47 protein-coding genes and 1 tRNA gene (2 of these 48 only partly in view) are annotated in these 57,671 nt (G+C 57.7%); 19 read left to right on the plus strand and 29 right to left on the minus strand.

From position 1 onward, the window contains the following. The 7 genes from AC2TDJ_RS09915 to AC2TDJ_RS09945 all read right to left on the minus strand — a co-directional run. Positions 1 to 624: the beginning of a SulP family inorganic anion transporter gene (locus AC2TDJ_RS09915; RefSeq protein WP_480841715.1), read on the minus strand. The gene continues 1,113 nt to the left of window position 1, outside the view; 624 of the gene's 1,737 nt are visible here — the first part of the coding sequence; its start codon is at positions 622 to 624; the stop codon falls past the left edge of the window. Positions 625 to 708: 84 nt separating this feature from the next. Beyond that, positions 709 to 2,388: a bifunctional protein tyrosine phosphatase family protein/NAD(P)/FAD-dependent oxidoreductase gene (locus AC2TDJ_RS09920; RefSeq protein ID WP_480841717.1), complete on the minus strand. Its 1,680-nt coding sequence runs from the start codon at positions 2,386 to 2,388 to the stop codon at positions 709 to 711. Between the two features lie 20 nt (positions 2,389 to 2,408). Then, a complete protein-coding gene (locus tag AC2TDJ_RS09925) occupies positions 2,409 to 3,293 on the minus strand; it encodes an MBL fold metallo-hydrolase (protein ID WP_480841719.1) in 885 nt (294 codons plus the stop codon). Between the two features lie 23 nt (positions 3,294 to 3,316). Further along, positions 3,317 to 3,754 (minus strand): DUF6691 family protein, encoded by a 438-nt coding sequence (locus AC2TDJ_RS09930; RefSeq protein ID WP_480841721.1) that lies wholly within the window; start codon positions 3,752 to 3,754, stop codon positions 3,317 to 3,319. A gap of 3 nt (positions 3,755 to 3,757) precedes the next feature. After that, positions 3,758 to 4,192, minus strand: coding sequence for a YeeE/YedE family protein (locus AC2TDJ_RS09935; RefSeq protein WP_480841723.1), 435 nt, complete (start codon positions 4,190 to 4,192; stop codon positions 3,758 to 3,760). Beyond that, positions 4,192 to 4,401, minus strand: a complete 210-nt coding sequence (locus AC2TDJ_RS09940; protein WP_480841725.1) for a YgaP family membrane protein — start codon at positions 4,399 to 4,401, stop codon at positions 4,192 to 4,194. Before AC2TDJ_RS09940 ends, AC2TDJ_RS09935 begins: the two co-directional genes overlap by 1 nt. Positions 4,402 to 4,503: 102 nt before the next feature. Then, positions 4,504 to 5,172 (minus strand): Crp/Fnr family transcriptional regulator, encoded by a 669-nt coding sequence (locus tag AC2TDJ_RS09945; RefSeq protein ID WP_480841727.1) that lies wholly within the window; start codon positions 5,170 to 5,172, stop codon positions 4,504 to 4,506. 356 nt (positions 5,173 to 5,528) lie between these two features. Between AC2TDJ_RS09945 and AC2TDJ_RS09950 the strand changes: the two genes are divergently transcribed. Genes AC2TDJ_RS09950 through AC2TDJ_RS09980 form a run of 7 tightly spaced genes read left to right on the plus strand, consistent with a single transcriptional unit; the run spans position 5,529 to position 13,707 of the window. Then, complete coding sequence (locus tag AC2TDJ_RS09950; protein WP_480841729.1) at positions 5,529 to 6,518, plus strand: AAA family ATPase; 990 nt, start codon at positions 5,529 to 5,531, stop codon at positions 6,516 to 6,518. Between the two features lie 7 nt (positions 6,519 to 6,525). Next, a complete protein-coding gene (locus tag AC2TDJ_RS09955) occupies positions 6,526 to 7,506 on the plus strand; it encodes a DUF58 domain-containing protein (RefSeq protein WP_480841731.1) in 981 nt (326 codons plus the stop codon). Continuing rightward, the gene (locus AC2TDJ_RS09960; protein WP_480841733.1) at positions 7,503 to 7,976 is read left to right on the plus strand and encodes a DUF4381 domain-containing protein; all 474 of its coding nucleotides are present in this window, start codon (positions 7,503 to 7,505) and stop codon (positions 7,974 to 7,976) included. The genes AC2TDJ_RS09955 and AC2TDJ_RS09960 overlap by 4 nt, the downstream gene beginning before the upstream one ends. A gap of 1 nt (position 7,977) precedes the next feature. After that, on the plus strand, positions 7,978 to 8,961 hold the full coding sequence (locus tag AC2TDJ_RS09965; RefSeq protein ID WP_480841735.1) for a VWA domain-containing protein: 984 nt from the start codon (positions 7,978 to 7,980) through the stop codon (positions 8,959 to 8,961). Next, on the plus strand, positions 8,961 to 10,496 hold the full coding sequence (locus tag AC2TDJ_RS09970) for a VWA domain-containing protein (RefSeq protein WP_480842248.1): 1,536 nt from the start codon (positions 8,961 to 8,963) through the stop codon (positions 10,494 to 10,496). The genes AC2TDJ_RS09965 and AC2TDJ_RS09970 overlap by 1 nt, the downstream gene beginning before the upstream one ends. Continuing rightward, the gene (locus tag AC2TDJ_RS09975; RefSeq protein ID WP_480841736.1) at positions 10,496 to 11,782 is read left to right on the plus strand and encodes a hypothetical protein; all 1,287 of its coding nucleotides are present in this window, start codon (positions 10,496 to 10,498) and stop codon (positions 11,780 to 11,782) included. Before AC2TDJ_RS09970 ends, AC2TDJ_RS09975 begins: the two co-directional genes overlap by 1 nt. Continuing rightward, entirely contained in the window at positions 11,779 to 13,707 is a 1,929-nt protein-coding gene (locus AC2TDJ_RS09980) for a multiheme c-type cytochrome (RefSeq protein ID WP_480841738.1), read from the plus strand. Before AC2TDJ_RS09975 ends, AC2TDJ_RS09980 begins: the two co-directional genes overlap by 4 nt. 45 nt (positions 13,708 to 13,752) lie before the next feature. On the opposite strand, the gene AC2TDJ_RS09985 is transcribed toward AC2TDJ_RS09980, so the two are convergent. The 5 genes from AC2TDJ_RS09985 to AC2TDJ_RS10005 all read right to left on the minus strand — a co-directional run bounded on the left by AC2TDJ_RS09985 (position 13,753) and on the right by AC2TDJ_RS10005 (position 21,763). After that, positions 13,753 to 14,493 carry a maleate cis-trans isomerase family protein gene (locus tag AC2TDJ_RS09985; protein ID WP_480841740.1) on the minus strand — a complete coding sequence of 247 codons (741 nt, stop codon included), beginning with the start codon at positions 14,491 to 14,493 and terminating at the stop codon, positions 13,753 to 13,755. Beyond that, on the minus strand, positions 14,490 to 15,569 hold the full coding sequence (locus AC2TDJ_RS09990) for a pyridoxal phosphate-dependent aminotransferase (protein WP_480841742.1): 1,080 nt from the start codon (positions 15,567 to 15,569) through the stop codon (positions 14,490 to 14,492). The genes AC2TDJ_RS09985 and AC2TDJ_RS09990 overlap by 4 nt, the downstream gene beginning before the upstream one ends. Beyond that, positions 15,566 to 17,215 (minus strand): hydantoinase B/oxoprolinase family protein, encoded by a 1,650-nt coding sequence (locus tag AC2TDJ_RS09995; protein ID WP_480841744.1) that lies wholly within the window; start codon positions 17,213 to 17,215, stop codon positions 15,566 to 15,568. Before AC2TDJ_RS09995 ends, AC2TDJ_RS09990 begins: the two co-directional genes overlap by 4 nt. Beyond that, positions 17,212 to 19,311, minus strand: a complete 2,100-nt coding sequence (locus AC2TDJ_RS10000; protein WP_480841746.1) for a hydantoinase/oxoprolinase family protein — start codon at positions 19,309 to 19,311, stop codon at positions 17,212 to 17,214. Before AC2TDJ_RS10000 ends, AC2TDJ_RS09995 begins: the two co-directional genes overlap by 4 nt. Before the next feature lie 253 nt (positions 19,312 to 19,564). After that, entirely contained in the window at positions 19,565 to 21,763 is a 2,199-nt protein-coding gene (locus tag AC2TDJ_RS10005) for a Tex family protein (RefSeq protein WP_480841748.1), read from the minus strand. A gap of 173 nt (positions 21,764 to 21,936) precedes the next feature. On the opposite strand from AC2TDJ_RS10005, the gene AC2TDJ_RS10010 reads away from it, so the two are divergent. The 4 genes from AC2TDJ_RS10010 (at position 21,937) to AC2TDJ_RS10025 (ending at position 27,677) form a co-directional block, all read left to right on the plus strand. Beyond that, the gene (locus AC2TDJ_RS10010) at positions 21,937 to 23,403 is read left to right on the plus strand and encodes a DUF4153 domain-containing protein (RefSeq protein ID WP_480841749.1); all 1,467 of its coding nucleotides are present in this window, start codon (positions 21,937 to 21,939) and stop codon (positions 23,401 to 23,403) included. After that, positions 23,384 to 24,061: a response regulator transcription factor gene (locus tag AC2TDJ_RS10015; protein ID WP_480841751.1), complete on the plus strand. Its 678-nt coding sequence runs from the start codon at positions 23,384 to 23,386 to the stop codon at positions 24,059 to 24,061. The genes AC2TDJ_RS10010 and AC2TDJ_RS10015 overlap by 20 nt, the downstream gene beginning before the upstream one ends. Continuing rightward, on the plus strand, positions 24,049 to 25,014 hold the full coding sequence (locus AC2TDJ_RS10020; RefSeq protein WP_480841753.1) for a sensor histidine kinase: 966 nt from the start codon (positions 24,049 to 24,051) through the stop codon (positions 25,012 to 25,014). Before AC2TDJ_RS10015 ends, AC2TDJ_RS10020 begins: the two co-directional genes overlap by 13 nt. Positions 25,015 to 25,463: 449 nt before the next feature. Beyond that, positions 25,464 to 27,677 (plus strand): NADP-dependent isocitrate dehydrogenase, encoded by a 2,214-nt coding sequence (locus AC2TDJ_RS10025; protein WP_480841755.1) that lies wholly within the window; start codon positions 25,464 to 25,466, stop codon positions 27,675 to 27,677. A gap of 404 nt (positions 27,678 to 28,081) precedes the next feature. Here the strand turns inward: AC2TDJ_RS10025 and AC2TDJ_RS10030 are convergent, their stop codons facing one another. The 12 genes from AC2TDJ_RS10030 to AC2TDJ_RS10085 all read right to left on the minus strand — a co-directional run bounded on the left by AC2TDJ_RS10030 (position 28,082) and on the right by AC2TDJ_RS10085 (position 43,963). Continuing rightward, entirely contained in the window at positions 28,082 to 29,182 is a 1,101-nt protein-coding gene (locus AC2TDJ_RS10030) for a peptidoglycan-binding protein LysM (RefSeq protein ID WP_480841757.1), read from the minus strand. 46 nt (positions 29,183 to 29,228) lie between these two features. Further along, positions 29,229 to 30,491, minus strand: a complete 1,263-nt coding sequence (locus tag AC2TDJ_RS10035; RefSeq protein WP_480841759.1) for a substrate-binding periplasmic protein — start codon at positions 30,489 to 30,491, stop codon at positions 29,229 to 29,231. A gap of 20 nt (positions 30,492 to 30,511) precedes the next feature. Then, entirely contained in the window at positions 30,512 to 31,291 is a 780-nt protein-coding gene (locus AC2TDJ_RS10040) for a PP2C family protein-serine/threonine phosphatase (RefSeq protein WP_480841761.1), read from the minus strand. Further along, a complete protein-coding gene (locus AC2TDJ_RS10045) occupies positions 31,291 to 32,313 on the minus strand; it encodes an FHA domain-containing protein (protein ID WP_480841764.1) in 1,023 nt (340 codons plus the stop codon). The genes AC2TDJ_RS10040 and AC2TDJ_RS10045 overlap by 1 nt, the downstream gene beginning before the upstream one ends. A 202-nt stretch (positions 32,314 to 32,515) precedes the next feature. Beyond that, positions 32,516 to 34,687, minus strand: coding sequence for a serine/threonine protein kinase (locus AC2TDJ_RS10050; RefSeq protein WP_480841765.1), 2,172 nt, complete (start codon positions 34,685 to 34,687; stop codon positions 32,516 to 32,518). A 337-nt stretch (positions 34,688 to 35,024) separates the two neighbouring features. Next, positions 35,025 to 36,320, minus strand: a complete 1,296-nt coding sequence (locus AC2TDJ_RS10055; protein WP_480841767.1) for a dynamin family protein — start codon at positions 36,318 to 36,320, stop codon at positions 35,025 to 35,027. Further along, on the minus strand, positions 36,317 to 38,356 hold the full coding sequence (locus AC2TDJ_RS10060) for a dynamin family protein (protein WP_480841769.1): 2,040 nt from the start codon (positions 38,354 to 38,356) through the stop codon (positions 36,317 to 36,319). The genes AC2TDJ_RS10055 and AC2TDJ_RS10060 overlap by 4 nt, the downstream gene beginning before the upstream one ends. A 70-nt stretch (positions 38,357 to 38,426) precedes the next feature. Beyond that, on the minus strand, positions 38,427 to 39,293 hold the full coding sequence (locus tag AC2TDJ_RS10065; protein ID WP_480841771.1) for a hypothetical protein: 867 nt from the start codon (positions 39,291 to 39,293) through the stop codon (positions 38,427 to 38,429). 24 nt (positions 39,294 to 39,317) lie between these two features. Further along, positions 39,318 to 39,719: a hypothetical protein gene (locus AC2TDJ_RS10070; RefSeq protein WP_480841773.1), complete on the minus strand. Its 402-nt coding sequence runs from the start codon at positions 39,717 to 39,719 to the stop codon at positions 39,318 to 39,320. Positions 39,720 to 39,771: 52 nt separating this feature from the next. Next, entirely contained in the window at positions 39,772 to 41,424 is a 1,653-nt protein-coding gene (locus AC2TDJ_RS10075; RefSeq protein ID WP_480841775.1) for a dynamin family protein, read from the minus strand. Between the two features lie 8 nt (positions 41,425 to 41,432). Continuing rightward, positions 41,433 to 43,445, minus strand: a complete 2,013-nt coding sequence (locus tag AC2TDJ_RS10080) for a dynamin family protein (RefSeq protein ID WP_480841777.1) — start codon at positions 43,443 to 43,445, stop codon at positions 41,433 to 41,435. Between the two features lie 2 nt (positions 43,446 to 43,447). Next, positions 43,448 to 43,963, minus strand: a complete 516-nt coding sequence (locus tag AC2TDJ_RS10085) for a hypothetical protein (protein ID WP_480841779.1) — start codon at positions 43,961 to 43,963, stop codon at positions 43,448 to 43,450. Between the two features lie 640 nt (positions 43,964 to 44,603). On the opposite strand from AC2TDJ_RS10085, the gene AC2TDJ_RS10090 reads away from it, so the two are divergent. Further along, positions 44,604 to 44,688, plus strand: a tRNA-Leu gene (locus AC2TDJ_RS10090). Between the two features lie 16 nt (positions 44,689 to 44,704). On the opposite strand, the gene AC2TDJ_RS10095 is transcribed toward AC2TDJ_RS10090, so the two are convergent. After that, complete coding sequence (locus tag AC2TDJ_RS10095; RefSeq protein ID WP_480841781.1) at positions 44,705 to 45,322, minus strand: TetR/AcrR family transcriptional regulator; 618 nt, start codon at positions 45,320 to 45,322, stop codon at positions 44,705 to 44,707. A 177-nt stretch (positions 45,323 to 45,499) separates the two neighbouring features. Here AC2TDJ_RS10095 and AC2TDJ_RS10100 point away from each other — a divergent pair, with 177 nt between their 5' ends. The 6 genes from AC2TDJ_RS10100 (at position 45,500) to AC2TDJ_RS10125 (ending at position 52,656) form a co-directional block, all read left to right on the plus strand. Next, complete coding sequence (locus tag AC2TDJ_RS10100) at positions 45,500 to 46,429, plus strand: AEC family transporter (RefSeq protein WP_480841782.1); 930 nt, start codon at positions 45,500 to 45,502, stop codon at positions 46,427 to 46,429. A gap of 105 nt (positions 46,430 to 46,534) precedes the next feature. Further along, entirely contained in the window at positions 46,535 to 47,368 is an 834-nt protein-coding gene (fghA, locus tag AC2TDJ_RS10105) for an S-formylglutathione hydrolase (RefSeq protein ID WP_480841784.1), read from the plus strand. A 3-nt stretch (positions 47,369 to 47,371) separates the two neighbouring features. Further along, positions 47,372 to 48,829 carry a Si-specific NAD(P)(+) transhydrogenase gene (gene sthA / locus AC2TDJ_RS10110; protein WP_480841786.1) on the plus strand — a complete coding sequence of 486 codons (1,458 nt, stop codon included), beginning with the start codon at positions 47,372 to 47,374 and terminating at the stop codon, positions 48,827 to 48,829. Next, positions 48,826 to 49,281 (plus strand): YaiI/YqxD family protein, encoded by a 456-nt coding sequence (locus tag AC2TDJ_RS10115; RefSeq protein WP_480841788.1) that lies wholly within the window; start codon positions 48,826 to 48,828, stop codon positions 49,279 to 49,281. Before sthA ends, AC2TDJ_RS10115 begins: the two co-directional genes overlap by 4 nt. A 189-nt stretch (positions 49,282 to 49,470) precedes the next feature. Continuing rightward, a complete protein-coding gene (gene mtnA, locus AC2TDJ_RS10120) occupies positions 49,471 to 50,565 on the plus strand; it encodes an S-methyl-5-thioribose-1-phosphate isomerase (RefSeq protein WP_480841790.1) in 1,095 nt (364 codons plus the stop codon). Positions 50,566 to 50,619: 54 nt separating this feature from the next. Further along, complete coding sequence (locus AC2TDJ_RS10125) at positions 50,620 to 52,656, plus strand: bifunctional aldolase/short-chain dehydrogenase (RefSeq protein WP_480841792.1); 2,037 nt, start codon at positions 50,620 to 50,622, stop codon at positions 52,654 to 52,656. Between the two features lie 50 nt (positions 52,657 to 52,706). Here AC2TDJ_RS10125 and AC2TDJ_RS10130 read toward each other — a convergent pair whose 3' ends face one another. Then, positions 52,707 to 53,945 (minus strand): MFS transporter, encoded by a 1,239-nt coding sequence (locus AC2TDJ_RS10130; protein ID WP_480841793.1) that lies wholly within the window; start codon positions 53,943 to 53,945, stop codon positions 52,707 to 52,709. 145 nt (positions 53,946 to 54,090) lie between these two features. On the opposite strand from AC2TDJ_RS10130, the gene zapE reads away from it, so the two are divergent. Continuing rightward, positions 54,091 to 55,149: a cell division protein ZapE gene (gene zapE / locus AC2TDJ_RS10135; RefSeq protein ID WP_480841795.1), complete on the plus strand. Its 1,059-nt coding sequence runs from the start codon at positions 54,091 to 54,093 to the stop codon at positions 55,147 to 55,149. Between the two features lie 60 nt (positions 55,150 to 55,209). On the opposite strand, the gene AC2TDJ_RS10140 is transcribed toward zapE, so the two are convergent. The 3 genes in view from AC2TDJ_RS10140 to AC2TDJ_RS10150 are tightly spaced (at most 59 nt apart) and all read right to left on the minus strand, a layout consistent with a single transcriptional unit that may run on beyond the window. Next, positions 55,210 to 56,484 (minus strand): bifunctional folylpolyglutamate synthase/dihydrofolate synthase, encoded by a 1,275-nt coding sequence (locus tag AC2TDJ_RS10140; protein ID WP_480841797.1) that lies wholly within the window; start codon positions 56,482 to 56,484, stop codon positions 55,210 to 55,212. Further along, positions 56,481 to 57,413 (minus strand): acetyl-CoA carboxylase, carboxyltransferase subunit beta, encoded by a 933-nt coding sequence (gene accD, locus AC2TDJ_RS10145; RefSeq protein WP_480841799.1) that lies wholly within the window; start codon positions 57,411 to 57,413, stop codon positions 56,481 to 56,483. The genes AC2TDJ_RS10140 and accD overlap by 4 nt, the downstream gene beginning before the upstream one ends. A 59-nt stretch (positions 57,414 to 57,472) precedes the next feature. Beyond that, positions 57,473 to 57,671 carry the 3' end of a CPBP family intramembrane glutamic endopeptidase gene (locus AC2TDJ_RS10150; RefSeq protein ID WP_480841801.1) on the minus strand. It continues 701 nt past the right edge of the window, so only the last 199 of its 900 coding nucleotides appear in the window; its start codon lies beyond the right edge, outside the window; it ends in the stop codon at positions 57,473 to 57,475.

Below are 57,671 nucleotides of genomic sequence, written 5' to 3' on the forward strand. Positions count from 1 at the left end.
CCGGTTGAGAGACGGTTTAAGGTACTTTCGCGTCCAGAACAAAAATCCTGTGGCAGTGATTCCGATGAGTACGGTGGTCCAATTGACCTCTGGCAGATGCGCAACGATTGAGCCCAATATCTCCGGCAGCGTGTGCCCATGCGCATCGACGCCCAGAATGTGTTTGAGCTGGCTGGTCGCGATCAGGATACCCGAGGCCGTGATGAAACCGGCAATGACCGGATGGCTGAGAAAGTTCGCCAAAAAGCCCAGGCGCAAAACGCCCATCAGCACCAGAAACCCGCCGGACAAAAACGCAAGGGTCAGGGCGGCAATTGCATAACCCGCTGTCCCTTGTTGGGCGACTTGTCCGATTGCGGATGCGGTCAGTAGCGAGACAACCGCAACCGGACCAACCGCCAAAGATCTGCTTGTCCCGAAAATGGCATATAAGACGATCGGCACGATGGAGGCATAAATACCTGCCTCGGGTGGCAGTCCTGCCAGCAACGCATAAGCCAGAGATTGCGGTATCAGCATGATCGTCACGACCACTGCCGCGATCAGATCATTCGAAAACGCGGCGCGAGAATAGGTCCGGCCCCAATCAAGAATGGGAAAAAACTGGCGGAGCTTGTCGATCATTCTGTTGTCCGGAGGCGAGGCGCGCCCGACTTAGTCGGCGCCACCAATAAATTTTTGTGACTGGAACCTGTTGCGGCCAATTGCCTATTTTGCTGCAACCTTCAGCTTTTCTGGCCTGGCCATCCATTCTTTTCCGCGCAGCATCGCTTTCCAGTAGATCGGCGGAAGCAAAACTTCCTTCAAAAACCATGCCGCCCGGCTGGGTCTTGTGCCATCGATCAGGAACCTTGGGAAACTTGGCTTAAGGGCGCCGCCGTAGCCGAACTCGGCCAGGACGATCTTGCCACGTTCAACGGTCAGGGGGCAGGATCCGTACCCATCATACTGTGCGACCGCTGATCGTCCGGCGATGTCGGCCACGATGTTATCCGCAACTGTCGGGGCTTGTTTGCGGGCTGCGGCAGCGGTTTTGGCGTTGGGCGCGTTCATCACGTCACCCAGCGACCATATGTTGTCATAGTTTTTGTGGCGCAATGTGGCCTGGTCCACATCGACCCAACCCGTGGCGTCGGCCAATGGGGAAACGCGAATGAAGTCCGGCGCAGTCTGAGGCGGGCAGACATGCATCATGTCAAACTCGATCTCGACCGTGTTGGGGTCGGTATCTGGTTTCCTGACCTCAAATACCGCCTTCTTTGCTGGCCCGTCGACCGAAACCAGGTTGTGAAAATAGTTGAGTGTCGTGCCATATTTCTCAACGTATTTTTCCAGCACAGGCACGTAGTCCTTGACGCCAAACAGCACGCCGCCCGCGTTCATGAATTGAATGTCGATGTCTTTCAACACACCGCGCCGGAACCATGCATCGCCTGACAGGTACATCGCCTTTTGGGGCGCGCCCGCGCATTTGATCGGCATGGGTGGTTGAGTGAAAAGGGCCCGCCCTTCCTTCATCTCCTGAACAAGCTTCCAGGTATACGGGGCAAGGTCGTAGCGATAATTCGACGTCACTCCATTTCGGCCCAAAGTCTCTACCAGGCCCTCGACCTTGCCCCAATCAAGCTTCAAACCGGGACATACAACCAGACGGTCGTACTTTACCACCCGGCATCCATCGAGGATGACCGCGTTGTTTTCAGGCTCAAAGGCTGCGACGGCGGATTTGAGCCAATGCACCCCTTTTGGAATCAGGCTGCCCATCGTCTTGGCCGTTGTCTGGACGTCAAAAATACCACCGCCAACCATGGTCCAGCCGGGTTGATAGTAGTGAATGTCAGCCGGGTCGATGATAGCAACGTTCAGGTCCGGCTTTCGTGCCTTCAAACTTGCGGCGACAGAAATTCCGCCCGCACCGGCGCCGATGATCACGACTTCGAAATGGGCATCTCCGTCATCGGTCGGGGTTTTTCCTCCATTGGCAATGCGCCGCGCGACCCCGTTCATGTCATAGCCAACTGCCTTGGTCGCCATCAGGATTTCGGCCATCGGGCGCTTCTTTGCCTCGTGAAAGGACCACAGCGTGGCCGACCGCGTTCCGGTTCGGCAATAAGCCAGAACCGGGCGTTGCAGATCTTCAAGAACATCGCCGAATGCGATGACGTCTTCGTCTTTCACCATTCCGGATTGTATCGGGATATAACGGGCTTCGATCCCTGCTGAGCGGGCTGCGGCTTCGATTTCCTTGAACGAAGGCTGGTCTGCGCCTTCACCATCGGGGCGGTTGCAGATAATCGCGCGAAAGCCCTGCGCGGCGAGGGGTTCGACATCCTCAACCGCAATTTGTGGACTGACGGCGAACTTCGACGATATTTTCCGGATCTCCATTTCTACCTCCTATGCTTGGATCAAAGCCCGTTGACCGGCACTTTGAGCATCGGATTCCCATCCGGGTCGGTCGGAATTTCGCCTGCTCGCATGTTCACCTGCAGGGATGGGATGATGAGGTTGGGCATAGACAGCGTGGCATCTCGTTCGGTGCGGTATTTTACGAATTCCTCTTTCGTCTTGCCGCCGCCGACATGAATGTTGTGCGCCTTCTCCTCGGCCACTGTGGTTTCCCAGGCGATATCGCGCCCGTTTGGCCCATAGTCATGGCACATGAACAGGCGGGTTTCGTCAGGCAGTGCCAAAACCTTCTGGATCGAGTCATAAAGAACACCCGCGTCGCCGCCGGGAAAATCGGCCCGCGCCGAACCGCCATCAGGCATGAAGAGCGTATCACCGACAAATGCAGCGTCGCCCATGACATGAACCATGCACGCAGGCGTATGACCTGGCGTGTACATGGCGAAGGCATGCATTGAGCCTATCTTGTAGGTGTCGCCGTCTTCGAACAATGCGTCGAATTGCGAGCCGTCCCTCTGAAACTCGGTTCCTTCGTTGAAGACCTTGCCGAACGTGTCCTGCACCACGGTGATCTGCGACCCGACACCAATCCTGCCGCCCAGTTTTTCCTGAATGTAAGGCGCAGCCGACAGGTGGTCGGCATGAACGTGGGTCTCGATGATCCACTCGAGCTTCAATCCCTGTTCGGTGATGGTGCGGATCAGTTCATCGGCATGATCAAATGTGATGCGTCCAGCCGCATAGTCGATGTCCATGACACTGTCGACGATGGCACAGGCGTTCGAGTTTGGGTCCTTCACGATATAGCTGATCGTGTTCGTGGCCTCATCAAAGAAGGCCTGCACTTCGGGTTTGATCGTCATATTCACGGGATAAGTCGTCATATCAGGTCTCCTCCGGATAGTGTTCAGGCCTTGGCCTGTCGTGATGGGGTGGCTGTAGGTTGCAAAAGCTTGGCAAGGACGATCCCGACCAGAAGCGCGCCAACGAAAGCGAAGACTTCCCACCGGCCGGTGCCGAGCGCAGGCAGCGCGCCGCCGGGGCAAAAGCCGGATACGCCCCAGCCGATCCCAAACACGGCCGATCCGCCGATGAGCCTTGCATCGATCGATCGCGAGGTCGGCAGGCTGAACCCGTCTTCGAAGACAGGCACAGATCGTCCGAAAACCAGCTTGTAGCCGACGAAAGTCGTCACCAGAGCACCACCCATGACAAAGATCAGGGAGGGGTCCCAATGTCCGAATATGTCGAAGAAATTTAAAACCTTGGCGGGGTTTGCCATGCCCGAAATCGAAATTCCCACACCAAAGACAAGGCCGATCACGTAAGTTGCGATCAGTTTCATGACCTAGCCTCCGATTACGTGCCGAATGATGAATACGGTCGCGAACGTACACGCCATGAATGTCACGGTCGCCACAATGGATCGAGGGCTGAGTCTGGCCATACCGCAGACCCCATGCCCCGATGTGCATCCCGCGCCAAAAGTTACGCCCAAGCCGACAATGAAACCGCCCAGTACAAGCGCGGTGGTTGAATTCGGAACCTGGACAGCGGGCAAGTGCCCCGTCGTCAGCGCAATGACAAGAGGACCGGATACCATTCCGGCCACCAATGACGCGCGCCAGGCAAAGTCGTTTCCGGATCGAGGTTGCAGCAGGCCCGCAAGAATGCCCGTGGCGCCCATCACACGGCCCTGAAAAAACATCAGAAACGTCGCGGAGAGTCCGATCAGAACGCCACCCGCCAGCGACATCCACGGCGTAAACGAGGTTTCGATCATCAGCGGCCCCGACAGGTTTTCAGGCCAAAAATGGTATAAAGCGGGCAGTTGCCCACGAACGCCGTCAGCGCGAAGACACCTGCAACTGCCAAAGCCAGCCAGAACAAGAGGCCAGACCCGATCGCGGGTGTGCCGAAAGCTGCAAACAGAAGAACGGCTGCCAGCACCAGGCGCAGGCCCCGGTCAATTTTGCCCATATTGATCGTCATATCTCACTCCATCGAGAATCGATGGATGCAGATTTGCACGGGTCAGAAGGGATCTTTGGTGACTTGATCACCAAACATACCCGTTTCGGTGTCGGTTATGCGCTAGCCGTCTACGCCCGCCGATCTGGCGAGCCGTTCAAGGCCTGCACGGCCCGTCAATCGCACCTCTCCACGAGATTGTTCAACCCAGCCTCGCCGCTGAAACTCTGACAGAGTACGCGAGATCACTTCTCGGGCCGTACCAAGCTCGGTTCCAAGAAATGCGTGCGTTGCGTGAACAATTCCATCCTTGTCGGCGAGCGACAGTAGACGCGCGGCAAGGCGAACATCCATGCGCTGGAACACGATATCGTCGATCAGCGTGAACAGATCGGTGATCCGCCGCGAATATGCAGTCAGAACGAATTCCCTGAACACAGGCGAACGTGCCAACAGATCGTCAAAGGCCTCTCTGGGAATGGCAGCGGCGGAAACATCCGTTTCGGCAATTCCATCGGCAGAATAATCCTCGAAGGCTAGCATGCAGGCCGTGGTCAGGACGCAACTTTCGCCGGCGTGAACACGGTAGAGAAAGACCTCTCGTCCGGTGTCAGATCTCTGCTGGACCCGGACAGTGCCTTCAAGCAGAAGCAGCAGGTTGTCTGCAGATTGACCCGGTGCGAAAACCTGAGTACCCGCGGGAACCGAAACAATCTGGCTTCGGCTTTCGAGCTCGGTACGGATATCCTCCGGCAGACGGCTCAACCCTTTGAACGTCTCGATCCACGACACTGTTTTGCTTCCTCTTTGCCAAAGCAGGTGCTTGCTCGCTCCTAGATGACACGGCTGTTTCGTGGGCGAAAGGTATTCCTGTCGCAATCCGAACCATTCAAAAGAAAAAACACTATCGGTTGAACGTTGCGAGATCTTCAAGGCAAATCGAAACGATCCCTGGTGGCCCGAATTCTGTCGCTTGGCTGGCACGGTCACATTCCGGCATTGCAATTCAATGGGGCACCGGGTTCAATGTCGATGAAGTAATCGTCGTCGCCTCAACTCCTCCGGAAACCGATCTCGACGACTTGATATTGTCACGACAGGCCTGTGCCCGTGGGCGTGGGACTTTTTTAGTATGTTTTGGAATTCCCATGGCAACAGATGCACAACAGGCGGTCGACACTCTGATTTCCCGCATGGGCAAGTCCATAATTGGACAACGAGACGTGATCGAGAAACTGGTGATCGGTTTGTTGGCAAACGGCAATCTGCTGGTTGAAGGCCTGCCGGGATTGGCCAAGACGCGCGCGGTCAAGGCGTTGGCGAAGAACTTGGAAAGCCAGTTCAGCCGAATTCAGTTCACACCCGATCTCCTGCCCTCCGATGTGACGGGGACAGAGGTTTACTATCAGACGGACAAGGGGTCCGAATTCCGGTTTGAACCCGGCCCGATCTTCGCCAATCTGGTTCTGGCGGACGAGATCAACCGGGCCCCGGCGAAAGTACAGGCGGCATTGCTGGAAGCCATGGAAGAGCGGCAAGTCACGGTTGCCGGTACAACTCATAAAATGCCGCCGCTTTTCATGGTGATGGCAACCCAGAACCCGATCGAACAAGAGGGCACTTACCCGTTGCCCGAAGCGCAGATGGATCGATTCCTGATGCATGTGTTGGTCGACTACCCACCCGCCGACGATGAAGTGCAAGTGATCCGGCTGGTGCGCGGCGAAGAAGCTGCGGCCAACAAACCAAAATCGCCCAAAGCCGAACCGGCAGAAACGATGTCGCAAGACACAGTATTTCAGGCCCGCAGCGAAATTGTGGAAATCCACGTCTCGGAAGCGATGGAACGTTACATGGTGGATCTTGTGTATGCGACCCGCAACCCTGCTGACTATGGCGAGGATCTTGGACGTTGGATCGAAGTGGGCGCAAGTCCTCGCGCGTCGTTGGCACTGGACAAATGCGGTCGCACGCATGCCTGGTTGAAGGGCCGCGACTATGTCGACCCACAAGACGTCCGTGCCATAGCGGCCAACGTGTTCCGTCATCGTCTGGGGCTGAGCTACGAGGCTCTGGGCGAAGGCGTCACTCCAGATCATGTCGTGGAAGAAATGATCGCCCAGGTCGCATTGACATGAGGCCGTTATGATCGACCGAGCTGCCCGCATACGAACCGGGATGACACCCATCCCATCCGCAGAAACCGAATTGGACACTCGGGTTTCTGTGGACTTGGCCCATCTGCGGCGATTGCAGGGACAGGCCCGATCCCTAAGTTTTCTGCCACGTCAGCCATCCGGCAGTGCGCTGAACGGCCGTCATTCCTCGCGGATGCGGGGGCGAGGGCTGGCATTCGAGGAGTTGCGTAGCTACCTGCCCTCCGACGACGTCCGGTCTATCGACTGGAAAGTGACGGCCCGCACCGGCAAACCCTATGTCCGGGTTTTTACCGAGGAACGGGACCGGCCTGCGCTGATTGTCGTTGATCAGCGGATGTCGATGTTCTTTGGCTCTTGTTTGAACATGAAATCGGTGACAGCGGCCGAATGCGCGGCGCTTGCGGCATTTCGAATTCTGGATCAGGGCGACAGGGTCGGGGGGATCGTCTTCGGCGATGAGGCGATTGCCGAAATCAAGCCACAGCGCAGTACTTCGGCGCTGACCCGATTTCTGACCGCAATCTCCGCCGCAAACGCATTGCTTCGTGCCGATGCGCCAAATGTCGCGCCGGTCAGCCTCAATCAGGTTCTGGCTTCGGTCAGTCGGATTGCTTCGCGGGACCATTTGATACTGGTCTTTTCCGATTTCGACGTCATTGACGATCAAACGCACAAGCTGATCCGGGGGCTGTCGCGTCACAACGATCTGATCCTTGGCTTTGTGACGGACCCGATTGCTGATGACTTGCCTGAAAACCTCCGTCTGGTCATTTCCGACGGGGAAATGCAGGCCGAGATCGATACCGGGCAAATAACCGTGCACCGGCGGCTGATGGAGATGTCACGTGGCCGTTTGGCCGAGGTCCTGGACTGGACCCGAACTCTGGGTGTGCCCGTTCTGCCCCTGTCCTCTGCGCAGGACACTCTTGCGCAGATGCGAAGACTGATGGGGTTGGTACGGCGATGAACGAGCCTGATGAAACCGCCATCACTCTGGTCGATCTGATCAACCAGCTTGTTCCGCCGCCGGAGCCGCCAGCGGTTTCCATGGCTCCGCAGACCTGGGGTTGGGTTGCGTTGGCGCTTCTTCTTCTCGGCGTGATCGCATACGCAGTGTGGCGTTGGCACCGGAACTATGTAGCGAACGCGTATCGGCGAGATGCGCTGGCGGCCTTGAAAGCGGCGGGAGAAGATCCGGCGCTTGTTGCAGAAATCCTGCGGCGGTGCGCGCTGGCGGCATTTCCTCGCACGGATGTCGCAAATCTCTGCGGTTCGGATTGGCTGGCCTTTCTGGATCGTACCGGTGCGGGCAGCGCGTTTTGCAAGGGCGACGGTCAGGTCGTTTCAATAGCCCCTTACGCCAAGCAATCAGCAACGACACCCGAACTTAAGCGCATTGCGGAACGCTGGGTTCGCACGCACAGGGCGGAGGGATGACGTGCTTGCGCTCGGCTTTCCATACGCTTTGTTGCTCTTGCCGTTGCCCGTGATTGTCTGGCGTTACTTGCCTGCGCGGAAGGAAAAAGTTTCTGCGCTCAGATTCCCATTCTTCCGAAAAATCGTTGTAGCGGCCGAGGTTAAGCCCTCACCGGGGGCGGTGATCCTGCACCGGACACGTTTGCAGATGGTGACAGCGATGGCAATCTGGGTGCTTTTGGTCCTGGCCCTTGCGCGTCCGGAAAGATTGGGCGAGCCAATTGAAATAACACGATCCGCCCGCGACGTGGTATTGGCCCTCGATATTTCCGGATCGATGGACACCGTCGATTTCGAAACCCCGAACGGGGACCGGGTACAACGGCTGGCTGCGGTAAAGGATGTCGTTCAGGACTTCGTTGCCGAGCGCGACGGCGACCGCATCGCATTGATCGTCTTTGGCACCCGAGCCTTCCTTCAGGCGCCGCTGACCGAGGATCTGGCAACGATCAGCGACCTTGTGGAACTCACCGAGGTTGGCATGGCTGGTCCAAACACCGTCATTGGAGACGCCATTGGGTTGGGAATTCGGACATTCGAAACCAGTGATGTCGACCAGCGACTGATGATCTTGTTGTCCGACGGAAGTGACACCGGCAGCCGCATGAGTCCGTTGAATGCTGCAGAGATCGCGCGCAGCAAAGGCGTCGAAATCCACACGATTGCGGTCGGTGACCCCAACGCAACGGGCGAGAATCGTGTCGATACGCAAGCCTTGACGGACATAGCCGAACGGACGGGTGGCAGTTCCTTTTTTGCGTCCGATGCAGAGGCGCTGGCGGCTGTCTACGCACGGATCGACGAATTGTCGCCACGGCTGGTCGAGCAGGTTTCGTATCGTCCGCGCACCCAGCTGGCCCCGATTGCCTTGGCGTTGGCCGCGATTCTGGGCCTGTTCACTCTGGCCGTGCTGACAATTCGCCGCGTTGGGTGGAGGGCTGCGTGATGGATCTGCTCTTGTCAGATCTCGCACTGTTTCTGGAAGCCTTTCACTTCCTGCGACCGCTCTGGTTGCTTCTGTTGATCCCTCTGCTGGGCCTTTGGTGGATCAACCGACGTGCTGCCACCCGCACAGAGCCGATGTCGGACCGGATCGCGCCGCATCTGCGAAAGGCCCTGACTGTCGGTAATTCAGGGCGGGGGTGGTATCTGCCGATCGACCACGCCGCGCTGATACTGACCCTTGCCTTACTCGGTGCGTCCGGCCCAACCTGGACACGGCAGGTCGATCCATTCCTGGCCAAGACCGGCCCGCTGGTCATCGCACTGGAAGTGACCCCGTCGATGATATCGCCGGATCTGCCGCCAGACCGGCTGGAGCGGGCGAAATTCAAAATTCGCGACCTGCTGGATTTACGCGCTGGCGGACGTACCGCGTTGGTGGCTTACGCCGGAACCGCGCATCGTGTTCTTCCGTTCACCGAAGACCCTCAGGTCATGTTGCCCTATCTCGAGGGTCTGCTGCCCGAAGTCATGCCCGAGGACGGATCGAATGCTCTGACGGCTCTCGATCTTGCCAAGACGCTCCTGGAGGCCGAACAGGCGGGTGGTATCCTGTTCGTTCTCGACGGGCTGAGTACAACCGATGCAAATCAGATCGAAGCTGAAGGGGATGCTATGATCGCCGCCTTGGCAATGCTGCCGGATGGCGTTGGCGACCAGGGCCTCGACCTGCTGAGTTCTGTGCCCGTGATCCGCGCGACCGCTGACGGCTCGGATGTGGCGAGACTGGACCGATTGCTCAATACGGACTATCGCCGCGCCATCTTGCAGAATGGGGACCAACCCTGGGAGGATCGCGGTTGGTGGCTGGCGGTTCCGGCGGTTCTGCTGACCCTAATCTGGTTTCGGCAGGGTTGGACAATGCGATGGGCCGCCGCTCTTGTCGCGCTTGTGGCATCGACCATCGCTCCGTCTTCCGTGCGGGCCGATGGTATCACCGATTGGTTCTGGACGCCCGATCAGCAGGGTTATCGGGCCTTCCACCAAAACGATTTTTCAAACGCAGCCGACGCATTTGTGGACCCGCAATGGAAAGGCTACGCGCTCTATCGAGCGGGCCGTTACGACGAAGCGATTGAAGTTCTTGAGCGCCTTGATACAGCTGAAGCAGCCTTCACGCAGGGTCTGGCACATATCAAGAACCGGCAATATCGCGACGGTGTACGCGCCTTCGAAACCACGTTGGAACGCGACCCAAATTTCCCGGGCGCCGAGGAAAACCTGCAAACCGCTCAGGAAATCGTCGAATACGTGGAAGCCACGCGCGAAGCCTCGGATACAGGAGAAGAAGCCGGGATTGGCGCAGATGATGTGGTCTTTGACAATGAGGCCGCGCGGGGGGCGGAAACTCAACTAGAAAACCAGCCTCAGGGGGAGGATACAGTCCTTAGCACCGAGCAGTGGATGAACACCGTCGACACAAGCACCGGAGATTTTCTGCGGATGCGGTTCCAGTTCGAAGCGAGTGCGGGGCAATGATGCAACTGATCAAGCCCTGCACTGCCTTTCTTCTTTTCGCAAGCTCGGTCATGGCGCAAGGTGACCTCGCACCGCGCGTGTCCGTTGAACTGTCGGCGGAAGAAGCGGTACCCGGGCAGTCGATTGATCTTCGCATCAAGGTGTTGGTGCCGACATGGATGCCGAAACCGGTTGTCTTTCCCAGCTTCGAGGCTGCAAACCTGAATGTTCGGCTGCCGGAACGATCTACAAACCCAGTCAGCGAAAGTGTCGGTGGCGACACATGGTCGGGTGTCACTCGCCGCTATCGCATCATGCCAATGGCCCCGGGCCGTTTCGAAATTCCGCCGCAGGACCTGATCGTGACCTGGGCAGACCCCGACACCAATGCCCCACGCGAAGATCGCGCGGGTATCGATGCCATCATCATCACCGGAACTCTGCCGGAAGGTGCTGAGGGCATGGACCCGTTCATTGGCGCCACAAAGCTGGAATTGACACAGGAGATGTCCGGCGAGCAATCGCCGCTTTCACCCGGCGACAGCATCACACGAACAGTTACCGCCGAGATCGAGGGCACCTCTCCCATGTTCATCCCAGCGCTTGTTCCAGCCCCACCGATTGAAGGGATTGCAACCTATCCATCTGAACCGGTTTTGACCGAAACCAATCAGCGCGGCGTGATCGGAGGAACCCGGGTGGAACAAGTAACGTATCTTGCGCAAAGCGGTGGCAACGGAATGGCTGACGCTGTCGTCGTGGACTGGTTCAATCTGGACACGGGTCAGATCGAAACGGCAACCATCGAAGGGATTCCGTTGACTGTGGATGCCCCAGTTGCGCGGCCTGTGTCAGAGCTGCCCCTGCGCACATTGCTCTGGATCGGCGGCGGGTTTGTTGCGGTACTGGGACTTCTTTGGATTGTGTGGAAGCCGGTTTGGTCATTGTGGACGCGCCATTATGCAGCGCGAAAGTCACGCTATCTTGCTTCTGTTGAATACGCGCGTGACACCTTGCTTGCCGCTATCAAGCGGCAGGAACTTGCCGCCAGCCTGGACGCGTTGAACCTATGGGGCGAAAGGGATCGCGACTACGATCCCAGACGGGATCCGTCAATCAAGGCTGCATTGGCGCAGATCGGAGCGGCGCGTTATGGCCCAGCCAACGAAGATACGGATGAGGCTGAGGCATGGACTCTTTTGCAGGCTGCAGTACGAGGGTTTCGTACCGGCCACACGAAGCCGGGCGTCAACCGGTCGCTTCCACCTTTAAACCCCGGTCATGCAACAGGCAGGAGCATCCCATGATCCGTTCAATGATCCTGACTGTTGTTGCCGGGTTTTGGTCGATTGCGACGGCTACCGCACAAACCACTGACGAAACGGTTGACTATGTCGGGTCCCAGCAATGCAAGACCTGTCATTCAGACGCCACTGAAGCTTGGGCCGGGTCTCACCACGCGCTGGCGTGGACCATGCCGTCGCCCGAAACAGTTCTGGCCGATTTTGATGGAACAAGCTTCGAATATGACGGTGTTCGATATGAATTCTCCATTGAAGATGAAACCTTTCGCGTTCGCCTGTTCGAAGCTGACGGGACGACAAGCGATTATACCGTGCATTCGGTCGCGGGGGTCGCGCCGCTACAGCAATACCTGATCGAGACAGAACCGGGACGAGTTCAGAGCTTTGACGTTGTGTGGGATGTTGAAAAAGAGCGATGGTATCACCTCTATCCTGAACAGAAGTTGCCAGCAGATGATGGATTGCATTGGACTGGTCCTTACAAAAACTGGAATGCCCGGTGTGCAGAATGCCACGCGACCGGGTTCGAAAAACGATTTGATGAACACCGTCAGTCTTATTCATCGACCCAAGCCGAGATCGGTGTAGGTTGCGAGGCCTGCCATGGCCCCGGTTCGCGGCACGTTGAATGGGCTGAAACACCGGGTGCGACAGCGCCCGCCGGCTTTGGTTTTTCGATGGATTTTCGGGCGGCGGAACCCGAGGCAACGATACAGCAATGCGCCACCTGCCATTCCCGGCGTGAGCCGTTTGGGGACGGCAACCCGTTGCCCGGCACCCCATTTCATGACGCGTACAACCTGTCTTTGCTGCGCCCGGGACTGTATCACGCTGACGGACAGATTCTGGATGAGGTCTACGTGTACGGCTCTTTCCTGCAATCGAAGATGTATGACAAGGGTGTAAGCTGCCAGAATTGTCACGACGCACACACTGCGACCCTGAAAGCCGAAGGCAACACGGTTTGCACACAGTGCCACTCTCCGGCGGGAAACCCAGATTTCCCGTCGCTGCCATTGAAAACCTATGATGACTCTTCACATCACTTCCATGCCGAAGGATCCGATGGGGCGCTATGCAAAAACTGCCACATGATCGAGCGCGACTATATGGGTATCGATGGCCGGCGGGATCACAGCTTTCGTATTCCCCGGCCCGATCTGGCGGCAACAACCGGAGCGCCCGATGCATGTACGGATTGCCACTCGGACCAGACCGCAGAGTGGGCGGCCAAGGAGATTGCAAAGCGCTACACGGATTCCGCCTCGCGCCCGCATTATGCAGTCGCATTGGCGGCCGGACGGGCCAACCCCACCGCTGCACTGCCGGATTTGAGCGAACTGGCGCTGGACAAAAGCCAACCCGGACTTATCCGCGCAACGGCCCTGTGGTTGCTGTCTCAAGGAGCCGATGCAAACACGGCTGATGACATGGCGCCTTTGCTTGCCGACGATGACCCTCTGGTCCGGGCAGCGGCGATATCGGTCCAGCAGGCTGCACCGCCACAGCTATTCGCGCAGCGTGTGAGTGGCTTGTTGAGTGATCCAAAGCGCATGGTGCGGATCGAGGCGGCAAAGGCGATGCTGACAGCCCCGAATACCGATCTTTCAAAACGGGCTGGCGCGGATATGCGGTTGGCGATGTCAGAATGGCAGCAAACATTGCAAGCGCGGATTGATTTTCCGGAAACGCATTTGGTTCTGGGCGGCATGGCGCTGACGTTGAGAAACTTCCCTGCCGCCCAGGGTGCCTTCCGAGAAGTCGTGCGCATGGACCCGCAGCGCGAAGAAGCGTGGGTCATGCTGGCCCGGATCACCGCTGCGGTTGACGGGCGCGAGGCCACTCTGGGCGTTCTGGATGAAGCGCTGAGCCAGTTGCCGGGCAGTCAGGCGCTGAATGACTTGAAGGTTTCGATCGAGTCCCCTTAGGTATTTTTGCCGAAGGAACGGTGCAGGACTTCACGTCACCCGCACTCAGTCCCGGTTTGACAAAAGTTGCCCAAATCCCTTGATAGGGTCACGGAGCTCCAAGGCTTCAAGGGCCGCAAAAAGCATCGCCTGATTTGAACTGATTACCGGTTTGCCGAGAGTTTCTTCGAGCCTCTCCAGTGCCTCGACGCTGCGCATGTCGGTGCAGGACAAGACAATAACGTCGGCGTCGGGGTGATCCGCCTTGCGCCCAAGGTCGAACACCGCATCAGGATCAAGCGCGCCTTGTCCGGTATTGTCGAGCGTCTCGGTCACCTCGGAGCGCTGAACGGTTTCAAACCCCAACATCGCCAGAAAGTGCACTGCCATATCGTTGATCGCAGAGACATAGGGAGAGGCAAATCCGATGCGCTTTGCATCCAGTTTGGTGAGCGCGTTTGCAAGAGCCCCCGCGGCCGTAACGGTATGGGCACCGCAACTGGCAGTGATTTTCGCCGCAAGCGCGCGGTCGAATTCCGGGCCGTGCGTCAACGTTGCCGAGGTGCAGCCGTACAGTATCACATCCGGTCTTGCGCCCAGCAAAAGATGCAATGGCTCATCCAGATCGGCGGCTCCAAGTCCGTGCATCTGGTCTGCATCCGGGATTTCATCCCCGTCGTACCCACCCATTCGCCCAAAATGCAGTGACACACCATCGGGTCGCATCAGCACCATGTCGGGTTCGAGGTTGGTGTTTGTAAACGGCACCAGTATGCCCAACCGGGCCCGGCCTCTTGACGCTGTCATTGGGCAGTCTCCTTCCAGTGCTTCAGACCGTTGAGTGCGGCCTCCATCGCGGGCTTCGGGCCGATTGTCATGCGCAGGGTGTTCGGCAGGCCTGCGCCGGATTGGGCACGCAGGAAAATACCCTCTTGCCGAAGCGCCATGTCTGCCGCGGCCGCAGCGTCAGCGCTGCCCATGTCGATCAGAAGAAAATTCGTGAAACTTTGGTAAGTGCGCAAACCTGCATGCCTTAGCTCAGCTTCGGCCCACTCTCGCAGGTCGGCGGTCATGGCGCAGGTCTCACGCATGTACGTATCATCTTGGACGGCCGCCTTGGCCGCAGCCTGCGTCGGAGCCGTGATTGCGTTGGGGTTCAGGACTTTACGCAATTCGGCGGCAATAGCAGGTGGAAAGTACCCCCACCCAACGCGGTAACCCGCCATTCCGTAGGCTTTGGAAAACGTCCGCAGAACCAAAGTGTTTCCGCCCTGAACCATATCAAAGCAGCGCTCTTTCAGATCGTCGGCAAACTCGCCATAAGCTTCGTCGATCACCAACAGGATGTCAGGGCGCAAAGAGTTTCGCAGCCGGATCAGTTCTGTCTTGGATATCCGCGTGCCCGTCGGGTTTCCGGGATTGGCCACAAAGACGATCCCGGTATCCGGGCGAATGCCCTCCAGCAATGCATCAACACTGACGACCGCTTTATCCTCGGGGGCGGTGTCAAATCGGGCGTTCGCCATTTGTGCTGCCGTCCGGAAGAATGGGTAAGCGTGTGCCGGGGCCAAGACCGCACGGTCTTCGCCCGAATAGACCCGGGCAATACACCCGATCAGGTCCAGCGAGCCGTTGCCGCACAGGATCTGCTCAGCCTCGAGCCTGTGCAGTTCCGCCAGTGCATGGCGGAGGTCTGTCCAGTCTGGATCCGGATAGAGGTTTCCTCGACCCAACGTCTCGGTTGCCGCAGCGATGGCCAGTGGGCTGGGCGGGCGCAGGCTTTCATTCTGGGACAGTGAGATCAGCGGTTTTCCAACCGGCGCGGTCAAATCGGCCAGCGCATAGGGCGCCATGTGCGCGATATGGAGGCGGGGCGTCGTCATGAGCATCCTCCGTACACTTGGCGGGAAGCTTTTTCACTGACCAACCCGGCGTCAACATCGTTTTGCAACGCCTCCTGCGCTCGCTCTGATGGGGCGCCGAAACCACCGCCTCCGGGTGTTTCGAAAACGAGGGTTTCGCCTGCACGAATGCGAAACTCCCCTTTACCCGGCAGAGTTTTTCCTTCCGGATCAACCCTGATACAGCCGGGTGCACCGTTCTGGCCGCCATCGCGCCCTTTGGCCGGATTAAGCACCCGCTCAACCGACAGAAACAGCATCAGGTCCTGATCCTTGGACGCGCTGATTTCGATTTGTTGCCCAAGCCCGCCGCGAAACCTACCCGCGCCACCGGAGTCAACGCGCAGTTCCCGTCGGTGAAACAGGACTGGTGAGACTGCCTCGGTCGTTTCGACCTGACTGCCCCAGACGCCACTGGGGAAGGCCGTGGCCGACAGACCATCCAGCGAAGGGCGCGCTCCGGTCCCGCCATTAAAAACCAGCTCGAGCGCGAATAGGTCATCCCCCCGATCCGTGGCCTTGGCGGCATGGCGCAGGGGCAGGTCATACATGCAAGAGGCGCCTTCGGCCGGGACCACCTCGGGCAGGACCTGAGACAGGCACCCATAGACCAGATCAGGCGTCATCTGACCCAGCGTATGCCGCATCGCAACCGGGGCAGGGGGCTGAGCATTGAGGATACAGCCCTTGGGACCCGTAACGCGAAACGGCTCAAGCGAGCCTGCATTGTTTGGTATGTCCGCCCCAATTATGCAGCGCAGTGCAAAGACGGAATAAGCCGTGGCATAGTTCAACGGCACGTTGATCCCCTTGCCAACACAACCGTCTGTTCCGGAGAAATCCAACAGCAGGTGATCGTCGGCAATTGTCAGGGTAGCGTGCAACTCGATTTCGCTCTCATAGCCGTCGACCTTCAACACGTGATGCCACGTGCCGTTTGGCAAAGCTGCGATGGCGTCGAGCGTTCCGCGTCGCGACGTTTCGATGATGTATTCCGACAGGACGCAAAGGTCGCTGATGCCGAATTCGTCCATCATTTGCACAAGCCGATCCGATCCAGCCTCGCAACAGGCGATCAACGCATAGATGTCGCCCTCGTTGGCAATCGGTTCTCGTGAATTGGCCTTTACGATGTCGAGCAGCAAAGCGTTGACCTGGCCCTGACTGACTAGTTTGCAGGGCGGAATCAGCAACCCTTCGTCATAGATATCGCTACCTTCCGGCCCCATACCAAGCCCGCCCAAATCGACCAGATGCGAGGTGCAGGCCGTAAATCCGATCACCCGGTCGCCGTAGAAAACCGGCATCATCAGCAGGAAGTCATTCAGATGCCCTGACGCGATCCATGGATCGTTGGTCATGTAAATATCGCCGGGTTGCATGTCGGGGACCGGAAAGCGATCACGCAGGGTTTTGACCGCTTCGGCCATCGTGTTGATATGGCCGGGGGTGCCGGTGACAGCCTGCGCCAGCATCCGGCCACGCTCGTCGAATATTCCTGCCGAGATGTCACCGCATTCGCGGACGATGGGGCTGAAAGCCGCGCGGATCAGGGCCTGACCCTGTTCCTCGACCACGGCAAGCAACCGGTTCCACATCACCTGAAGACGTGTATCGGACGGTGTCATGTTGCGGCCTCCTTGTCTCGTGTCAGCCAGATATTGCCTTGCCCGTCGATCGTGGCACTGAAATCTGCGCTGATGCAGGTCGTAGTTTGTGCTTCGACGATCAGGGCAGGGCCATTGACTTTGTCCCCGGGCTTTAGATCGTCGCGGTTGAACAATCCGGCCGCGCGCCATGTTCTGGTAACGTCGCACAGAATTTCGCGCGTTTCGCTCGCGTTCCGCAATTTGGTGGCGGGTGTTTCCGCGCGCGGTCGAAGGGCAGGTGCAGCGGATGATACCGACAGTCCCCAGTTCAGGATTTCAATTGTCATGCCGGGAACCGTCCGGCTGAATTGGCGGCTGTATTCGGCTTCGAATGCGGCTTTCAGGTTTGGCAGATCTGCAAGGCTCATTGCGCGATCAGGTAGTCGAATTTCGATCTCATGCCCTTGCCCATGATACCGCATGAACGCGACCCGCCTTTGCGACAGATCTCCGGTTGGCGCCCCGGCGCGAACGACCGCCAAAGCCTCGTTGTACATTGTGTCGAAGAAACTGTTCAGCCCTTTTACATCCAGCGTCTCAAGCCGGGCATATCGAGACCTGATGATCTCATACGAGACCGGCGCGAAAAGAAAGCCGACCGCCGACCCAACGCCAGGATCGCGTGGAATAAGGATCCGGTTCATCCGCGACCGTCGCGCCACCCGGGTGGCGTGCAGAGGACCATTGCCACCGAACGCGATCATGACGCGCTGCTCAAGATCCTTGCCGGATTCGACCGCGTGCATTCGCCCCGCGCTGGCCATGCTTTCGTCTACAATCTCGCTGACCGCAAAGGCGGCTTTGTCAGGCTGCAGGCTTAGGTGGCGCCCGACATCTTCGTTCAAAGCAGATTTAGCAGCGTCACGATCGATCGCCAGCCGCCCCTCGGCAAAGCGCGTTGGTTCTATCAGGCCCTGTGCGATATCGGCGTCGGTAACTGTCGGATGTGTCCCACCTTTGCCAAAGGCAGCAGGGCCCGGATCAGACCCCGCGCTGTGCGGCCCGACCTGAACACGTCCCAGCCGGTCAACGCGGGCAATAGACCCACCGCCTGCGCCGATCTCGATCATCTCGATAACGGGAATTCTGACCGGCATACCCGACCCTTTGATGAAACGTTCGGCACGCGAGATTTCAAATTTTCGGGCGGTCTGCGGGCGAAACTCGTCAATCAGGCACAGCTTGGCCGTCGTGCCGCCCATGTCGAAGGACAGCACTTGGGTCTCGTCGGTTTCCTGCGCGATGCGTGCCGCAAGAATGGCACCGCCCGCAGGTCCGGATTCGACCAGACGAATTGGCAATCGCGCAGCCGTTTCGACCGTCGTCATCCCGCCACCGGCCGTCATCATCAGGATCGGGCAAGCCAGACCTATGTCCCTGAAGCGGTTTTCGAAATCCGCCAGATAGCCCGCCATAAGAGGCTGAATGTAGGCGTTTGCGATTGTGGTGCAAAGGCGATCGAATTCCCGTGCTTCCGGGCTGATTTCGTGACTGAGTGAGATGATCAGTTCTGGCCACTGTTGAGACAAAAGTTCCTTCAGGCGCAGTTCATGCGCAGGGTTTGCATAGGAATGAAGCAGACAGATCGCGACTGCCTCGACCCCCAGTTCACTGAGTTCCTGCGCTAGTGATGAAACCTGCGCTTCGTCCAGCGGCGCCAGTTCGCACCCCTGGGCATCCATACGCCCCCCAATTGTCAGGGCGTGGGTGCGCGGCACAATCAGGTCGGGCTTGACCAGATTGATCGCATACTGGCTGTACCGACGTTCATAAGCGATTTCCAGAATGTCCCGAAAGCCCTGCGTCGTGATTGTTGCGGTTATCGCTCCTCGACGCTCGATCAGCGCGTTGGTGGCAAGGGTGGTTCCGTGGATCAGGCCGGTGACCTGATCCCAATGTGCGCCTGCGCTGGCAAGCACCCGGCTTGCGCCCTCCAATGCGCCTACGGCGGGCTGATGCGGGGTTGTCGGCGTTTTTGTCGTTGCCACAATTTCCGAGGCGTTGTTCATCAGCACGGTGTCGGTGAACGTGCCGCCAATATCGATTGCCATGCGCAATCCATGTGTCTGTGTCATGTGGTATCTGGTGCTGGAAGAAGAATTCAGGCCCGAAGGCGGCTCTGGCGCAAGCGCGCTAGGACCCTCGGGTCAGGCGACGAGATCGCACCCGGTCTGACGACGCATCATGGGCTGAACGGAACTGACGTGCACAACCACTGGCCTTCCTGCTGTGATCCCGGCGATACTGGGATAGCGGATGGCCTTGCGTCAATACTTGTTTTCGAGAAACAGATAGCCCCGCAAATGTTGAGGCCTGCGTTAGGTCGGCTCAGGAGAACTTGCCCCGTTTTCCGGTATGGCCCCCTGTAGCACCGCCATCTTTTCGCATCGTCAACCCAATGCGCTTGCGTTGGACGTCAACTTCAACCACTCGTACTTTGACGACCTGGCCCGCTTTGACCACGTCATGCGGATCTTTCACGAACCTGTCGGCGAGCTGACTGATGTGGACAAGACCGTCCTGATGCACACCAATATCCACGAACGCACCAAACGCGGCGACGTTTGTAACTGTACCTTCCAGTGACATCCCCGGCTTCAGATCGGTAATCTCTTCCACCCCGTCCGCAAATGACGCGGTTACGAAACTCGGGCGAGGGTCACGGCCCGGTTTTTCAAGTTCGGTAAAGATATCACGGATGGTTGGAAGGCCGAACCTGTCATCCACGAACTGCTCGGCACGCAACCGTTTCAGGACGCCTTCCTGGCCCATGATCTGTCGGATGTCGCGTCCGCAGGCCGCGACCACGCGGCGGGCCACGTCATACGCCTCGGGGTGAACAGAGGATGCGTCCAGTGGTTCAGAACCGTCCCGAATGCGCAAGAACCCAGCGCATTGCTCAAAGGCGCGGGGACCAAGGCGCGCAACTTTCATCAGATCTTTTCGAGATTCAAAAGCGCCATTCACATCGCGATGCATCACGATTGCCTCGGCCAGCCCTGGCCCTAGCCCGGAAACATGGGACAGCAGTGGCGCTGACGCAGTGTTGAGGTCGACGCCCACGGCGTTGACCACATCTTCGATGACCGCCTCCAGCGATTGCGACAAACGGTGCTGGTCCACGTCGTGCTGGTACTGGCCGACGCCAATGCTTTTGGGCTCGATCTTCACCAGTTCCGCGAGGGGGTCCTGCAGGCGCCGCGCAATGGAAACCGCCCCGCGCAGGGAAACGTCAAGATCGGGAAACTCGCGCGCCGCCAGTTCCGAGGCTGAATAGACCGAAGCTCCGGCCTCGGACACGACTACCTTTGTCGGGGTCTTTACTGTTTTGGGCAACAGCTTGAGCGTATCGGCGACAAAGCGCTCTGTCTCACGGCTGGCGGTTCCGTTTCCGATGGCGACCAGCTCGATGTTATGGGTTGTGATCAGCCGGTAAATCGTGTCCTGAGCGCCGCGCAGGTCGTTCTTGGGTTGAAAGGGGTAGAGTGTATCGGTCGCAAGCACCTTGCCCGTCGCGTCAACGACCGCTGCTTTCACACCAGTACGAATGCCGGGATCAAGGCCCAGCGTTGCCCGGGCCCCGGCAGGTGCCGACAACAGCAAATCCTTGAGGTTACGCGAAAATACCTGAATGGCTTCCTCCTGAGCGCGGGCGCGCAGATCGGCCATCAACTCGACCATCATCGACAAGGAAAGCTTCACCCGCCACGTCCAGCCCGCGACTTTGCGCAACCAGGCATCACCTGGCCCATCACCGCGCGTATCCAAATGCGCGGCAACAATCGTCTCGGCCCGGGCCGCCCCGGATTCGGGATTGGGGGCAATATCCAGCGTCACGATCCCCTCTTTCGAGGCGCGCAGCATAGCCAGTGCCCGGTGCGACGGGACCGAGGACCACAGTTCGGAGTGATCAAAATAGTCGCTGAACTTGGCACCTTCCTGCTGTTTCCCGTCGATCACCTTGGCGCTCAGCAGGGCTTCGCTTTGCATGAACTCGCGCAATTCGCCAAGCAAGGTCGCATCCTCTGTCAGACGTTCGGTGATAATGTCCCGTGCGCCGTTCAGGGCGTCTTTTATAGTCGGAACCGCTTCGGTTACATAGCCCTCGGCCAGCGTTTCGGGCTTTGCCGTTCGGTCGGCCAGAACGGATTCCGCCAAAGGTTCGAGACCATTTTCGCGCGCGATCATCGCCTTGGTGCGGCGCTTTGGCTTGAACGGCAGGTAGATGTCTTCCAACTGCGCCTTGGTATCCGCCTGCGCGATGGACTTCGCCAAATCATCAGTCAGCTTTCCCTGATCTTTGATTGACCCAAGGATGGACTCGCGCCGGGCCTCAAGCTCACGCAGATAAGTCAATCGATCCGCCAGAATCCTTAGCTGGGAATCATCCAGCCCGCCGGTCACCTCTTTGCGGTATCGGGCAACAAAGGGAACTGTTGCCCCGTTATCCAACAGTTTGACCGCTGCACCCACCTGCTCGGGGCGGGCTTTGATTTCCGTGGCGATGGTGCTGGCGATGCGATCCAAAGGGGGCCTCCGTGCATTCGGTTGGAGGGCTGTTCTAGCCAGAGGCGCTGCCAAGGGAAAGAGCCCTCAGTCACCAAAACGGCGGTCTGCACAGATTCTGCACGTTCTCTGCGCAAGCATCTGCACCCGTTCAGGGCACACGGAACTTGCACAAAAAACTCGGAGCAAAACTAATGGGACAGTTTGTCGTACGGGGAATTCCCGGCTCTATTCTGCAGGACAGCTGGTGGCTGGACACGCCTGACGCGGCGCCGGACAGGACGTCGCGTGTGAAAGGGCGCCGTTGGCGACAGGCACTGGGGGCTTTGGTGGTACTTGTGGCCTTGGCCGACGTCCTTTTTCTGGATCACCCTCCCGGCGTGTCACTGGCCGTATTCGCTGTGGCCGTCGCGGCGGCGGTTTGCATGCAGTTGGGGTGGCACAAAAATCTGGCAGGCCCGGCGCTGTTGCTGATTTTCAGCCTTTTGCCTGTGATCGAGTATGTACAGGCGTTGTCTGTCACGTTCCTTATCGCGGGATCATCGGTCGCCTTGTGTTGGGCAGTGCTGGGGAATTGGGATGGAGCTTCGTTGCGTCGGTTTTTAGGGTTGTACCCGGTACTGTCCGTCTTTCAGGTGGTCGAACTCGCGCGGCATGGCAAGACCGCCACGATGACAAATGGCTTCGGGCTAAGGCTCTTGCGCAGTTGGGGGTTTCCAGTTGGTGGGTCGCTGGTTCTCGCCGCGTTGATGATCTCGGCCAATCCGGTATTGTCCGATTGGGCAGATCGGTTCTGGCGGTTTGATATCCGCCTTGATCGCCTGTTGTTTTGGTTGGGCACGGCGTTTCTGATTTGGCCGGTATTGGCCGTCGCGACACAGCCCGCTTTGCTGCGCGCCAAACAAGGGCCACGGCGAAAACGGTCCCTGCCTTCTTTTGGACTGAATGCGCAATCCGTAGCGAACGCCCTGATCCTGTTCAACCTGTTGCTGTCTGTACAGACGCTGATGGATGCCGTGTACCTCTGGGGCGACGCCGACTTACCGACAGGCATGAGTTACGCGGAATATGCCCATCGCGGCGCCTACCCTTTGTTGGTGACCGCGCTTCTGGCCGGTGCCTTTGCCCTGGCCGCGCGCCCTTTTCTGGAAGAAGGCAAAGGTCTGCGCGGCTGGATGATGATGTGGCTCGGGCAAAACGTATTATTGGTGCTGTCCTCGCTGCTTCGGTTGTCGCTTTATGTCGACGCATACGGTCTGACGTATCTGCGTGTCCACGCGGCCATCTGGATGGCCCTTGTTGCGGCCGGGCTCTGCCTGACCGGCTGGCAAATTCTACGCGGTCGCTCGAACAAGTGGTTGCTCTTACGGACGACGGGACTGGGGCTGGCGGTGCTCTATGCATGCAGTTTTGTCAATTTTGCCGCCCTGATTGCGCGGGAAAACCTGCGCCATTCAGAACTCTATGATGAATACTATGTCTGTCAGCTTGGCCCGATGGCCGCCACCGAGATCGAGGCCTCTCCACGCCCGACGGGATGCCCGGCAATCGCGCCACATATCGGCGATTGGCGGGAATGGGGGTTTCGCGCGCATCGGGTGAATCGTAGTCTGGACATCGAAACCAGGCAGGAGGCAGGTCATGAAAGTTCTCGTCGTTGATGACGACCCGCGCCTGCGCGAGCTTGTGTCGATTACACTGGAGCGAGCAGGTTATCAGGTATTTACAGCACGCGACGGTCAAAAGGCCCTGACCCATGCACTCCGCGAAGCACCTGCTTTGGTGGTTCTGGACGTCGGACTACCCGAGCTCGATGGGCTGGAGGTCTGCCGTCGTCTGCGTGCGCGATCCGATGTGCCGATCCTGTTTCTGACGGCCCGCGATGATGAGATTGACCGGATACTCGGCCTGGAGCTGGGTGCTGACGATTACGTCACCAAGCCCTTCAGCCCAAGGGAACTGGTCGCGCGGATCAAGGCGATTTTGAAACGCAGTTCTGCGCAGGGTTTAGAACCGGTTCTGCGGCATGGCCCCTTGGAACTGGACGTGGCAGGTCACTCCGCACGTGTGGAAGGCGCACCGCTCGCTCTGACTGCGACCGAATTGTCCATTCTGCACCGTCTGATGCAAACACCACAGGCCATCGTTTCACGCCCGCAGCTAATCGACGCGATCTATGGCGCCGGCAGTTCGGTTGCAGATCGAACTCTCGACAGCCACTTGCGCAATTTGCGACGCAAGCTGGGCGAACAAGGTTGGGTCGGTGCGATTGACACCGTACACGGGATCGGTCTGCGGATGGGGCAATGGCAAGGGTGAAACGCAAATGGCGGCCCTCTCTGGGGTTTGTACTGGGCGGTGGTTTGGCGGGTACCCTGATCCTGTCGCTGATGGGGCTAGTCGCGCTGCGTTATCTGGGACCCGAGATCGGATATCGCAACGCAGCAACTTTGCTGGCGGTTCTGATCGGTCTGGCAACCGCTGCACTGGGTTTTCTTCTGGTGCGGCTGTTGCTGCGCCCCATTACGGCATTGGCTCTGTATTCAGCTGCAGTTCAAAGAGGAGAACACGCCGCCCCACCCGATCACTATGGCACACAGGAATTGACCCGGCTGGCGGGATCAGTCCTCGACATGGCTGAAACGTTGCAACGACGCGAAGCTTCTATCCGAAGTTTCGCCGACCATGTCACGCATGAGCTGAAAACCCCCGTCACAGCCATTCGCGCGGCAGGTGAGTTGTTGCAGGACTCCGATACGCTAAGCAATGAGGATCGCGCGCTGCTGGATCAGCTTCTAGGTGCCGGCGATCAGATGCAGAACCAGTTGAGCGCGCTGAACCGGGTCGCGGCAGCACGCTCTCCGGATCATCACGGAACATGCCGGCTTTTCGATCTGGCCCCGGATCTGCGCGCAAGTTACCCCGAGCTGGATTTGGTGATCGAAGGCGGCGAACAAGACTTGCCGTTGGCGGTCTCAGGACTTCGAGTTGTTTTGCAGCAACTGTTGGACAACGCCCGCCGGCACGGAGCCAAAAGTGTGATCCTGACATCAACTCCAAAAAACCTGACGGTCATGGACGACGGTCCCGGCGTGTCCGAGGGCAACCGCAATCGCATTTTCTCACCCTTCTTCACAACGGCCCGCGAGGAAGGCGGCACAGGCATGGGCCTGACTATCGCCGCAAACCTTTTGGGCGCGCACGGAGGCCGGATTGCTCTGGTCCCGTCCGAAACGGGAGCGCGGTTTGAGATCGTGTTTCCGATGGGGTGAGCGGACATTCTTGAACGGCCCAGGGGTGGATAGTAAGCGTTGGATCAATCTTGATTTGCTGTGCCTAAACAGGCCCATGCGGCATCAAGCACTGATATCGACAAGGCTATTGCGGCCTTCGCTGAATGCATCCGAACCAGGATGGGTACGAATACTTAGTGACATACGGTGTTGAAATCCAAGACTTATGCCCCTGTGCCGTCAGTACCCTGCAAGATACTATTTTAGGAAAAAACGGCTTTCAAAATGCCTGGGCTGCGCACAACCCGTGTCAATATGCGCGCCTATATACGATTGATCCCGGGCCAATCCTGATTTATGGGAGGCCCTGTCAAATCAGAGTCACCCGTGGGGCTTCATCGTCCCGTTACGGCTCGGTGCCAGTTTTGGACTGTGGCACACACTCTTGGATCGCACGCCCCTGAAAGGCTTCAAAAAGGTAAGGGAATATGGCAGAAAAATCGAACTTCGATATATTGTATACCATTGTAGACGAAGCGCCGGAGCTGGCGAGCGCCTCGTTCCTGCCCATCATCCGCAAGTTTGCCTCGGCGGCGGGTGTCAGCGTTGGCACCAAGGATATTTCGCTGGCAGGCCGCATTCTGGCGACATTCCCTGAAAACCTGACCGACGACCAGCGCATCACCGATGATCTGGCCGCCTTGGGTGAGTTGGTTAAGACACCGGATGCCAATGTGATCAAGCTGCCGAACATCTCGGCCTCGGTCCCGCAACTGGTCGCTGCCATCGAAGAACTGCAGTCGCAGGGATATGACATTCCGAACTATCCTGAAGAGCCCTCGACCGATGAAGAGGAAGCGATCCGCGCACGGTATGATGCCATCAAAGGGTCGGCCGTGAACCCGGTTCTTCGCGAGGGTAACAGCGACCGCCGCGCGGCGCGAGCTGTAAAAAACTATGCCCAGAAGAACCCGCATTCGATGGGGGAATGGTCCGCGACGAGCCGGACCAAAGTGTCATCCATGCCCGGCAGCGATTTCTACGCGAATGAAAAATCAGCCACTATTACTGCTGCTCAGGCCGGTGACGCAAAGATCGAGTTCGTCGGCAAGGACGGCAATGTGACCCTTCTGAAGGACGGTTGGTCGCTGGACGAAGGCACCGTGGCGGACGCGACCTTCATGTCGGTCAAGGCTCTGTCTTCCTTCCTGGCAGACGCCATCGAGGACACAAAGAAAGACGGCACCATGTTTTCGTTGCACATGAAAGCAACCATGATGAAGGTATCGGACCCGATCATCTTCGGCTATGCCGTCAAGGCGTGGTTGGCTCCTGTCTTTGAGAAATTCGGCGCTGAACTGGATGCTTTGGGCGTAAACCCGAACTCAGGCATGGGTGACCTGCTTGAACGTGTCAAAGACAATGCTGACATCATGGCGGCCATAAATGCGATCAAGGCAGATCGTCCATCCATGTACATGGTTGACAGCGACAAGGGTATCACCAACCTACACGTGCCGTCGGACGTCATCATCGACGCCTCGATGCCCGCCGTGATCCGCGCGGGCGGCAAGGGCTGGGATGAAGCCGGCGCCAAGGGCGACACCAACTGTGTGATCCCCGACCGCTGCTATGCGCCGGTTTATGACGAGACCATCAAGTTCTTCAAAGCCAATGGCGCTCTGAACCCGGCCACCGTGGGGGCCGTCGCCAATGTCGGCCTGATGGCGCAAAAGGCCGAGGAGTATGGTTCACATCCCACCACATTCCAGGCACCGGCTGATGGCACTATCCGCATCGTTCTGGCAAACGGCGACGTGTTGCATTCCCATGACGTCGAAAAGGGCGATATCTGGCGTTCCTGCACAGTGAAGAAAGCACCGATCGAGAATTGGATCCAACTGGCGATGGACCGTCAGCGCCTGACCGGTTCCGAAGCGATCTTCTGGCTGGACGCAAACCGCGCGCACGACGCGGAACTGATCAAATACGTCAAACCAGTGCTCGAAGCGGCAGGAGTTGCGGACAAGTTCCTGATCATGGCGCCACGCGAAGCGACCCGTCAGACGCTGGAGACTATCACTGCCGGCAAGGACAGCATCGCCATCACCGGCAACGTGCTGCGGGACTACCTGACCGATCTGTTCCCGATCCTTGAACTGGGCACTTCGGCAAAAATGCTGTCCATCGTCAAGCTGATGAATGGCGGCGGCCTGTTCGAAACCGGCGCCGGCGGTTCAGCCCCGAAACACGTTCAGCAGCTGGTTGAAGAAAACCACCTGCGTTGGGATTCGATGGGCGAGTTCTGCGCGCTTGGTGAATCGCTGAATTTCCTGGCCGACAGCAAAGGCAATCCCAAGGCTGGTGTTCTGGGTGCGGCAGCCGAGGCCGCAACACAAGGCATACTGGACAACAACAAGTCGCCCAGCCGGAAAGTCGGTCAGCCAGATAACCGCGATAGCCACTACTGGTTTGCGCGCTATTGGGCCGAAGCTCTGGCGACACAAACAGACGACGCAGAGCTCGCTGCGGAGTTTGCACCGGTTGCCAAGGAACTGGCCGACAAGGAAGGTCAGATCCTGTCCGAACTGGCGGCGGCGCAGGGCGCGCCTGCCGATCTGGGCGGGTATTATCACACCGATCCGGTCAAGGCCGCAGCCGTCATGCGCCCGAGTGCGACGCTGAACGCAATTATCGACTGATGGTGTTGGGGTCGGGCCCTGCGGGCCTGACCCATTGTCCAGCGGTGTCAGAAACAAGCGGACCGGTCGCCAGGCCGGTTTTTTTGTCCCAGAAACTAAGAAAGGGGCCGGCCCCCATGCCCGCCCCTTTCTGAGTGAGTGGTGTGGCTTGCGCCTCACCGGTGTAGTTGAGTTTATCCTACCTTGAATACTCGCCCTGAATATTGGGGGATTCCCGTAGTAAGTCCGTTTTTTTGCTCACATACCGCGCATTTTAGATGATTTGTACATACAAACGTTGAATTAGCTGCACTTGACCAGAGAGGTGGTCCACGAGGCAATGCCGACGGTGTGAGAAACTGCTCGCAATTGTAGAAAAAAGGGCTGGTCGGATGACCAGCCCAGTGCCCAGGTGAACCGAGGGATCAGTTCGACGCTGCGTTCAGTTTTTCATTTTGTTCGCGAAGAGTGTCCGAGATAATCGCGTACCATTCGCCGGACTCGCGCATCTCATTCAAACCTTTGTTCATCATCGCGATGTACTCACGTGCAAAGGGGTTGGTGCGGTGCGCGAGGAAGCTCATGGACGACAAAGTGGATACGTACGGGTTTTCGACAATGTCCGACGAAGTCAAACCCATGTCCTTCATTGTGGATGCGAAAAGCTCAACTTCAAACGCCGCAACATCCGCTGTGCCGGTCAATACGGCGTCGAGGCACTCACGAGCCGAATTGGGTTGAACAACCGTTGTGTTTGTGCGGTTCAGCCCGACTTCTTCAAGCACAACCATGCTCCATCCGGTCATACGGCAAATGGTTGCGCCTTCGAAGTCAGCGAATTCTGTCGCCGTGGCGAATTCGTTCTCCGGCAAGGTAAAGAAGCCACCGACGACGTCATAAACCGGAACCGAAGCAACAAACTGAGTGCATCGGGCTTCAGTTTCTGCAGACCACTCATAGGAGCGGTTGGTACAATCCGGTACAGTCCATGCGATAGAAATATCGAAGGCACCAAGTGGCAGCAGAGTGTCTAGGTGCGAACTCCAGTCGTCGACAAAACTGACCGAGTAATCGCGGCTATTGCCGGCACGCTGAAGACTGGTCGTAGCCAAACGGGTCATGATGCCGCCACCACTCAGCGCTTCAGTTGTAAACGGCTCCCAACCATTACCAGCTACCATCTTGATCGGCGGCGCGTATACATTTGAGCGCTTGATGCTGGCTGCGCGCTTTTCTTCCGCTGCAATTAATTCCTGCGCGCTCTGGCCGTTGGGCAGGCTACCATCCTCACAGGGCAGGGCCAGAACCAGACCGGGTTCCAACACGCCCGGGTTCGAAATAATGTTCCGGTTTGCGTTAAAGATCGGCTGATAGTTTGACGTTCCATAAGCCGCGATCGCGATAGTTGCCAATGTGTCACCGTCTGTCACGGTGTAATTCGTACAGGCCTCTTGCGCGGCGGCGGCCCCAGCGCTCACGGCGGTGAAGGCAACGACCGACATCGCGATTTTCTTCAGATCAAACATTTTCCACTTCCTCCAGTGATTTGTGTTGTCAGGCTTCTTCGGAGCCTTATCCATTTTCCATTTGATGACGCAGGGCTGTGGACACGATGTCCCGCCATTCGCCAGATTGCTGCATGATCGCCAGACCCTGATTCAGCGTCTCGAGGATCGCTTCCCCATCAGGATTATCTTTGTGGGTCATGACGTTAAGCGACTTGATCGCCGCCAGGTTGGGGTTTTCGATGATTTGGTGCTCGTATCCGAGGCGGTTGATGGCTTCGACGGCCAGATGCGCTTCGATCGCGACGATATCGGCCTTTCCTTCCATGACCGCGTGAAAACAGTCGTCCGGGGACACCGGTCGCATCAGGGTTACGACGGGTTCATAGAGGCTAACCGCGTTCATATGAGACAGAGACCAGCCTTCTGGACGGCAGATCGTTGCACCGGCAAAATCTGCATAGGTCAGCGTATCAACATAGCCTGAGCCGTCGCGCGCAAAGAACGTGTCCACAACTTCGTAGAACGGGTTCGAAAAGTTGTAGGTCTCGCACCGGCTGCGATCGGAATCGGACAGGGCTTCGGCCGCCTCGCATTCTGGGCGAGACCAAGGGAAAGTCGCATCAAAGGCCAGCGTCGGCATCAACAGGTCCAGATGGGAAGACCAATCGTTGACGAACTGGATTTTGTAACCTTGTTCCGGAGCTGCCCGCAGGAAGGCTGTTTCCACCAACTCGGTGTAAAGGCCGCGCTGAGGCAAGTTCTCATCGGTAAACGGGGCATAGTTGCCACCGGTAATCAAAAGCAGCTGGCGGTCGCGAATTTCCGGGCGTTCACCGTCATCTGCATTGCGGATCAGCGCTGCGCCTTCTGCCCGGGCGGCTTCGATCTCCTGCTTGGCCGCGGCCCTGGCGGCAAGCACAGCCTCTTCGCTTGCCTTCTTGGCTTCCGCTTCGGCCTCGGCTACCCGGGCTTCCGCCTCGGCGATGGCTCTTTCTGCCCGTTCCTCAGCGGCCTTGACCAGTTCGGCGGCCATTTCCGCAGCCATGCGGCCGGCTTCGGTGTCCGGCAGCTCGGGTGCGCGCCCAATCTCATCGAGGCAAGGGAAGGTCAGAACATCGCCAACACGAATGATGTTCGGGTTCGAGCCGATTATGTCGCGGTTCGCGTCGAAGATAATCCGGTAATCTTCGGTTGCGTAGACGGCAATCGCCAGTTCTCTCAGGCTGTCGCCGCGCTGAATCTCATAGGTCGAGCACGCTTCCTGCGCCGAGGCTGTACCCGTCGCGGCCGCAAGGGCCAGGCTGGATATGATCAGATGTTTTCTCATGGGTCCTGTTGCTTTGCCTTTTATGGTTTCGCCGGTTTGACCACGGCGATTGAGATGTTGTCCTGATCCGGATCGCCCTTCGCCTGCAACGCTTGCAGCAGGGCATCAGCGATATCGCGAGCCGGGGATTGAACGTGGATGCGCATAACGGTCTCGATCTCGGCGTTGCTGAGATATTGAAGACCGTCACTGCCCAGGATCAGTATGTCAGCCGGTCGCAGAGCAAGGGGCTGTTCGGGGCAATCTACTTTGGGAATTGACGCGCCCATGATGACTGAAGTCAGCTGATTGCGGTCCGGGTGTTCCATGGCTTCGTTCTTGGACAAGATGCCGTCGGCAACTTTCGCGTCGATCACCGGCGCCATCGAGTGGTCTTCATTGATCTGCGTCAGTCTGCTGTCGCGGAACAAATACAACGGGCTATCGCCGATCGATATCCAGAATACCCGGCGACCCAGCATCAGCATGCCCAGCAAGGTGGACCCCAGATTGATCCCGTGTTCTTCGCCATGGGTCGCCACGGCAGCGTTGGCCTGCATTGCCGCCAACGGAAGGGCGTCGAGCAGATCACCCTCTACAAGGTCCGGCCCATTGATCTGAACGTCCATCGCGTCTCGCCATGCAGAAATGACCAGGTCTGACGCGATATCTCCTGCATCATGACCGCCCATGCCATCGGCGACTACGACATATCCCGCGCTGGCCGAGTCCGAAACCCGGGCTGCAATCGCGTCTTCCTGCGCATCGCGCTGACCCTGATTCAGAATCAGGGCGATGTCATATGCAGGGGTCGCCAGCATTAGTCGGCATCCCGCCAGTCAAAGCCGTCGTCACAGAAGGCGGTGAACCGGATCGAGGTTTCGCTGATGCGGATCACATCGCCATTGGACAGGGCTACGGTGCTGAGGACAGGTTTGCCGTTCAGGCGCACGAGATTGGCCTTGCCGCCGTGACCGAGGTAGCATTTGCGATCCTCAGGGTCATAGGCGATCACGGCATGGTTGCTGCGCGAAATTCCGGTGTCGCCAAAATCCAGTTGAATGGCCTGATCGTCATTGCGACCGATCTGCATCAGGCCTTCGGTCAGCGTGACGCATGAACCACGGCCCGGCCCGGCAGTCACTACCAGCCATCCCACGGGGTAGGTTTGCTGAGTGGTTTCGGTTTTGGCAACAGGCTCCGATGTTTCCATCATCTCCTGAACATGCGTGTCAGCACGCTCAAAACCCAGGAAGGTCGTCTTCACGCGGGAACGGCGATCCGTAGCAGGCGCCGGTGCCGGTTGCTCGGAAGCAACCGAGACTGGTTCCGGGGTCACTTCAGCGACGGGTTCAGGCGCCGGTTCCGGAGCGGGTTCAGGGGTGATCTCATCGGCCACGACTGTTTCGGCAGGTGCTTCAGACTCCTCCTCCTCAGGCTCGGTGGCGGCGCCCGCGACCGCGGACAGCATGTCTTCCTCTGTGTCCGACGAGGCAGTTGAACTCAAATGCAAAGTGACGATCTGATCCTCGTCCTTTTCCGCCTCTTCCGCCGGGGCTTCGGCTTCGACCTCTTCAATATCGGTCTCTGCCTCTGCCTCAACCTCATCGCCTTCGGCAAATTCGGGCATCTTTTCTTCGGGGATCAGTTCATCTGCTTCTTCATAAGTCTCTGCAGCCGTATCACCGCCACCCAATGCCTGACGTAACGCCGCGAAATCCGCAATCGGAGCAGGCTTTTCAGCCTCTTCGGTTTCGACGGCACTGGTTTCCGCGTTGTCTTCGTCTTTGTGTTTACCGGCACCTTCGAGAAGCCGGCTGAGAGGGCTTTTGTATTTGAACATGGTGTCGACACCTTTTCGAATTCTGGCACGGGGTTCATTCCGCGGGGCTGCTACACACCTCTGCACTGAGCGCAGGGGCACTGATGAAGGGGAAACAATGACACTGTTTTACTTCGCGACGGGCCGGCCCCCGACTGGGTGGCGGTATGGACGCCACTCACAGCAAACACACACTGGCGAATTTCACTCACACCGGTCAGATCTACTCCTGGGTTAGCTGCATAGTTGCAGCCGTTTCGGTGCCGTTGCGCAGAACAGTCAGTTCCGCTTGAGGCGATTTTTCGGAAACAAGGGTCGCCAACACTTCATCCAGGCTTTCAGGAGCATCAATCGCCGCTCCTGACTTGGCTTCCCGCAACAGAACGTCGCCTTGCTGGAGGTCACCTGCATTCTGCTGCGGCGCAGTTGTAACAACCGTCTGCCAGCCGGCATCGCCTGTGTGGCGTGCTTCGAACGTATAGCCATTCTGCAACCCAAATGCGCGGATAGCTGGCAGGGCCAACAATCCATTCTGCGCACGTGTTTGTCCCAATTTGCGGTAACGTGCAGCAACGCGGATATATCCGTCGGGATCAACGGAGAACCCGTCCAGAACCTGTGCCGCCAATGAAGCATCCGCACGCACAGGATTGCCATTGAGAGTGAAAATAGTCGCGCCACGCTGCACCCATTCACCGATCACAGACATATCCCGACCGGCGTCAACACCAGTGACGGCAAGAACGTTTCCGGTCGTGCCGCGACGCTTGGATGTTGTAAATGGAACCTCAACATCCCAATGGCCAAAAGCAACCTGGTTCTCGGCCAGTTCTACCGGGGTTTCGACCTGTGGCGCGTTGGTTTCAACGGGTTGAGCCTCGATTTCAGCGGCCGTCGGTTCGGCCGTTGCGACTTCGACGGAAGTATCCGCCGCTGCCGGTTCTTCGGGTTGCACGTCGACCTGCTCGATAGGCTGTTCCTGTACAACTTCCGGTTCTGATGCCAAAGCTGGTTCGGCCTGTTCCGGCTCTGTTACGGCTTCAGCGGTCTGCTCGACCGGCTCCGGTGCAGCGTCTATGGGTTCCGGAGTGGTCGGAGCCTGCGCTGTCGCCGGGCTTGCCTCGGGCGGGGTCTTGTCGCCCGACATTACGAAATATCCACCAACAGCAAGTGCGACCAGTGCGACCCCGGCAAACAGGATCATCTTGCTGCTGCCACCCGAGCCGCTTTGTACGATGGTATCAACGGCAACCGGGGCTTCTTCCTTGGGTGTGAATTTGGCCAGATCTTCTTCTGGTTTGTCCTCATTTCCCAACGCCAAATCCGCATTGCCGGCAAGCAGTGCCGTAACCACGGCTTCGGCGTTGTCGCTCTCTGCTTTGATGCGGGCTTTCTCGGCTTCTTCGTCTTTGCGATCCATTCCGACGATGACCGAAACAGGGCGATAGGCAAAGGTTTCGAACATAACGTCCGGACCCCGGAACATACGCAGCCAATCCAATGCGGATTGAAGCCTGTCGGTGGTGTGGACCTCCATCGCCTTGTCGATCGCTTCTAGAAAACCGTCAGGATACCCTTCAAAGCGACCGGCCAGCGGCGTGTACGGATCGGTTTGGCCGTTGTTGAATGCGTTCAGGCGGGTCTGACCGTCGATCGGCCGCTCGCCGCTGATGGCGTGATACAGGGTCGCCGCCAGCACATAGAGATCGCTGCTGGGGCCCTGGTCCGCGCCGCGGACATAGAATTCATGCGGTGAATAGCCATCTTTGATCACGCGCAAGGTCAGCAGGGCGGCGGATTTATGGGTCGCCTGCTCGCGCGCTGCACCGAAGTCGATCAGGATCGGCTCACCATGTTCGTCGATCAGGATGTTGTCGGGCGAGATGTCACGATGCAGCATACCGCTCTGGTGAATGAAGGACACCGCCGACAGCATCTTTTCGGTAACCTGGACGATGAAGCCGGGCCCGCTTTCATTATCGGGATTGTCAATATAGTCCAGCAGGTCGCAGCCGCGGATCAGGTCCATCGCGATGTATGCGGTGTTGTTGTCCTCGAACACTTGATGAACATCGACGATGTTGGGGTGCACCAGCCGGGCGTGATTTCGGGCTTCCTGAATGAACAGGTCGATGATCGCGCGCAAGTCGTCCTTGTGGTCCGGATTGGCCGGCTCGACCAGATCGCCATTGCGATGGCACAGCGCACCGGGATAACACTCCTTGATGACGACATCACGCTCCAGGCTGTCGCGCGCAAGATAGGTAATTCCGAAACCCCCATTGCTCAGAAATCGGATGATCTCGTACTGGCCGCGCAAGAGTTTTGCGCCTGGTTTCAGGCCTTCGATTTGAGGTTCGTCGTGCGTCGCGCCGACCGCCTGGTTGTGGCTCATGTCTTCCCGCCCATTTAATTCACAATGCGGTACAAAAAACCCGGACAATCAGCCCGCACACTCACAACCAAAACAACCGCAGGACACTTAAGACGGTTAGACGTTTCAAATTTGACTTTATTGGGGCCGCCTCATGGCTTCACTAAGGATGTCGATTCTTGAAATCGCATATATTGTTACCAACAGGCTCGGCGCACCTACATGTGGTAATGGTAGGTGAATCGCCACGCGCTTATTCCTGAAATTTTGCGGTTTGGTCTACGAATTCGAAACAATAAACGGGCGATTCTGGGACGCCCGATTCGACCTGCAACTACTCAATTTTAGCGGGAAGACGTCAGGTTCCGGTACGCGGCGGAGCAGAAGCAACGGTACTGCCGGCCCAGGCGAGGTTGTCGCTGAGCTGCGCCAGAATACTGACCGCATCCTTTAGCGGTGCATCACCGCTTTCGAATTGCAGCAGCAGCAGCAAGTCGGTCGCCTTTTCAAACTCACCGGGAATCCAATCTGCCTCGGGGTCGATTTCGCTGCCAGACTCCAGACGTTCGGCAAAGTCCTCGACGATCTCCTGGCAACTCTGCAGGAATGCCGCAGGCTCCATATCTGAGGATTCCCGCAGATCGTCGTAGATGCTGGCAATGGCTGCCAACCAGTCTTCGAGGATCGGATTATCCAGAGGGGGGAGGGTAGCACCCAAGCTGGATTGGACCGCCTGCATATGGGTTTCAGCCGCTGCACCGGACTCCTCTTCGGCGCTGTCGAGGGTCGCCAGATAGGGTAGAAAATGATCCTTCAAGTCCGATCGTGCCGCGTCAAGATCGTGCAGACGATGGCGTGAAGCAACCTCAAGCACATGTTCGGCCAGGTTCTGACCTCCGCAGGAATTCCACAGATCGAAATCCGGCTCAGGTTCCTTTGCCATGGCTCGCACAGCGACCGGAGTACCAATGGGCACAACAGCCTGGAACAGGTCACCTTTTTCCTTCTCCAGACGTTTCACGACCCGATCAAGCGCAGACCCGTCGGTCAGAAGATCCGCATGAGTCACCGCCAACAGGCTGTTATCACGCAGTTTTTGCGGGACCTGTGTCCAAAGGTGTCGCTCGGTCTCGCGCCATGCGGTGGTGCCGTTTGTGCACCAGATTGCGCAATCAACGTATCCAAGCAAATCCAGTGTCTGCTTGTACGTATCGTCGAGCGCACCGGACCCGGGCAGGTCATAGAGCGATATTTCTTGCAGGGCAGGGGTATTCACCCCGACCGAAATAAAGTCCGGATCGTCAGCAGCCGCTTTATCCAGCGCAATGCCGGAATAGACCTTGGGTTCTTTGTCCCACCATCCAACTGTGGTCTCGGGTTCCTCGGCAAAAGCCACAATGACCAGCGGCAGTTTCAGGTGATGTGGGCCAGTTGGCAGAATATCTGCCCCCGCCAACATATTGGCAAGACTTGACTTTCCAGCACCAAACTCGCCGGCGAAACCGATTGCCACTGCATTGGACAAGCGCTCGGCATGGGCGAGGGCACGCGCGCGCATCTCGTCCAGTTCGGGCGATACGGGTGTCTTTTCAGTCGCGGTCAGAAAGCGCTCGAGTTGGCGCACTTCCTTCTCGGTTCCGGGGAATTCGATCATTCTGCAGCCTCTGCCTGTCGATTATCTTCTGGGATGGGCCCAAGCACGGTACTCAACTCATCTGTGATGCGGCGGGCCTGATCGACCGCATGCTGAGCCTCGGTACGCTCGTTTGAACCATCTTCACCAGCACGGTGTTCCAGATGACCCGCCAGCAGCGCCAGATAGTGATCCACAACGGTTTGCAATCTTTCGGACAGGTCACTGCGTGCGGTGTCGATCAGATCATCGCCGATCATCTCGAACTCTTGCACGATCATCCGTTCTGCCCGGTTTACAACGCTCTTGCGCGAGATCAAGCGAGACAACCACGTGACGCGCAGTTCAACGGTGATGCCACGGGTCAATGCCGTCATGTCAGGGCGGAACCAACGCACTGCGCTTGTGTTCATTCGGTTGTCCACAGGCTCTTGCCAACCGGGCAGGGCACGCAATGCGGCATTGCTTTGCAGATCGATGGCATAGAGCTCGCTCAGCATACGCTGCCGCACCACCTGTGTAGCCCCTTGAACCAACTCTCGCATGCGTTCGCGCAAAGGTGAAAAGTTCAGCTCGGTCTCGCCATTCTTGGCCAACAGGGGCGACTGACCATCGGGGCCGCGCACCACGATCGAAACAGCCTCGGCCACAGTGTCGTCCATGACACCGCGCAGGTTAGCCAGGACATCATCCATGTCGTTGGTGATCGTTTCGGTCTTTTCCGCAACCAGCGCGCGCAGGTCTGAAAGGGTCTTGTTGTTGTCAGCGTCGCTTGCGCTTGGTCCTTCTTCGGCTTCCAGCGCGCGCAGCCTTGCAGCGCTGCGTTCCAACTCACCCTGCGCAAAGCTGTTCAGGTGTTGCCAGGCCATGCGCATTTGTTCATTGCGCGGGCCGTTGGTCAGGGCCTGAGTCACGTGACGCCGCAGATCCGGCAGGCCCGAGGCGATCATCGCCGCAAACCGCAGTACCGCTTCGCGGCTGATCGGACCGGGGCCCTGCTTGATCTCTTCGACGCCATCCAGGTATTGCTTCATCTGCTCGGGGTGAGCCCGCAGCCAGGCCAGAATTTCGTCGTGGTTTATCCCGGCGTCGTCCCCGGTCAGCGCGTAGTGAGCCCACTGGGCACTGCCCATCAGGACATCGATATCCGAATTGCCAAGCGCCCGCTCCAGACCGTCCAGCACGTCGAGGCGCACCTTGGCGGCATCTTCAGCACCACCGCCCAGTTCATCCACGCGGTTGATGAACACAACGATCTGCCCCAGTTCCAGTGCCTGCATCAGGCGGAACAGCTTCAGATCGGCCCGAGACAGGGCCTGATGTGCGGACAATACCACGACGAAGAAATCGGATTCCTTGAGATACTGACGCGAAATCTCCTCCCGGATCAGCAACGGATCATTGACGCCGGGCGTGTCGGTCACGGTCAGCGGATACGGGAAATGGCCGATATCGAAATAGACCTCGGCCTTGCGGGTAATGTCGCTGTACAGTCCCCGGTCCGAACCGGGGTCGTATTCGCCGTCTTCGGTCGGATCGTCACCTGCGCAGACATATCGCGCCAGATCGTCCGAGGTCAGTTCGTCCAGATCGTGATGCTGACCCAGCAAGTGCTTATAGCTTTCACCCAGTCGCAGCTTGGCGCGGGTTTTCATCGCCTCGACCTGCTCTTCGATCATTTCGCGCTTATAGCTGTCCTCCTCATCGGGGAACATGTTGCGCAGCTCTTCCCCCTCGGCGATCAGGGATTGCCACTGGCGATTGTCGAAGAAGTGAAACTCGGCACCCGATGTCCGCCCGGACGGGTGGCCAAAATGCATGTCGGTAATGACTGTGGTCCAAGGGTTCACATCCGACGGCAAATACTCTGCCTGACCGGTGAAGCCATTGATTAGACGCGATTTTCCTGCCTTGATCTGACCAACAAAAGCAATTGACGGCTTGAGATTCGACAAATCGTCTATGATGCGCGTGATGAATTGACGGGTTTCGTCATTACTCATCCCGTTCATCTCTTCGGCGATGCGGATCAGTTCACGGCGGTTAAATTCACTCATTATACTTACCTTGATAACTCGTATTCTCAGATTGACATAACAGAAAGGAACTTATTGGGCAGGAACGCGGTCATTCGACGGCGGTTTTTAAGGATTTCCACAAATTGACAACGGCGCCCAGCTTGCGGGCATTGTGCAGGGTCGCAACTGTTTGGCGGCCGTCCCGCAACAGGGCAAGACCCACGCCTTGCCCACCAGAGGGGCGCAATACAACCAGCTGGGGCAGGGTGAGGGAGGAATTTGTGTCAGCGTCCCAACCCGCCAAATCACGGGCAAAGCGTTTCAAAAGATCGCTGTCCGGATGCGCTGGCTGGTCCGGGGTACACAGGCCATCAAACACAGGTTCGGAAGCACCCTGATCGTCGAACAATGCCTGTCCCTGCGAAAACGACGCGGCTTCGTTGAAAAACTGCCGGGCCAAGCTGGTTTGATCCGCAATATCATTCTCGCTGGGTGAGGCTGGCTCTTCCAAACTGTTGGGAACAATGGAAACGTGCGGTTCATCGGCTAATTCAATCTGTGCGCAGGCTGTTTCGATCTCGGAATACGTGATGCCGACATCGTCTGCCTCAAGCGCGGTATCCGGGCGCACCGAAACCAGTTCCAGCGGCCCCGGTGCAACTGCAATGTCCGATACCAGCTGAGCCAGCTTTGCCGTAAGTTCGGCGCGGGGTTCAGTTTCAAAGTCCGGCAAGGGGCCAACGCTGCTGCGGAAGATGTCAGTGATACGGGAACTGTTGACCTCGATTGCCAGACAGTCGCCATTTGAGGCGGTGAATTCCAACCGGCGCGGCAGGATCGTGCCCCTAATTGTGCTCAGCACTTTCCGGCGCCGCTCGCTCGCTGTTTCGCCCACAAGGAATACCGCAGGTGACAGCCGTGCGGTCGCGGATCGCCCGATGTCTTCGAGCATCTCCAGTATGTCAGTGTCCATCATATACGTGACCCCCTCTGGTCCCGTCTAAACTGCTGCTGCCACGGGCCCAAGGCTCAGATGCGATTTCGTCAGGGCCAACCCGACATTTGCGCTGTCACGGAAAATGTAACAGACGACATGATCGGGATAATCCTGCGTACGCAGAAAAATATGCAAATGGTTGTTTGAAAACACCGCGATTTCTCCAAACCCCGGATGCTCAGAGTCATCTTCACCCGCAGCATTCAACAGTTCTTCGAAGGCCCTGACACCGCGCCCCTGAAACAGGTTCGCGACGGCTAAAGCCAGGTTTTCCAATACGTTGGAGTGTTCAGCCTCTTCGGCCTGCACCCCCAGCAACATTCCAGTCTCCATATCGACATACCCGGCTGCGATGCAGTAGGGTATGGTCTTCATGGCCGAGGACAAAGCTGTTTCTATCGACATCTCTCAAACTCGTTCGAAATAACGAAACCCAAGATCTGTTGGTACAGGGCTGTTACAACACATGCCACTCTGCTCCGCCATTTTCTTTGAGTTTCGGGATCGGACGCTGCTCATTTTCCTTGGCGTTGCTGTGTTCACGGGCGATCTGATCGAACTCGGTGAGAAACGCGGTGAAGACGCTTTGCAGGCCTTGCGCATCCTCGGGCAAATTCTCGTTCGCCACGACCTCACGCCACATATCCGACGCGCTGAGCGGAACACCGGCCGGAACGTTCAGTAGGTTTGACAGCTCCGGGGCGGTTTCGTCGGTGGTGGTCGCGTCTTCCGCCTGTTCGCTTTCCTCGCTGGCGATCTTGACCACGTGTTCCGGTGTCAGAGCATTCGACTCCGGTTCCGGCTCGTATTCCTGATCGGCGTTCCGTGACTGTTCCGACAGCAAAGCCGTGATTGACGAGACTGAGCTTTCGATTTCCGAAGCGGTTTCTTGTTCGTCAGCCTTGGAGTCTTGTTGTTCGGCTTCCAACGCGTCATCTGCGTCATCTGCCCCGATGACAATCAGTTCGGGTTCATCATCCTGATCTTCATCGCCAAGAAACTCGAACTCGTCCACGTCATCTCCGGGACGTGCCAGAATGTTCAGATCCAGCGGATCATCGGATGTATCCCGAAAATACGCGCGCAGTTCATCGCCGGATTCGTCCACTTCGGGCACCATTTCCGCACGCAATTTCTCGGCTTCTTCAGCACCGATCCGGGTGCGCCCGTGCTCCTCTTCCCGCCGTTCGACGCGGGCCGGACGTACAGGGAAGCTTGTAACAACGTCGCGCTCCGCGGGATCCTGATCGGCCGTTTCGACCAATTTCAGCGTGGTCACCTCGGGCTCGCCGCTGCGCGTCGGGCGAACGGGCTGAACTTTGACGCCAGTTTGCAGGGATTTGTCCACCTGATACCGGGCCAGCATTTCCGCACGGTGGTCCATTATCTGTTCGGTGATCTCCAGGAAGCTGTCGACCATCTTGCCGCCACCACTGCGAGCCCACATTTCCGCATCGCCGGTTTTGTCTCGGGCAACGATTGCATCGCGCGCCGAAAACAGGATTGAACGGTTAAACAGGTGGCCGGCTTCGCGATTCACGCGGCGCAGCACTTTCTGCCGGTCTTTCTGGTTCAGCGCATCCGCGCGCGTCACTAGCAACAGAGAATTATGCTGAAGTCGTTCCGGCAGTGAAACCCAGGTCGCCCGTTCGGTTTCCCGCCAAGCCTGGGTCGAATGCGTGCACCACAAAACACCGTTGGCCTGACCAACCGCACGCCGCCAAACATCGGTTGAAATCTTGGGATCCGAGATGCCGGGTGTGTCGATCAGGTCCACGGCTTCAAGAATGTCGGCCTCGAGAAAAATGCGAACGAACTGCACATCATTCACACCAACTGAATCCAGCTGATCCAGCTCGATCGTCTGCTTACTGCCATCATGACGTTTGACGTAGGCGGGCCGTCTTCCCCAACTGAACCAGATCGGTGGCAATTGCGTTGCCGTCACCTGCGTCGGCAAGGCCTGCTTGCGCAAGAGAAAGTTCATCAGCGTCGATTTGCCGGCACTGAATTCTCCCATAAGCGCAAACACAGGTTTGCGGCGGGACCACTGCTCGATGCGTTCCCATGCTTTAGGAGAGACGAAGCGGGGTTGAAAATCTTTTACCATAACTCTTCTTATGCTGCTTCGTTGCTGAGGTCTTTTAGGATGTCGCCCAAGATGTCATCGCGCGACTTTTGCGGCTGCATTCCAGCCATCAACGCCGAATTTCGGGCCGGGTCGTTCTCGGAGGACTGCGAGATGTTCAAAAGGGTTTCCTTCTGCTCCCGCATGAAATCCGCCAATGTTGCCCGGACGTTCTCCAGAACGGCGGCGATCTGGTTTTCCTCGATGTCCTTGGTGATCGAGTTTGCCTCGGACGCGATCAGGCGCGTGTAGTCCGCGGCATAGGCTTCGAATCCTTTTCGCCGCTGCCACCATCGCCGCCACCAGGTGCTCTGCAGGTCCAGCGCAATCGTGCGGCCAATTCCCAATGGTGGCGGAACCCGCGGGACAATCGGCGCTTCGATGTTGAATTCGCCCAGGTGGTTCCCCAACAGTTTGTGATACAGCGCGCCGATATCGGCAGCGGCAGCTGTGTACAGCGCGCCGGCCTCTTTGCGCATGGACCGGGCAAAGCTGAAATAGGCAGCCTTTTGCAAGGTCCGCAGGCCTGCCGGATCATATTGCCAGGTGCCCTCTTCCCCGTTTTGCTCCAAATGCGCGATCAACGAGTCCGTTGCGCGTTTGACGAAGTTGGATTCAGCGGACGCCAAACGCTCCAGCACTTTGCCCCGCAAAGCGGTTGTCAGTTCGGCCACTTTCTTTTCGTATTCGTCAGCAACGGTTGCGATGGCTTCTTCCGGAGCAACTCCATCCAGATTGCGCACCACACCTTCGCCGCCGGCCAGGTTCTTCGCGACGGCAGTGGCGCGGATCTGGCTGGCGATATTGCGCGCGCGGTGGCGGACGCGATCCAGCAACCGGCCTCCGGCCCCTTCCGCGATGCGCTCATTCATCGCTAGAAGCAGATCCGGCAGGCCCGAGAGTGCCCAGATCTTATCCAGCGACGCGGCCTGATCACCGAAACCGGCGGCCAGATAGAAGGTGTTCAGTGCCTGACGCGATTCCTCGGTCAGGATGTCCGGATTGCCGGTCAGCGCGGCCTCTGCCCATTGCGCGCTGCCAAAGACGATGCTGGTGCTGGTGTCGATGTTGTTCTGTTTCAGGGTGTCCTGAATACGGTCTCGGATTTCGGGCACCTGGTTTACAGGGTCTGAAAGTTCGTCAATGCGGTTCACGAACAGGATGATCTGACGGTTTTCGAACTGGGCGATGATCCGCATCAGCGCCATATCCATGGTCGTCAGCGCCTGGCTGGCCGCCAACACGACGATGCAGACTTCCGAACCGCGCAGACTGCGCAATGTAATCTGTTCGCGAACCATGAACGTGTCGTTCACACCCGGCGTGTCGCAGAGTTTCAGTGCGATCGGATATTGCGGAATATCCATGAACAACTCCGCTGACTTGGTCACGTCGGCAAAACGGCCCGTCTTGGGATTGATGTCCGGATCGTCCTCATCTCCGAGACAAACATATCGCTGGATCAGTTCTTCATCAAAATAGTCATATTGATGACTTTGCCCGAGGATCAGGTCGAAATGCTTACCGAGCCGCTCTTCGGATTTCGCTTTCATCTCTCCGATCTGGCGGCGAATATCGTCCATTTCGTCATCGGCGCCGGCGCGATTGGCCAGCTCACCCAGCCGACCACCGCCGACCATAAGATTGTCCCATTCTTCCTGTTCGAAGAAGGTGAATTTGGATCGGGTGTCGCCTTGGGTCCGAGTGTTGATGTTCAGCGTCGTTACGACGGATGTCCACGGGTTGACATCGGACGGCAACAGGTTGGGACGGCCCGCCAGAATGTTGATGATCGACGACTTCCCGGCTTTGACCTGCCCCACCAGAGTGACGCTGGCCGTAAAGTTCTCCATGCGGGTTTTCAGTGTTGCCAGACGCGCCGAAGAGCGCGCATCTGCCACCTCTGTCAGCTGGTCGATCTGCGTCGTCAGCGAAGCCATCGCCTCGGTCATCGGCGACAGGGCTTCGTTTCCTACAGACAGAAGGTGATCGTTGCGCGCCATAGTCAGCCTCCGGTTCCTGTTGCGGCGATTGCAGCTTGTTTACCTTCCGGCAAACCGCCCGCAGGACTGCCGGGCAACTTGTCGATGCGCGCGATCAGGTCCAGTGCATTACCCAGAATCGCCGCTTCGGTTTTGGGCGAGATTGATTCATAGGCGAAAGAATCTGCCAGAACCTCGATCGAGCTGAAGTGCTCGCCGTTTTCCAGGCAAGCGACGCGGCGTCCGGTTGGGAAGTCCTGAGATTTGTTGGCGGGCAGCGGCATGCGGGAATTGGCCAGCAGGTAACGATTACCCGAATGAGTTTTTAGCGCGATGCCGAACCCCGTGCCAGGATGCTGGCTGTTCAGGGTTTTCAGCTCGCCAACGAAACTTTCACGTGCAAGATCAACAGCATCTTGCTCGCAGGCAGCGAAATTTATCTGGTTGGTCACGACAAAGACCCTTGCTACTGGAGTTGAGCTGAAACTCGTACAATGCCAGGCGGCGAAAAGACTCATTAACTCCGTGTGCTCAATCAACAACGATCACCACGGTCTTATTTTGACGCGAATAAGATTTTTTGGCGTTTGAAATGTGGCGCAATTATGATGTCGGCAGCATACTAATGCCTCAACCTAAGAGGGAAACTTTGCTCAGTTTGATTGCTAGGAACATTACCCCAAGCATAGGATCGCATCAGAATCACGGTACCGCGCTTCAGGCAAGTCTCAACTGAACTGCATGTTTTTACGGTATATTTTCTATGTCCTTGGTAGTCACTCTACTCACAATTCGGCAGAAGTCCTTCCGGCCGCAATCCTGGTTCAGAACAGCCTCCGACAGGAGTCACTCAACGTTTACGTGTTTACATATTGGCATCAAAAAAGCTGGATCGTTTCCTAATTGGAAACCCAAAGTGCGGAAATTGCGACAGACTATTTAATTGGGCGCTTAAGCGACCATGCAGCAGTTGCAACGTCGACCAATTCGGCCAAAAACTCTGGCCCGTCGTCCGGCTTGGCGCCACTGAAAGTTCCCGGCGCGGCACGAGTTCAATCGGAAAATATGAGAGCGGCAGGCATGTTGGAGATAATCTTTGGGTCAGACCAATTTTACCTCTCGCGCTCGAAGACAAGCTTTGCTATTGAGCGCGTCATTCCGATGCCAAGGCATCAGGTTGCGGGTGTGGCGAAATTGGTAGACGCACCAGATTTAGGTTCTGGCGCCGCAAGGCGTGGGGGTTCAAGTCCCTCCACCCGCACCAACAAATCATAAATCGATCAGGTGCCGTAGCGCGCCATGAACATGTCCACTGCCTGCAGGGCGACCTCATCAATCTCTTCCTTGGAAAAGGTTGTCTGAATTCCAAATGCGGCGCGATTCCAGATGCGAACCTTGCAAAGCTCGGACATCTGAGCGGCAGCAATCTGAACGTCGTCTATGGCCAGCTCGCCTTTGGCGACGGCTTTTTCAAGATACGCAGCCATATGGCACTGCCCGTTTTTTGGTCCGGACTGATAAAAGGCGTGCCCCAGCTCTGGGAAACGGTCGCGTTCCGCAACACAGATGCGAAAGACCTGCTGTGCAAAATCAGAAACCAGAAATGCGGCAAGTTGCGTGGCCGCGATGGTCAGAACCTCGCGGACCGGCTTGGTCTCATCAATCATCGAGATCACGCGATCGGCCATCCGGCTGCATTCTGTCTGTGCCACTTCCATGAACAGCAGACGTTTATCGGGGAAATAGCTGTACAGCGTCGCCTTCGAAACACCTGCCGCGCGGGCAATGTCATCGACGCTTGCGCCTTCAAACCCATCCGCCATGAACACCTCTCTAGCGCCACGCAAGACCTGATCGAACTTACGTCCTGTGCGCAGAATGGTGGTGGCTTGAGTCATGACATCTCCTTGAGTGGTGTTTCTACTAAATTATAAACCGATTGGTTCAGTTTCAACGATTCGCACATGGCTGCGGGTGATACAATCCCACGACAGCACAGAAAACCTGCCTGAAAGTGTCCTGGAACTTGGGTCCAATGCCTTGCGGGCAGCACAAACCGTGATACGACTTCGGCCATGGTCGAAGTCTTTCTGCGTACCCTGCCCTTTTTTGCGATCATCGGCCTGGGATATTCGGCCGGTCGCAGCAGGTTTTTTCCGGAAGAAGCCACAGCCTATCTGACCAAGTTCGTATTCTATTTTGCGCTGTCCGCGATGCTGTTCCGGTTTGCAGCCACACTACCGTTTGCCGAGATATTCAACGGGCGACTGGTCATGGGCTATCTGCTTGGAACTGCCGGGGTTTATGCTTTGGCCACGTTGGTCGCTTATCTTCGCGGCCTGGACATACCGACCGCCGCGGTCGAGGCTCAGTGCGCTGCGATTGGGAACGTCGGTTTTCTGGGATTGCCGATGCTTGCATTGCTTTTTACCGAGGCGGCGATAGGTCCGGTCATGCTGGTTTTGACGGTCGACCTGGTGGTGTTCTCTTCTCTGATCGTGATCCTGATCAACGGTGGCCGGGATGGGCGGTTAAGCCTCGGCACGCTGCGACAAATTGGTATCGGTTTGCTTAAAAACCCGATGATACTGTCAATCTCCGCCGGGTTGATCTGGTCGGCCCTGCGGATTCCGGTTCCGCTACCCCTGGCTGATTTTCTCACAATCCTTGGTGGAGCGGCCACACCCGGCGCTCTGTTTGCGATCGGCGCCTCGCTGGCCGGAAAGTCCGCCGAGCGGGTTCAGATCGCGGCCTGGCTAAGCCTGTGCAAGCTGGTAATTCATCCCCTTTTGGTCGCCGTGATGGTGCTTTGGCTGATCCCGGTCGCCATGTTTCCCGCGACAATCGCCATAGCAGCCGCAGCTCTGCCCGTGGCAGGAAATGTCTACATGCTGGCGGCCAATTACGGGATCGCACCCCAGCGCGCGTCGGCGGCCATTTTGCTGTCGACCATTGCCAGTATACTGACGGTGCCGCTGGTCATTGGTTGGGTCGGCGCACTCTGACCTTTCACCTTTTCGAAAAATGCTCACACCGGAAGGCCCACGGACTTTACCTCGGGCGTGCAGATCGTTAGCCATGGCACAAACCTACTGCAAGGATTAAGCCAGATGGAAACCCTTTCGGAAAATGCATGTTTTGGCGGCGTGCAGGGCGTCTACCGCCATGCCTCACCGGCCTGCAAGTGCGACATGACCTTTGGCCTGTTTTTGCCGGCCGAGGCAAAAGACGGCCCTGTTCCGGTTCTGTGGTATCTGTCTGGGCTGACCTGCACGCACGAAAATGCGATGACGAAGGCTGGCGCGCAAGGCTGGGCCGCCGAACAGGGAATTGCGCTGGTCTTTCCGGACACCTCACCGCGCGGAGAGGACGTGGCCGATCACGAGGATTACGATCTGGGCCAAGGCGCCGGGTTCTACGTCAACGCAACGCAGGAGCCCTGGGCACCGCATTTCCAGATGTGGGACTATGTGGCCGAAGAGCTGCCCGATCTGTTGGCCCAGAATTTTGCCATCGACGCTGATCGCCAGTCAATTACCGGCCATTCCATGGGAGGTCACGGCGCACTGACGCTGGCAATGTCGCTGCCCGGGCGCTTCCGCTCGGTTTCGGCCTTTGCACCGATTTCGAATCCTACGCAAAGCGATTGGGGTCGAAAGCAGCTGGGCGCGTATCTGGGCGATGACGAGACCCTGTGGGCCAAGCATGACGCCTCGTTGCTGATGAAGGATAAGGGGTTCGCTGGCCCGATCCTGATCGATACAGGCACCAAAGACCAATTCATGGATCTGCTACGCCCCGAAGCGCTGGCCAGTACCATCGCCGAGCGCCGACAGCAGGCCGTAAACCGGATGCAGCCCGGCTACGATCACTCCTACTTCTTCATCTCGACGTTCATGGAAGACCACGTGTCGTTCCACGCCGAAGCGCTGTACGGAGACTGAGGCATGAGCAAGTATGACTACGATCTGATCATCATAGGCTCCGGGCCTTCGGGCCGATCCGCCGCGATTCAGGCAGGCAAGCTACAACGCCGCGTTCTGGTCATCGATCGCAAGGACAGGTTCGGCGGCGTTTCAGTACATACCGGCACTATCCCGTCCAAAACACTGCGAGAAACCGTATTGAACCTGTCCGGCTGGCGTGAACGCAGCTTTTACGGAAGGTCTTATCGGGTCAAGGACCAGATTCGCGCCGAAGACCTGAAGGCGCGTTTGCATATGACGCTCGACCACGAGGTTGATGTTCTGGAGCACCAGTTCAACCGTAACCACGTGGAAACCATGAACGGGCTGGCCAAGTTCCTCGGTCCGCACGAGATCGAGGTTGCCTCGGATGCAGGTGAAACCACCCGGCTGACAGCGGCCAAGTTTCTGATTGCAACCGGCACCAAGACCTATCGGCCCGACTATGTTCCTTTCAATGGCAAGACCGTCGTGGACGGGGACGATTTTCTGGAAATGGACGAGATTCCGCGCTCGCTTTGCGTGATCGGCGCCGGAGTGATCGGCGTGGAATACGCCACAATGTTTTCAGCGCTGGATGTGCGGGTGACGCTGATCGAGCCGCGCGAGACATTCCTGGATTTCATCGACAAGACGCTGATCCACGACTTCACTCATCAGATCCGCGAAAACGGCGTCGATCTGCGGCTGGGAGCAGCCGTCGAGAAAATCGAGGACGCAGGCGGGCATGTCGAAGTTTCGCTGGACAATGGGCGCCATGTTCGTGCCGAAATGCTGCTGTTCGCTGCGGGCCGTATGGGCGCGACCTCGACACTGAATTTGCAGGCCGTGGGTATTGAAACCGATCATCGCAACCGCATCAGCGTTGACCGCAAGACCTATCAGACATCGGTTCCCCATATCTACGCCACCGGGGACGTGATCGGGCACCCGTCGCTGGCCTCGACCTCTCTCCAGCAGGGTCGCGTTGCCGCTTGCCACGCGCTTGAGACCCCCACCCTGCCAGAAAGTCCCTGGTATCCTTATGGCATCTATTCGGTGCCCGAGATCTCGACCTGCGGAATGTCAGAAGAAGAACTGCAGGAGCGCGGGATACCCTATGAGGTCGGCGTAGCCCGGTTCCGCGAAACATCACGCGGGCATATCATGGGGTTGGAGCACGGCATGTTGAAAATGCTGTTCTCACTGAAGACCCGCCGGGTTCTGGGCGTGCAGATCGTGGGCGAAGGCGCAACCGAGTTGATCCACATCGCGCAAGCGGTGCTGAACCTGAAAGGCACGGTGGACTACTTCGTGCAGAACACGTTCAACTATCCGACATTGGCCGAGGCCTATAAGATCGCGGGTCTGGACGCCTTCAACCGGATGCCGATCCCGGACGAGTTCAAGGTGAAGAAGAAACCCGCTGCTCCTGCAAAGAAAGAGGCGAAAAGCGCGTGACAACCCTGTATGTCGATGGTGACGCCTGCCCGGTCAAAGCCGAGGCCGAGCGCGTGGCCACCCGGCACAAGATTCCGATGGCTTTGGTGTCCAACGGCGGGTTGCGACCTTCTGCGAACCCGCTGGTGCAGGTGATCATCGTGGCAGAGGGCGCCGACGAAGCGGACAAATGGATCGCTGAACGCTGCGGCACCGGCGATGTGGTAGTGACCTCAGATATCCCGCTGGCAGCAAAATGCGTCGAAGCCGGCGCGCGTGTCCTGCGCCCGAATGGAGAGGCTTTCACCGCTGCAAATATCGGCCAGCAACTTGCCATGCGCGATCTGATGGCTGATTTGCGCGCGGCCAATCCGCTGGGCACAGGCGGCGGAGGGCAACCTTTCGCTAAAGCGGATCGTTCGCGGTTTCTGGACGCGCTCGAGCGGGAATTGCGCGCGGCCAGACGGAAATAACTGCCCACACTTAAAGGAACTCAATACCACGTTTTACTTGCGCTGGTGATCGACAATCGAAACACTTGAGACGCGGCCAAGGGCTTTCAGCCGATCCTCGTCTTCATGATTGGTCTGTAATCAGGCTTCAAAACCGCAAATGACATTGCAAAGATCCAAATAGGCGCAAGCGATTAGGGAGATCACATTATGAAAGTGAAGGGCGATCATTACCGGTCGATCTGGTGGGACAAGGCGGCAGGCGAAGTCCGAATTATCGATCAGCGTTGGTTGCCGCATGAATTCCGTATTGTGACTCTCAAAACGCTGGACGAGTTCGCAGCGGCAATCCGGGACATGTGGGTCAGGGGTGCGCCGCTTATCGGTGCAACGGCTGCATTCGGCATTGCCGAGCAAATGTCCCGCGACAGTTCGGATGAGTCATTCAATACAGCCTACGAAGTTCTGAACGCGACACGACCAACGGCAATCAATCTCCGCTGGGCGCTCGACAGATGTCGCGAGGCGTTGATGCCGTTGTCCGTCCGTGACCGGGCGGATCAAGCCTGGAAGCTCGCTCAGGAAGTCGCAGACGAAGATGTCGAGATCAACGCATCGATAGGTCGGCACGGTCTGGACCTCATCAAGAAAATTGCCGCCGGCAAACCCGAGGGCGAACCCGTGCGCCTTTTGACCCACTGTAATGCCGGGTGGCTCGCAACGGTGGATTGGGGCACGGCAACCAGCCCCATGTATCACGCGCATGAGGCGGGTATTCCGGTAGAAGTCTGGGTTGACGAAACCCGGCCACGCAATCAAGGCGCGCTGACATCCTGGGAACTTGGCGAACACGGAATCCCGCACCGCTATATCGTGGATAATGCCGGGGGGCATCTGATGCAGCACGGGCTGGTCGATGCCGTCATTACCGGAACGGACAGGACAACTGCGCAAGGGGATGTGTGCAACAAGATCGGCACATATCTGAAAGCTTTGGCGGCCCGCGACAACGGTGTGCCATTCTACGTCGCCCTACCCTCTCCAACCATCGACTGGACCGTTCGTGATGGAGTTCAAGAAATCCCGATTGAAGAACGAGATCAGCGGGAAGTAACGCATGTTCTTGGGGTTGGCGGCAAAGGCGGCGTTGCGGATGTTCGGGTCACGCCGGAAGGAACCGAAGGCGGTAATCCTGCCTTCGATGTTACACCCAATCGGCTGGTGACGGGCCTGATCACGGAACGTGGAGTGTGCGACGCCTCAGCCGAAGGTTTGGCTGCGCTGTTCCCTGAGCGGGCCAATTAACCCTTTGTTAAGGTGCATCCGGGAAACGTCGCCCGATCTCAAAAGGCAAGAACAATGATTGAAAACTGGTACGACTCCCAAGACGCGCAAAAATGGCGTCGCGAGGCGGGTATGGATCCCGCTGATCAGGAACTGGGCGAACGCGTTTATACCTCTCGACTGATCGGGCAAAACCCTGATCTGTTGATGCATGGCGGAGGCAACACGTCTGTCAAGCTAGAGCGCCCGGATATCTTCGGAGAACCTCAACGGGTACTTCATGTGAAAGGGTCAGGCTGGGATCTGGATACGATCCAGGCGCCGGGCCTGCCGGGTGTCTGGCTGGACCCTTTGATGAAATTGCGGGCGCTGGACCACTTATCCGATTTCGACATGGTCAACATCCAGCGCGCCAACCTGCTGGATTCGGGCTCGCCCAACCCTTCGGTCGAAACACTTCTGCATGCATTCCTGCCTCATAAATATGTGGACCACACACACGCCACACCGTTCCTCGTTTTGGCGAACCTTCCCAACGCAACCGAAGTCTGCCGCGAGATATTTGGCGACCGTTTGGGCATCGTGCCCTATATCATGCCAGGGTTTGGGCTGGCCAAAAAGGCTGCGGAAATCTTCGAGGAAAACCCGGAGGTCGAAGGACTTTTGTTGTTGCAGCATGGCCACTTCGCCTTTGGTGAGACGGCAAAGGAAAGCTATGACAAGATTGTCGCGCATACCAACGAGGCAGCAGCCTATTTTGGTATGAATGACCTTACCCCTCTGGGTATTCGCGAACCGGCAGAAAGCCTGGACATACTACCAGTTCTGCGTGGAGTTATTGCCGAGGCATCAGTGGATCGCGATGACCCGATGCCGGTCTTCGATTTGCGCAACTGTTCGGAGGTTATGGAGTTCTTCAAGCGTCCGGATATCGAAGCGCTGGCAGCACGCGGTATGGCTTCACCAGACCACGTGCTGCGCACGAAAGGCTGCCCCCTGGTGCTGCGCTCGGATGACCTCTCCGGAGGGCGCGCGAGGTTGAAAGAAAAGGTGGAAGAGTTTTCTGCCACTTATCGCGATTATTTCGAACGGCAGGCGGCGCAGGCCGATGAACCCAAGAAAATTTTGTCGACCGACCCCAAACATGCCTGGATCGAAGGAGTCGGTGTGATAGGTATGGGCCCAAATGCCAAGGCAGCCTCGATCGCCGCAGACCTGGCAGAACAAAATTTGAGGGTTCGCGCGGTCGGTGAGGATGCCGGCGGGTATTATCCGCTTGGCGAAAAAGACCGGTTTGATTGCGAATACTGGTCTTTGGAACAGGCAAAGCTTGGCAAAAGCGCTCCGCCGCCTTTTCAGGGCAAGATTGTGATGATCACGGGTGGCGCCGGGGCCATTGGTCTTACAACGGCCAAAGCCTTCGCAAGCAAAGGCGCCAATGTTCTGCTGGTAGACCAAGACGAGACCGCTTTGGGCCGGGCGACCGACACTCTTGGTTCGTGGCATGCTTCATTCACTTGCGACATAACCGAGGATGGCGCGGCGCAAGCGGCCATGGACGCCGCCATTCACCGGTTCGGCGGGCTCGACATACTGGTTTCCAACGCGGGCTCGGCAACCGGCGGAGCGATGCTGGAATTGGACGACAAGGCGTTTCGCGCTGCGTTTGAACTGAACTTTTTTGCTCATAAGGCCTTTGCCCTTAACGCCGCACGCGTAATGCAAGCTCAGGGACGAGGTGGGCAAGTTCTGTTCAACATTTCCAAACAGGCGGTCAATCCGGGGCGAAATATGGGCGCTTACGGAACGCCAAAGGCCGCAACGTCGTTCCTTTTGCGACAGCTCACGCTGGAACTGGCTGAGTTCGGTATTCGTGTGAACGGCGTCAACGCCGACCGGATTCGCTCGGGCCTGCTGACTGACGACTTCATCAGGGAACGCGCCGACGCACGTGGTGTAACCGAGGAGAAATACATGGAAGGCAATCTGCTGGGTCGCGAGGTAGAGGCCGTGCATGTTGCAGATGCCTTTGTCGCCCTGGCATTGATGGCGCGCACGACCGGTCACATCATGACGGTTGACGGAGGGAACACCGAAGCGGAACTGCGCTAGATCAGGTCATCGCTCTTCTCATCAGCGAGGTTGGCGACGCTAATATTCTTTCAGGCCGCAACCGCTGCGGTTCTGTTCTCGCGAATGGGCAGGTGAACGATTGCACTGAAAGCTCCGATGGCGACGCCGATCCACCAGACAAGGGTGTAGTCGCCATATTGATCGTACAAGCGCCCACCCAGCCAGACACCCAGAAAGCTGCCGACCTGATGGCTGAAGAAAATAATGCCATAGAGGGTTCCCATGTAGCGCAGCCCATAGAGATGCGCGACAAGACCAGACGTCAGCGGCACCGTGGCCAGCCACAGCGACCCCATCACAAGCGAAAATGCTATCACAGAGATCGGGGTTATCGGAAAGACAATGAAAGCCGCGGCGGCAATAGTCCTGCCGATGTACACCGAAGCCAGCAGATACTTCTTGGGAAAGTGATTTCCGGCCCAACCCGCAAGCAGTGTCCCGGCAATATTGGCCAGGCCGATCAGAGAAATCGAAAGCGCGCCTAAAGCGGACGTGGTGGTGATGCCCATCGAATGCAGCACACCGCCGGGTTGGATCGGGCCGCACATTTCGGTCACGAAGGCCGGGAAATGGGCCGTCACAAATCCCAGTTGATACCCGCAACTGAAAAAGCCCAGAAAGATCAGCGTGTAGGACGGATCGCGAAACGCCTTCACCAGAATTTGGCTCATGCTTTCGTCCAGCTCGGCCTTTGTACCCTGTTGTGGGGCCCGCATGAACGGTAGCGTCAGGATCAGGGCGAGAATAGCCACCGCGAAAATGATGAAGACCTGTTGCCATGGCAAAAAGCTTAACAGCCATTCCGCGGTCGGCGCGCCGATCACCTGACCGAAACTGCCTGCAGCCGTGACGATCGCCAGAGACATTGACCGGTTTTCATCGGATGACGCGCGCCCGACCACAGCCAGAACAACGCCAAACCCGGTGCCCGCGATACCGAAACCTACAAGCCAGGCGTACATCTGATGCCCAAACGGGGCTACTGACCAGGCTGAAAGAACCATACCCGCGGCATAAGTCAGGGCACCCAGCACAATGGCCCGGCGGTCCCCGACTTTTTCGGCAATGGCAGCAAAAATCGGCTGTCCAATTCCCCATGCAAGGTTCTGAATGGCAATTGCCAGCGAAAAATCGGTGCGCAACCAGCCGAATTCATCGGCAATGGGAATCTGAAAAACTCCGAATGATGCACGCACGGCGAAGCTGACCGTGATGATGATGCATCCAACGATCAGAACCGGGTTCAGCAAACGAGCCGATTGCAGCATGAGGCCTCCGCCATGAGTTCCATGGAAAACTAGCCAGAATGCAGAATCCGTCAATTCAGGAGTTTTGCGGTTACGGTTAACCAATTTTGATGCTTGATTGGAATGCCCACTTTTCAAGATGCGGAGCGAAGGTTATGGCTCGGGAATGACGGATTTGATTTCGCTTTACGAATCCCGCATCGCGGATGGCACTTTGACGCGAGACGACGCGCAAGAGGCGGTTCTTCCGGAATTCGAACGTATTCGCAGCGCGCTGGCAGAGCCAGTCAAGCGTGGGTTGTTTCGAAAGGCACCACCGCCACCGAAAGGGTTGTATCTTTGGGGCGGCGTCGGCCGAGGCAAGTCAATGCTGATGGACATGTTCGTCGAAACGCTGGGCGATATTCCGGCGCGACGCGTTCATTTTCATGCGTTTATGCAGGAGATACATTCAGGTTTGCACAAAGCCCGTGAGGAAGGTGTCGAAGACGCATTGGCGCCGGTGGCTCAGCGGGTCGTCAAATCAGTGAAATTGCTGGCGTTTGACGAGATGCAGATTACCGACATCACCGATGCAATGATCGTTGGCCGATTATTCGACATGCTGCACGAAGGTGGGGTTGTCGTGATCACGACTTCGAACCGGCACCCTGACGATCTGTACAAGGATGGGCTGAACCGGCAGCTGTTTCTGCCCTTCATTCACCACATAAAGGAACAATTGAAAGTGTGGGAGTTGATCTCGCCCACGGATTACCGGCAAAACCGGTTGGAAGGTTCCCCGATTTACTTTTCTCCGATCGGACCCGAAGCTCGGGCAAAGATCAGGGCGGTGTGGGGCGATCTGTCAGGGGGTCCTGCCGAACCTCTGGGCCTAAAGGTCAATGGGCGCGAGGTCGAACTCCCGGCTTTCCGGAATGGTGTGGCGCGGGCAACTTTCTATGACCTGTGCGGACGAATGCTGGGGCCGGCGGATTACCTGGCCATCGCCGAAGCCGTCAAGGTTCTGGTACTCGAGGACATTCCGCGCTTGTCGCGGAACAACTTCAACGAAGCCAAGCGCTTCGTGACGTTGATCGACGCCCTCTATGAGGCACGCGTTCGGCTGATCTGCTCGGCCGCAGCAGAACCCGAGATGCTGTATGTCGAGGGTGAAGGAACTTTCGAATTCGAGCGCACGGCCTCTCGCCTGCGCGAGATGCAGGGCCAAAATTGGGGACACTAGGGTGCGCCCCTACGTCGGCCCGTCACTACCTTTCGCTGTATTCCCCCTGCCGCAGAATGCCTATCCATTCTCGCGCAAGATGTTTCCGGCCAGATAGAGTGAGCCGCAGATCAGAACTCTGGCGTCCGGGGTTTCCGCAATTATAGATGACAGCGCTTGCGGGACACTATCCGCTGTTGTTGCGGTCAGATTTACTTTACCAGCCGCAGCGGCGGTTTCTTCGGCGCTGAGCGTATTGGCCTCACCCGGAATGGATACCGCCGTCAGGCTTTGGACTTGCTTGGCCAATGGCGCCAAATAGCCGGTCACGTCTTTTGTGTTAAGCATACCGCAAATCATATGGGTCGGGCAGCTTGGCAATTTGGAAAGAACTTCGGCCAATGCCACCCCGGCGGCGGCATTGTGGCCCCCATCCAGCCAGAGCTCGGCCTGCGGGGCTTGTTCCACCAGGGGGCCTGTCTTCAAACGCTGCATCCGGGCGGGCCATTCGGCCTTGCTGACCGCAGCCTCATACGCCTCATCGCCAAGCTCAAGATGACGTAGGACAGCAACAGCCGCACCAGCGTTCTGTATCTGATGCGCGCCCAGCAGGTTGGGTAATGGCAGGTCTCGGAGGCCGGTTTCGTCCTGATAGACCAGCCTTCCGTTCTCCTCGTGCACATGCCAGTGCTGGCCGTGGACAAGAAGAGGTGCCCCCAGGCGCGCTGCAGTGTATTCGATAATCTCCAGCGCTTCGTCCTGTTGCGGGCCTACAATACACGGGACTCCGGGTTTGATGATGCCCGCCTTTTCCGCCGCGATCTTGCCCAGAGTGTCGCCGAGGAATTGTTCGTGGTCGATCGAAATCGGCGTGATCACCGTAACGGCAGGCGTACCGATCACGTTCGTGGCGTCGAGCCGACCGCCCAAACCGACCTCAAGAAGCGTGTAGTCCGCCTTCACGCGCGAAAAAGCCAACAAGGCCGCACAGGTGGTTATCTCGAAATAGGTGATATTCTCGCCGCCGTTGGCTGCGTAACACTCATCCAGCACCGCTGTCAGGTCAGGTTCCGAGATCAGCTCTCCGGCCAGTCGAATGCGTTCGTGAAACCGGGCAAGATGCGGCGATGTATAAGCGTGGGCACTCAGACCTGCGCCTTCAAGACCCGCGCGGATCATCGCCTGAGTTGAACCTTTGCCGTTTGTGCCCGCGATATGAATAACCGGCGGCAGTTTGGCTTGCGGGTTGTTCAACGCGGCCAGCAAACGCCAGACACGATCCAAAGTCAGGTCAATGATCTTTGGATGCAGCGCCATCATCCGGTCAAGGATGATGTCCGAGGATTGGGTGGTCATTTCTCGTCCGTATCTTCGGCAGGTGGTTGTTCCGCAGCGTTTTCAGGACCGGGCGCTGGCAGGTCACCTTTGACTGCCGGCGGCAGGTTCATCAGCATGCGGGTGATGGTGATCAGTTCATCGCGCATCTCTGTGCGCTTGGTCACGCGGTCAAGCATACCGTGATCCAGCAGATACTCGGCCCGCTGGAACCCGTCGGGCAGCTTTTCGCGGATGGTCTGCTCGATCACGCGCGGCCCGGCAAAGCAGATCAACGCATTGGGCTCCGAAATATGCACGTCGCCCAACATCGCATAGGACGCGGTGACACCACCTGTTGTGGGGTGAGTCAGCACGACAATGTAAGGCAGATTGGCCTCTTTCAACATTTCAACGGCCACCGTGGTGCGTGGCATCTGCATCAGGCTGAGAATGCCTTCCTGCATGCGTGCGCCACCTGCAGCCGAAAAGAGGATCAAGGGCCGTTTCAGCCTCACTGCCTCTTGCGCGGCTGCGATGATGGCATTGCCCACATACATGCCCATCGAGCCGCCCATGAACGAGAAATCCTGCGCGGCTGCAACGATCGGCGTGCGGCCAATCTCACCTGTTGCGACCAGCATCGCCTCTTTCTCACCGGTCTTTTTCTGCGCCGCCTTCATCCGGTCAGGGTATTTCTTCTGATCCCGAAATTGCAGAGGGTCTTCTTTCGGGGCAGGCACCTTCACTTCGGCAAAAATACCACCATCGAAGAGGTGACTGAAACGCTCTCGCGGAGTGATCGCCATGTGATGATCGCACTGGGTACAGACATTCTGGTTTTCCGCCAACTCGCGGTGGAACAGCATCGTTCCACACTCGTCACACTTGTGCCAAAGGTTTTCAGGCACTTCCCGGCGCGAGAAGATCGAGTTGATCCGGGGGCGGACGTAGTTTGTGATCCAGTTCATGTCGGAACCTTGCTAATACGGAGTTGACGTCAAATAAGACGCAACGGAAGGAATTGCAATCAACGCCTGAGCGCAAGTCTTGCCGTCAGCCAACCCACAATCATGATGGCGAAATCTACATACAGCCATTGCCGGACGATACCGGTATCCGACATGGTGTACGGCAAATGATACAATGCCAGCCCGCTGAGGCTGTCAGGTATGGAAATCAGAAGAAGAGCCGAGAAATTATTGAAAAAATGCAATGCAATCGCGGGT

The sequence above is a fragment of the Ruegeria sp. HKCCD6647-2 genome (assembly GCF_057221075.1).

Excerpts from the sequence above, each read along its gene's own strand:
- AC2TDJ_RS09920 (WP_480841717.1), bottom strand. The coding sequence starts at position 2,388 with ATGGAGATCCGGAAAATATCGTCGAAGTTCGCCGTCAGTCCACAAATT.
- AC2TDJ_RS09925 (WP_480841719.1), bottom strand. The coding sequence starts at position 3,293 with ATGACGACTTATCCCGTGAATATGACGATCAAACCCGAAGTGCAGGCC.
- AC2TDJ_RS09930 (WP_480841721.1), bottom strand. The coding sequence starts at position 3,754 with ATGAAACTGATCGCAACTTACGTGATCGGCCTTGTCTTTGGTGTGGGA.
- AC2TDJ_RS09935 (WP_480841723.1), bottom strand. The coding sequence starts at position 4,192 with ATGATCGAAACCTCGTTTACGCCGTGGATGTCGCTGGCGGGTGGCGTT.
- AC2TDJ_RS09940 (WP_480841725.1), bottom strand. The coding sequence starts at position 4,401 with ATGACGATCAATATGGGCAAAATTGACCGGGGCCTGCGCCTGGTGCTG.
- AC2TDJ_RS09950 (WP_480841729.1), top strand. The coding sequence starts at position 5,529 with ATGGCAACAGATGCACAACAGGCGGTCGACACTCTGATTTCCCGCATG.
- AC2TDJ_RS09955 (WP_480841731.1), top strand. The coding sequence starts at position 6,526 with ATGATCGACCGAGCTGCCCGCATACGAACCGGGATGACACCCATCCCA.
- AC2TDJ_RS09960 (WP_480841733.1), top strand. The coding sequence starts at position 7,503 with ATGAACGAGCCTGATGAAACCGCCATCACTCTGGTCGATCTGATCAAC.
- AC2TDJ_RS09970 (WP_480842248.1), top strand. The coding sequence starts at position 8,961 with ATGGATCTGCTCTTGTCAGATCTCGCACTGTTTCTGGAAGCCTTTCAC.
- AC2TDJ_RS09975 (WP_480841736.1), top strand. The coding sequence starts at position 10,496 with ATGCAACTGATCAAGCCCTGCACTGCCTTTCTTCTTTTCGCAAGCTCG.
- AC2TDJ_RS09980 (WP_480841738.1), top strand. The coding sequence starts at position 11,779 with ATGATCCGTTCAATGATCCTGACTGTTGTTGCCGGGTTTTGGTCGATT.
- AC2TDJ_RS09985 (WP_480841740.1), bottom strand. The coding sequence starts at position 14,493 with ATGACAGCGTCAAGAGGCCGGGCCCGGTTGGGCATACTGGTGCCGTTT.
- AC2TDJ_RS09990 (WP_480841742.1), bottom strand. The coding sequence starts at position 15,569 with ATGACGACGCCCCGCCTCCATATCGCGCACATGGCGCCCTATGCGCTG.
- AC2TDJ_RS09995 (WP_480841744.1), bottom strand. The coding sequence starts at position 17,215 with ATGACACCGTCCGATACACGTCTTCAGGTGATGTGGAACCGGTTGCTT.
- AC2TDJ_RS10000 (WP_480841746.1), bottom strand. The coding sequence starts at position 19,311 with ATGACACAGACACATGGATTGCGCATGGCAATCGATATTGGCGGCACG.
- AC2TDJ_RS10010 (WP_480841749.1), top strand. The coding sequence starts at position 21,937 with ATGGGACAGTTTGTCGTACGGGGAATTCCCGGCTCTATTCTGCAGGAC.
- AC2TDJ_RS10015 (WP_480841751.1), top strand. The coding sequence starts at position 23,384 with ATGAAAGTTCTCGTCGTTGATGACGACCCGCGCCTGCGCGAGCTTGTG.
- AC2TDJ_RS10020 (WP_480841753.1), top strand. The coding sequence starts at position 24,049 with ATGGCAAGGGTGAAACGCAAATGGCGGCCCTCTCTGGGGTTTGTACTG.
- AC2TDJ_RS10025 (WP_480841755.1), top strand. The coding sequence starts at position 25,464 with ATGGCAGAAAAATCGAACTTCGATATATTGTATACCATTGTAGACGAA.
- AC2TDJ_RS10030 (WP_480841757.1), bottom strand. The coding sequence starts at position 29,182 with ATGTTTGATCTGAAGAAAATCGCGATGTCGGTCGTTGCCTTCACCGCC.
- AC2TDJ_RS10035 (WP_480841759.1), bottom strand. The coding sequence starts at position 30,491 with ATGAGAAAACATCTGATCATATCCAGCCTGGCCCTTGCGGCCGCGACG.
- AC2TDJ_RS10040 (WP_480841761.1), bottom strand. The coding sequence starts at position 31,291 with ATGCTGGCGACCCCTGCATATGACATCGCCCTGATTCTGAATCAGGGT.
- AC2TDJ_RS10045 (WP_480841764.1), bottom strand. The coding sequence starts at position 32,313 with ATGTTCAAATACAAAAGCCCTCTCAGCCGGCTTCTCGAAGGTGCCGGT.
- AC2TDJ_RS10050 (WP_480841765.1), bottom strand. The coding sequence starts at position 34,687 with ATGAGCCACAACCAGGCGGTCGGCGCGACGCACGACGAACCTCAAATC.
- AC2TDJ_RS10055 (WP_480841767.1), bottom strand. The coding sequence starts at position 36,320 with ATGATCGAATTCCCCGGAACCGAGAAGGAAGTGCGCCAACTCGAGCGC.
- AC2TDJ_RS10060 (WP_480841769.1), bottom strand. The coding sequence starts at position 38,356 with ATGAGTGAATTTAACCGCCGTGAACTGATCCGCATCGCCGAAGAGATG.
- AC2TDJ_RS10065 (WP_480841771.1), bottom strand. The coding sequence starts at position 39,293 with ATGATGGACACTGACATACTGGAGATGCTCGAAGACATCGGGCGATCC.
- AC2TDJ_RS10070 (WP_480841773.1), bottom strand. The coding sequence starts at position 39,719 with ATGTCGATAGAAACAGCTTTGTCCTCGGCCATGAAGACCATACCCTAC.
- AC2TDJ_RS10075 (WP_480841775.1), bottom strand. The coding sequence starts at position 41,424 with ATGGTAAAAGATTTTCAACCCCGCTTCGTCTCTCCTAAAGCATGGGAA.
- AC2TDJ_RS10080 (WP_480841777.1), bottom strand. The coding sequence starts at position 43,445 with ATGGCGCGCAACGATCACCTTCTGTCTGTAGGAAACGAAGCCCTGTCG.
- AC2TDJ_RS10095 (WP_480841781.1), bottom strand. The coding sequence starts at position 45,322 with ATGACTCAAGCCACCACCATTCTGCGCACAGGACGTAAGTTCGATCAG.
- AC2TDJ_RS10100 (WP_480841782.1), top strand. The coding sequence starts at position 45,500 with ATGGTCGAAGTCTTTCTGCGTACCCTGCCCTTTTTTGCGATCATCGGC.
- fghA (WP_480841784.1), top strand. The coding sequence starts at position 46,535 with ATGGAAACCCTTTCGGAAAATGCATGTTTTGGCGGCGTGCAGGGCGTC.
- sthA (WP_480841786.1), top strand. The coding sequence starts at position 47,372 with ATGAGCAAGTATGACTACGATCTGATCATCATAGGCTCCGGGCCTTCG.
- mtnA (WP_480841790.1), top strand. The coding sequence starts at position 49,471 with ATGAAAGTGAAGGGCGATCATTACCGGTCGATCTGGTGGGACAAGGCG.
- AC2TDJ_RS10125 (WP_480841792.1), top strand. The coding sequence starts at position 50,620 with ATGATTGAAAACTGGTACGACTCCCAAGACGCGCAAAAATGGCGTCGC.
- AC2TDJ_RS10130 (WP_480841793.1), bottom strand. The coding sequence starts at position 53,945 with ATGCTGCAATCGGCTCGTTTGCTGAACCCGGTTCTGATCGTTGGATGC.
- zapE (WP_480841795.1), top strand. The coding sequence starts at position 54,091 with ATGACGGATTTGATTTCGCTTTACGAATCCCGCATCGCGGATGGCACT.
- AC2TDJ_RS10140 (WP_480841797.1), bottom strand. The coding sequence starts at position 56,484 with ATGACCACCCAATCCTCGGACATCATCCTTGACCGGATGATGGCGCTG.
- accD (WP_480841799.1), bottom strand. The coding sequence starts at position 57,413 with ATGAACTGGATCACAAACTACGTCCGCCCCCGGATCAACTCGATCTTC.